The sequence below is a fragment of the Chitinophaga niabensis genome, assembly GCF_900129465.1.
Taxonomy (GTDB): Bacteria; Bacteroidota; Bacteroidia; order Chitinophagales; family Chitinophagaceae; genus Chitinophaga; species Chitinophaga niabensis.
Map to the genome: position 1 here is coordinate 2,304,096 of NZ_FSRA01000002.1, position 57,671 is coordinate 2,361,766.

Annotated in this window: 42 protein-coding genes (2 of these 42 cut by a window edge); 25 read left to right on the forward strand and 17 right to left on the reverse strand. The window is 46.2% G+C overall.

What is annotated here, in order from left to right; all coding sequences use genetic code 11:
- Together BUR42_RS26620 and odhB are read left to right on the forward strand one after the other, a co-directional pair.
- A protein-coding gene (locus BUR42_RS26620) for a 2-oxoglutarate dehydrogenase E1 component (protein WP_074242581.1) crosses the window boundary here: on the forward strand, positions 1–244 show its final stretch. It extends 2,519 nt beyond the left edge of the window; the window shows 244 of its 2,763 coding nt (coding positions 2,520–2,763); its start codon lies beyond the left edge, outside the window; the stop codon is at positions 242–244.
- Positions 245–316: 72 nt separating this feature from the next.
- A complete protein-coding gene (gene odhB / locus BUR42_RS26625; RefSeq protein WP_074242582.1) occupies positions 317–1,870 on the forward strand; it encodes a 2-oxoglutarate dehydrogenase complex dihydrolipoyllysine-residue succinyltransferase in 1,554 nt (517 codons plus the stop codon).
- Between the two features lie 183 nt (positions 1,871–2,053).
- Here the strand turns inward: odhB and BUR42_RS26630 are convergent, their stop codons facing one another.
- From BUR42_RS26630 to BUR42_RS26645, 4 genes are read right to left on the reverse strand one after another with little or no spacing between them, the layout of a single operon-like run.
- Positions 2,054–3,040 (reverse strand): DUF5007 domain-containing protein, encoded by a 987-nt coding sequence (locus BUR42_RS26630; protein WP_074242583.1) that lies wholly within the window; start codon positions 3,038–3,040, stop codon positions 2,054–2,056.
- Positions 3,041–3,048: 8 nt separating this feature from the next.
- Positions 3,049–3,732 (reverse strand): fasciclin domain-containing protein, encoded by a 684-nt coding sequence (locus tag BUR42_RS26635; protein WP_074243244.1) that lies wholly within the window; start codon positions 3,730–3,732, stop codon positions 3,049–3,051.
- 25 nt (positions 3,733–3,757) lie between these two features.
- On the reverse strand, positions 3,758–5,260 hold the full coding sequence (locus BUR42_RS26640; RefSeq protein ID WP_074243245.1) for a RagB/SusD family nutrient uptake outer membrane protein: 1,503 nt from the start codon (positions 5,258–5,260) through the stop codon (positions 3,758–3,760).
- Between the two features lie 21 nt (positions 5,261–5,281).
- The gene (locus tag BUR42_RS26645) at positions 5,282–8,437 is read right to left on the reverse strand and encodes a SusC/RagA family TonB-linked outer membrane protein (RefSeq protein WP_074242584.1); all 3,156 of its coding nucleotides are present in this window, start codon (positions 8,435–8,437) and stop codon (positions 5,282–5,284) included.
- 932 nt (positions 8,438–9,369) lie between these two features.
- Between BUR42_RS26645 and BUR42_RS26650 the strand changes: the two genes are divergently transcribed.
- Positions 9,370–9,699, forward strand: a complete 330-nt coding sequence (locus BUR42_RS26650; RefSeq protein ID WP_143197590.1) for a hypothetical protein — start codon at positions 9,370–9,372, stop codon at positions 9,697–9,699.
- A gap of 264 nt (positions 9,700–9,963) precedes the next feature.
- Here the strand turns inward: BUR42_RS26650 and BUR42_RS26655 are convergent, their stop codons facing one another.
- From BUR42_RS26655 to BUR42_RS26690, 8 genes are all read right to left on the reverse strand, one after another.
- Complete coding sequence (locus tag BUR42_RS26655; RefSeq protein ID WP_084185842.1) at positions 9,964–11,052, reverse strand: TlpA disulfide reductase family protein; 1,089 nt, start codon at positions 11,050–11,052, stop codon at positions 9,964–9,966.
- 18 nt (positions 11,053–11,070) lie between these two features.
- Positions 11,071–12,567, reverse strand: a complete 1,497-nt coding sequence (locus tag BUR42_RS26660; RefSeq protein ID WP_074242587.1) for a PKD-like family lipoprotein — start codon at positions 12,565–12,567, stop codon at positions 11,071–11,073.
- An 18-nt stretch (positions 12,568–12,585) separates the two neighbouring features.
- The gene (locus BUR42_RS26665) at positions 12,586–13,299 is read right to left on the reverse strand and encodes a DUF4843 domain-containing protein (protein WP_074242588.1); all 714 of its coding nucleotides are present in this window, start codon (positions 13,297–13,299) and stop codon (positions 12,586–12,588) included.
- A gap of 14 nt (positions 13,300–13,313) precedes the next feature.
- Positions 13,314–14,798, reverse strand: coding sequence for a RagB/SusD family nutrient uptake outer membrane protein (locus tag BUR42_RS26670; protein ID WP_084185843.1), 1,485 nt, complete (start codon positions 14,796–14,798; stop codon positions 13,314–13,316).
- Between the two features lie 17 nt (positions 14,799–14,815).
- Positions 14,816–18,256, reverse strand: coding sequence for a SusC/RagA family TonB-linked outer membrane protein (locus tag BUR42_RS26675; protein WP_084185844.1), 3,441 nt, complete (start codon positions 18,254–18,256; stop codon positions 14,816–14,818).
- Positions 18,257–18,385: 129 nt separating this feature from the next.
- Positions 18,386–19,489 carry a FecR family protein gene (locus BUR42_RS26680; protein WP_074243246.1) on the reverse strand — a complete coding sequence of 368 codons (1,104 nt, stop codon included), beginning with the start codon at positions 19,487–19,489 and terminating at the stop codon, positions 18,386–18,388.
- Between the two features lie 75 nt (positions 19,490–19,564).
- Positions 19,565–20,131, reverse strand: coding sequence for an RNA polymerase sigma factor (locus BUR42_RS26685; RefSeq protein WP_074242591.1), 567 nt, complete (start codon positions 20,129–20,131; stop codon positions 19,565–19,567).
- Between the two features lie 101 nt (positions 20,132–20,232).
- A complete protein-coding gene (locus tag BUR42_RS26690; protein WP_074242592.1) occupies positions 20,233–21,648 on the reverse strand; it encodes a serine hydrolase domain-containing protein in 1,416 nt (471 codons plus the stop codon).
- A 21-nt stretch (positions 21,649–21,669) separates the two neighbouring features.
- Here BUR42_RS26690 and BUR42_RS26695 point away from each other — a divergent pair, with 21 nt between their 5' ends.
- Positions 21,670–22,869 (forward strand): RsmB/NOP family class I SAM-dependent RNA methyltransferase, encoded by a 1,200-nt coding sequence (locus tag BUR42_RS26695; protein ID WP_084185905.1) that lies wholly within the window; start codon positions 21,670–21,672, stop codon positions 22,867–22,869.
- Between the two features lie 203 nt (positions 22,870–23,072).
- On the opposite strand, the gene mnmA is transcribed toward BUR42_RS26695, so the two are convergent.
- Entirely contained in the window at positions 23,073–24,164 is a 1,092-nt protein-coding gene (gene mnmA / locus BUR42_RS26700; protein WP_074242594.1) for a tRNA 2-thiouridine(34) synthase MnmA, read from the reverse strand.
- Between the two features lie 245 nt (positions 24,165–24,409).
- Between mnmA and BUR42_RS26705 the strand changes: the two genes are divergently transcribed.
- From BUR42_RS26705 to BUR42_RS26725, 5 genes are read left to right on the forward strand one after another with little or no spacing between them, the layout of a single operon-like run.
- Positions 24,410–25,909 carry a tagaturonate reductase gene (locus tag BUR42_RS26705; protein ID WP_074242595.1) on the forward strand — a complete coding sequence of 500 codons (1,500 nt, stop codon included), beginning with the start codon at positions 24,410–24,412 and terminating at the stop codon, positions 25,907–25,909.
- 8 nt (positions 25,910–25,917) lie between these two features.
- The gene (uxaC, locus tag BUR42_RS26710) at positions 25,918–27,312 is read left to right on the forward strand and encodes a glucuronate isomerase (protein ID WP_074242596.1); all 1,395 of its coding nucleotides are present in this window, start codon (positions 25,918–25,920) and stop codon (positions 27,310–27,312) included.
- A complete protein-coding gene (locus tag BUR42_RS26715; RefSeq protein ID WP_074242597.1) occupies positions 27,312–28,310 on the forward strand; it encodes a sugar kinase in 999 nt (332 codons plus the stop codon). The genes uxaC and BUR42_RS26715 overlap by 1 nt, the downstream gene beginning before the upstream one ends.
- Before the next feature lie 6 nt (positions 28,311–28,316).
- The gene (locus tag BUR42_RS26720; RefSeq protein ID WP_074242598.1) at positions 28,317–28,979 is read left to right on the forward strand and encodes a beta/alpha barrel domain-containing protein; all 663 of its coding nucleotides are present in this window, start codon (positions 28,317–28,319) and stop codon (positions 28,977–28,979) included.
- Between the two features lie 40 nt (positions 28,980–29,019).
- Positions 29,020–30,315: an MFS transporter gene (locus BUR42_RS26725; protein WP_074243247.1), complete on the forward strand. Its 1,296-nt coding sequence runs from the start codon at positions 29,020–29,022 to the stop codon at positions 30,313–30,315.
- Between the two features lie 71 nt (positions 30,316–30,386).
- Here the strand turns inward: BUR42_RS26725 and BUR42_RS26730 are convergent, their stop codons facing one another.
- Positions 30,387–32,033 carry a UxaA family hydrolase gene (locus BUR42_RS26730; RefSeq protein WP_084185847.1) on the reverse strand — a complete coding sequence of 549 codons (1,647 nt, stop codon included), beginning with the start codon at positions 32,031–32,033 and terminating at the stop codon, positions 30,387–30,389.
- A gap of 260 nt (positions 32,034–32,293) precedes the next feature.
- Here BUR42_RS26730 and kduI point away from each other — a divergent pair, with 260 nt between their 5' ends.
- From kduI to BUR42_RS26795, 12 genes are all read left to right on the forward strand, one after another.
- Complete coding sequence (kduI, locus tag BUR42_RS26735) at positions 32,294–33,136, forward strand: 5-dehydro-4-deoxy-D-glucuronate isomerase (protein WP_074242600.1); 843 nt, start codon at positions 32,294–32,296, stop codon at positions 33,134–33,136.
- Between the two features lie 30 nt (positions 33,137–33,166).
- On the forward strand, positions 33,167–34,270 hold the full coding sequence (locus tag BUR42_RS26740) for a DUF4861 family protein (protein WP_074242601.1): 1,104 nt from the start codon (positions 33,167–33,169) through the stop codon (positions 34,268–34,270).
- A 14-nt stretch (positions 34,271–34,284) separates the two neighbouring features.
- Positions 34,285–35,055, forward strand: a complete 771-nt coding sequence (locus tag BUR42_RS26745; RefSeq protein WP_074242602.1) for an SDR family NAD(P)-dependent oxidoreductase — start codon at positions 34,285–34,287, stop codon at positions 35,053–35,055.
- 12 nt (positions 35,056–35,067) lie between these two features.
- Positions 35,068–36,114 carry a LacI family DNA-binding transcriptional regulator gene (locus BUR42_RS26750; RefSeq protein WP_074242603.1) on the forward strand — a complete coding sequence of 349 codons (1,047 nt, stop codon included), beginning with the start codon at positions 35,068–35,070 and terminating at the stop codon, positions 36,112–36,114.
- An 18-nt stretch (positions 36,115–36,132) separates the two neighbouring features.
- Entirely contained in the window at positions 36,133–37,323 is a 1,191-nt protein-coding gene (locus tag BUR42_RS26755; protein ID WP_074242604.1) for a glycoside hydrolase family 88 protein, read from the forward strand.
- Between the two features lie 138 nt (positions 37,324–37,461).
- The gene (locus BUR42_RS26760; protein ID WP_074242605.1) at positions 37,462–39,726 is read left to right on the forward strand and encodes a monovalent cation:proton antiporter family protein; all 2,265 of its coding nucleotides are present in this window, start codon (positions 37,462–37,464) and stop codon (positions 39,724–39,726) included.
- 10 nt (positions 39,727–39,736) lie between these two features.
- Positions 39,737–40,108, forward strand: coding sequence for a hypothetical protein (locus tag BUR42_RS26765; protein ID WP_074242606.1), 372 nt, complete (start codon positions 39,737–39,739; stop codon positions 40,106–40,108).
- A gap of 33 nt (positions 40,109–40,141) precedes the next feature.
- Positions 40,142–40,387, forward strand: a complete 246-nt coding sequence (locus BUR42_RS26770) for a hypothetical protein (RefSeq protein ID WP_074242607.1) — start codon at positions 40,142–40,144, stop codon at positions 40,385–40,387.
- Between the two features lie 178 nt (positions 40,388–40,565).
- Complete coding sequence (locus tag BUR42_RS26775) at positions 40,566–41,603, forward strand: LacI family DNA-binding transcriptional regulator (RefSeq protein WP_234979812.1); 1,038 nt, start codon at positions 40,566–40,568, stop codon at positions 41,601–41,603.
- A 784-nt stretch (positions 41,604–42,387) separates the two neighbouring features.
- Entirely contained in the window at positions 42,388–45,297 is a 2,910-nt protein-coding gene (locus tag BUR42_RS26785; protein ID WP_234979813.1) for a SusC/RagA family TonB-linked outer membrane protein, read from the forward strand.
- A gap of 23 nt (positions 45,298–45,320) precedes the next feature.
- Positions 45,321–46,967, forward strand: a complete 1,647-nt coding sequence (locus BUR42_RS26790) for a RagB/SusD family nutrient uptake outer membrane protein (protein WP_234979814.1) — start codon at positions 45,321–45,323, stop codon at positions 46,965–46,967.
- Between the two features lie 125 nt (positions 46,968–47,092).
- Positions 47,093–49,381 carry a GH92 family glycosyl hydrolase gene (locus tag BUR42_RS26795; protein WP_074242610.1) on the forward strand — a complete coding sequence of 763 codons (2,289 nt, stop codon included), beginning with the start codon at positions 47,093–47,095 and terminating at the stop codon, positions 49,379–49,381.
- Positions 49,382–49,476: 95 nt separating this feature from the next.
- Here the strand turns inward: BUR42_RS26795 and BUR42_RS26800 are convergent, their stop codons facing one another.
- The 3 genes from BUR42_RS26800 to BUR42_RS26810 form a co-directional block, all read right to left on the reverse strand.
- A complete protein-coding gene (locus BUR42_RS26800) occupies positions 49,477–51,759 on the reverse strand; it encodes a GH92 family glycosyl hydrolase (RefSeq protein ID WP_074242611.1) in 2,283 nt (760 codons plus the stop codon).
- Between the two features lie 62 nt (positions 51,760–51,821).
- Positions 51,822–52,424 carry a GNAT family N-acetyltransferase gene (locus BUR42_RS26805; RefSeq protein ID WP_234979815.1) on the reverse strand — a complete coding sequence of 201 codons (603 nt, stop codon included), beginning with the start codon at positions 52,422–52,424 and terminating at the stop codon, positions 51,822–51,824.
- Between the two features lie 2 nt (positions 52,425–52,426).
- Complete coding sequence (locus BUR42_RS26810) at positions 52,427–52,795, reverse strand: DUF7674 family protein (protein WP_074242612.1); 369 nt, start codon at positions 52,793–52,795, stop codon at positions 52,427–52,429.
- 226 nt (positions 52,796–53,021) lie between these two features.
- Between BUR42_RS26810 and BUR42_RS26815 the strand changes: the two genes are divergently transcribed.
- The 4 genes from BUR42_RS26815 to BUR42_RS26830 all read left to right on the forward strand — a co-directional run.
- Positions 53,022–54,176, forward strand: coding sequence for a FecR family protein (locus tag BUR42_RS26815; RefSeq protein ID WP_074242613.1), 1,155 nt, complete (start codon positions 53,022–53,024; stop codon positions 54,174–54,176).
- A 48-nt stretch (positions 54,177–54,224) separates the two neighbouring features.
- On the forward strand, positions 54,225–54,431 hold the full coding sequence (locus tag BUR42_RS26820; RefSeq protein ID WP_074242614.1) for a hypothetical protein: 207 nt from the start codon (positions 54,225–54,227) through the stop codon (positions 54,429–54,431).
- 252 nt (positions 54,432–54,683) lie between these two features.
- Entirely contained in the window at positions 54,684–55,217 is a 534-nt protein-coding gene (locus tag BUR42_RS26825) for a sigma-70 family RNA polymerase sigma factor (RefSeq protein WP_074242615.1), read from the forward strand.
- Positions 55,218–55,464: 247 nt separating this feature from the next.
- A protein-coding gene (locus tag BUR42_RS26830) for a SusC/RagA family TonB-linked outer membrane protein (protein WP_159442353.1) crosses the window boundary here: on the forward strand, positions 55,465–57,671 show its 5' portion. Its footprint extends 1,360 nt past the window's final position; the window shows 2,207 of its 3,567 coding nt (coding positions 1–2,207); the start codon lies at positions 55,465–55,467; its stop codon lies beyond the right edge, outside the window.

A 57,671-nucleotide genomic window follows, 5' to 3' on the forward strand; every position in this document is an offset into this window, starting at 1 on the left:
GTTGCCGGTAGGGCAACTGGAAGCTATCCAGAAAAAATATAAAGGTGCCGCATGGTCCTGGGTACAGGAAGAGCCCCTGAATATGGGTGCTGCCAGCTTCCTGCAAATGAACCTGGGCCAGATCAAATATGATGTGATCAGCCGCCCGGCCAGCGCCGCTACGGCAACAGGTTATAGTAAAGTGCATGCTAAAGAACAGCAGGATATCGTAGAGGCTGCCTTTAAGGTTAAGCAAAAAAAATAACGCTGGTTTGTAATTCACTAGTAAATTCGCAAAACAAAACTTTACGCATAAGCGGAATGGAGGGTTTAACACATGATAATCGAAATTAAAGTTCCCACGGTAGGAGAATCAATCAGCGAAGTAACACTTGCAAAATGGCTCAAAAAAGACGGAGACGTTGTGAAGCAGGATGAGGTATTATGCGAAATGGAATCAGAAAAGGCCACCTTTGAGCTGAATGCAGAGAAGGCAGGTGTGCTGAAGATCATTGCAAAGGAAGGAGATACCCTGCAAATAGGAGCGGTAGCCTGCACTATTGATACAGACGGCGCAGCTGCCACAACTGCTGCACCTGCGGCAGCAGCTCCTGCACCAGCAGCTACTGAAGCTCCGGCTCCGGCAGCAGCACCTGCAGCTCCCGCTGTGAACAAAGGTACCATCGATATCAAGGTTCCCACCATCGGAGAATCCATCAGTGAAGTGACCCTCCTGAAATGGCTGAAACAAACCGGCGATTACGTAGAGCGTGATGAAGTACTGTGCGAACTGGAATCTGAGAAAGCTACTTTTGAACTGAATGCAGAAGAAGCCGGCGTACTCAAAACAATAGCGAAAGACGGCGATACTTTAAATATAGGAGACGTGGCCTGCCAGATAGATACCTCTGCTCCACGCCCTGCCGGTAAAGCACAACCTGCTCAACAACAGGCTGCCGCTGCTGCACCTAAAGCTCAGGCACCTGCTGCTGCCCCACTCCCTAACGATGTTAAAGCAACCCCGGTTGCTGCTGCAGTGATTGCAGATAAAAAAGTAGATCCTGCTTCTATTAAAGGAAGCGGCGCCCATGGCAAGATCCTGAAAGATGATGTAATGGCTGCCCTGGAAAATCCGGGTGTACCTGTTGGTCATGAACTGTTCAGCCGTGTGGAACGCAGGGAGAAAATGAGCAACCTGCGGAAAGTAGTATCCCGCAGACTGGTGGAAGCCAAGAATACAACAGCCATGCTTACCACGTTCAACGAGGTGGATATGACTAACATCATGGCTATCCGCAGCAAATACAAAGAAGCATTCAAAACATCACATGGTGTGAACCTGGGTTTCATGAGCTTCTTTACAAAAGCGGTTTGTTTTGCATTGCAGGAATTCCCTGCCGTAAATGCATACATAGATGGAGAAGAACTGGTGTACCACGATTTCTGTGATATCTCTATCGCCGTATCTGCTCCTAAAGGGCTTGTAGTACCTGTTATCCGTAACGCGGAAAGCATGGGTATGGCAGACATTGAAAAGAAAGTAGTGGAACTGGCTACCAAAGCAAGAGATAACAAACTCTCCATGGAAGAGATGACCGGTGGTACTTTCACCATCACCAATGGTGGCGTGTTCGGTTCACTCATGAGCACCCCGATCATTAATATCCCGCAATCAGCCATCCTGGGCATGCACAAGATCCAGGACCGCCCGATGGCAGTGAATGGACAGGTGGTGATCCTTCCCATGATGTATGTGGCGCTCAGCTATGATCACCGTATCATTGACGGTAAAGAGTCTGTAAGTTTCCTCGTAAGAGTGAAGGAAATGCTGGAAAACCCTGAGCAGCTGCTGTTCGGAAGGGATCCGGTGAAGGCTTTGCTGAAACTCTAGTTTACCCGTAACGTATAACCGTATATCGTAACTGCCTCCGGAAACGGAGGCAGTTTTTTTATGAGCTGTGCCTGTGAAAAACAATCCCTTACGGCGGCTGTACTTTATGTTCTCCCCAAAAACAAAACCGCCCGGCCATTACAGCCAGGCGATTTCGCCTTGATTGAGATATTAGCGTACTCTCTAAGGTTTTCTGGTCACCTTGGGTAATCTTACGGTGACTTCATATGTTCCTTTCACCAGCAGGCGGAATGCCCAACGGGGATTCACGTTGTAGGTCTGACCGGGAACGTTTGGTGTTACGCCCGCATCAATGATAACTTTGTTGCTCGGTATACGGTAATACATCAGGTAACCATAACCCGGATATTCCAGGATGGGGAAAGGGGTCAGTTCATAGTTACACACCATGGTTGTATCTGTATATTCCACCGGGTTAAACTTAGCATACGTTTCAAATAAAGGCCTGTCCCCGCGTTTTTGTAACTCTGCCAGTTTAGGATTGAATGGTGAACCATTCTTATCCACTACTTTCAGGCGCACCTGGTAACCATCGTTGGATACTTTTTTGTAGCTCATAGTCGGCACTGCAATATCACCACTGGTGTTGGTGCCATCTATAAAGTAAGCACAACCGGTTCCTTTATCTTCAAAAGGCTGGTCTATCATCTGCAGCACTGAAATGCTCTTGAAGGTTTTAGTACCACTTCCATTGGTTACCTGCAGATCGAAAGCGTAGTTGCCGGCAGGGATCTCCAGAGAACCTTCATTGAGGATCAGCTGACCGGATTTTTCCACCACTTCCAGGGAGGGCAGGGTTTGTTTGCTCCTTTTCTTATTCAGCAATGCCACCGTAGTATCTGTATTTACATTGAACAAAGCATTCCAGATATACACCTCGTGTGGTTCGTTGAAGAGGTTGGTGGGTTTGCCGGTAGCAAGGTCCCGCACTTCCAGCAATTTTACACTGATGGGGTAGTTGGAGCCATCCAGCTCAAAGCCCTGTGGGTCGCTTTTATAATTGGTCCCTCTTGGTATGCGAAAAGTATCGCTCACGTAACGGATCTGATCACTGATATAACCGATAGGTACTTTTTTGCAGGCTGTGATCAAACCAAGGCCAAAAGCGCCCAGGATGAGGCAGTTTCGAAGAGTTTTATACTTGTTCATAAATGATCTTATTTAGGTGCAGTTGCAAATGTGAAAATATGCCCGTTAGCCAGTACATGCAGTACGCCATTCGTTGTGATAATGCCGGAGGTTTGTGCTACAATGCGCGCATCTTTTTCTTCCGAAGGAACAGCTGAATTATCCAGCGGGTCCAGGGCGCCAATAACTTTGGTGAAATAGATGTACCTGGGAATATTGGTGAGCCCGCCTGAAGAATAACCACCGCTTGGATCGTCGCGGAGGGAGATGTGGCGTTGTTCTGCATCTTTTGCGCTGTAGTATTTACCGGTTGCATTAAGGCCTGCCCTTTCTATCTTTTCACCAAAGATGTAAGCACGTACGGAATCTTTCAGCTTCGCAAAATCGAGGTCTTTGAAATCAAAGATGAGGTTCTCATCATTTGCTTCCAGGCGTTTGCGTTCCTGTACTACATCCTTCACGTAATTTTTGATGGAGTAATCTGTGGGCGCAAAGAAAGTGGTGCCCGCAGCATTTATTTCATCTTTCAACCCTGTTTTATCTATCAGCAGCACCAGCGTATCGAAGAGCGGATTGGTCTTCAGGTAATCATACGTAGTACCGTTGAAATTAGGATTATGCAAGCTGCCGCCTATAAAGTAATCGTTCTTTTTGCAGGATGCAAAAGCGGCCAGGAGCAGAAAGGCTGTCAGCCATTTTATGGAAAGTTTCATGATAGTCGTTTTTAGTTGATCAGATTTAGAGCCTGCCATTCCAGTAAGGTGTTTGTTTCATCAGCAGATTGTCTTTAAACAATACGCGGGGAATGGGCCAGTAGTTACGTCCGTATGAGGGGCTGCCTGCATGCATCGCATCCTTGAAGAGGCTGTTGAAGTATTCTGTACCAATATCGGTGCGTAACAGGTCCCAGTAAAAATGGCCTTCTGCAAATAATTCACGGCCTCTTTCCCAGATCACCTCATAAAAGAAATCAATGCCAACCAATCCGGGGTCCAGGTCGCCGATGCCTGCGCGGTTGCGGGTTTTATTCAGCAGTATCCTGGCTTCAGGTTCCCTGTTCAGTTTGTAGAGGGCTTCTGCTCTGAGCAGGATAATGTCAGACAAACGGAAGATGAGGATATTGTTGGAATAGCGGGGATCCCTTTGCAGATCGCCATCCCTGTAGATCACGTTGGAATATTTCTTCAGCATGGTCATATCGAGCCTTACATCTTCATACAGCCAGATCTTTTCACGCAGGTCATTTGCTTCCCAGAAAAGGGTGTTCTTTGTACCGGGATGTACTCTCCAGGGTACGCCATCCTTGTTGTTAGGTTCGCGTGTTGCGAGGAAGGGGGCCCATAAAGTTTTCTCACCTATGCCGTTCCAGGAAGCCTCACTTTGTTCATAGCTGATGTTGATCTCAAAAATGGCTTCTGTGGATTTACCGATCGCCATTTTGGAATAAGCGGCAGAATCTGTGATGAATGTAAGACCATATGTACTGGGATTCGCTACCAGGTCGCGGGTGGCTTCTTCACATTTAGGATAATCTTTCATCCATGCATAGATATGTGCTTTTAATGCCAGTGCACTGGCCTTGGTAGCCCTTATGCCACGATCGCTTGAACTGATGGGGGATTGGGGCAGCATTTCTACTGCTTTATCCAGGTCAGCCAATGCCTGTTTCAGTACCACATCCTGTTTCTCACGGCCATAGTTCTTAGCTTCGGCAACGTCTTCCACTGCATCCAATACTAAAGGCACATCTCCCCATACGCGGGAAATATAGAAGTAATTGAAAGCGCGCAGGAAATAGGATTCTCCGAGATAATATTCCTTATGACCGGATTTGAAAGTATTCTCCGGAATGTCCGGGATCTTTTTGATCAGGAGGTTGGCTTGCGCAATGGCTTTATAGAACTTGGTCCAGTTCTGCAGATTTTCAAGGTAACCATAATACACACCATCAAAGGAACCATCGCGGAGCTGGTGAATGGAATAATCAGAGTTATAAGTGATCTCAAAAGTATTGGCAGGCACATCGCCATATACATAATACCTGTTCTCATCCGTTAATGCATCGCGCAGCATGGAGTAACCACCCAGCAGGCCGGCTAATGCATCTTTATCCGTTTTCCAGAACTTGTTGCTGGAGGGCACGTTTTTGCTTTCCAGCTCCAGTATTTTTTTACAGGAACTGCCTGCTATTAAGAACCAGGTGGTCATCAGTGCAGGAAGTATATATTTAAGTCGTTTCATGTTCATTCAGATTTGATGTGATCAGAAGCCAAAGTCTAAACCAATGGTGAATTTCTTGGGGATAGGATATCCGTCGCCGGTGTAAATACCGTAAGCGTTTACGCCTTCTGCATCGGGAATGGTGCTTTTCTGGAAGGTGTAAAGATTATCTACCACACCGTAGAGGCGGAGGCGTTTGATCTTCAGTTTGTTCAATACCTGTTGGTTGAAGCTGTAACCCGCAGTGATATATTTGATACGGAGGTAATCGCCTTTCTCAATATACATGGTGGTTTTATCGAAGAAGCGGTATGGAGAACGTGTTCCCTCTACCAGTGAAAAGGTCGGTAGCGTTGCAATGTCTCCCGGCTTCTTCCAGAAGTTCAGTTTGTTGATATCCATGATAGCTCTTGAGGCCAGGTTACGTTCACCATTATCACCTGTAGCTTCGAACAGGTATTCCAAACGGCGGTTCTCGTAGCTGTTCATGATATCCCTGCCTAAAGTGTAACTGAGGAAAACGCCAAGGGAGAAACCTTTGTAAGTAAGGTTGTTGAGGATACCTCCATAGAACTTGGGATTGGGGTCGCCGCCAATGATCTGGTCCATGGGTTCTTTGAGGTCAAAGTTACCATCCTGGTCTACCAGTATCGGGTCGCCTGCATGGTAGTCCCAGCCTACGAAGTTTTTCATCGGCTGGCCGGTAAGCAGGTTATAAGGCACATCTTCCGGACGGGAATAAATGCCTTTGAATTGAAATACATAGAACTGGTTCACAGGAAGGCCAACTGAAAGCAGGTAGTCTGAACCGTATACCCCTGTATTATAGTTGAAGATGATACTGCGTCCGCCGTTTGGCAGTGCGGTGATCACGTTCTGGTTATAAGAGAAGGTAATGTCTGTATTCCACTGCAATGCGCTTTTGGGATTGAGGTTACGGGTATTAAGGGTTACTTCCACACCGGAGTTGCGCAACCCGATAGCATTGGTTTGTGCTAAAGTATAACCACTCGCATTGGGAAGCAGGAAGTCAAAGAATCCTTTGGTGAGTTCACGTTTGTAAACGTCTACGATCAGGCGTATCCTGTCTTTAAAGAAACCTGCTTCCAAACCGAGGTTACCCTGCCTGGATTCTTCCCAGGAAAGGTCTTTCTGCGCAATACCGGAGTAATAGTTCGGCGTGATCACAGAGGTACCATTGTAAGAAGTTACGTCACGATTGTCTGCAAAGCCGGCCTGGTTCACGGTGTAGTTATTGTATCCCAGGTAATTCCTTTCGGGTTGGTTACCGGTGATACCCCAGCTACCGCGGAGTTTCAGGAAGTTCATAAAGCCCAGGGAGTTCTCAAGGCCAGGTTCGTCTGATATGATCCATCCTAAAGAAATGGAAGGGAAGGTACCCCAGCGGTTGTCTTTACCGAATTTGGAGGAAGCGTCCCTGTTGATCACGGCAGACAATAAATAACGGTCTTTAAAGTCGTAGTTCAACCGGAGGAAGATACTTTGCATACCGGTTTCTTCTGTTGCAGAAGAAGTGCTGGAGAACTGTTTGTTGGCAACGTTCACTGCCCATGCATTATCATTGGGAATGAGGTCTGCACTACCGAAGTTCCAGTTCCATTTAGTGTACTCCATATTGGTGCCACCGATCAGGTTAAGATGGTGATTGCCGAATTTGGTGGAATATTCAAGTGTTGAAAAGAGGGATGCGATCTCCACTTTGTCTGAATAGGAAGAAGCATATCCGTAACCGTTATTCCGTACTACGGAAGGCTGGAAGTAGTCGCGGTTGGAGCTCCTGTTTTCATAGTTCACCGTTGTATTGAAGAGCAGGCCTTTTGCGAGGTCTACATTAAAGGCATTGGAGAACTGGAGGTTATTGTTGATGTTCTTATCCTGCCGGTTTTTGTTGCCCAGGAGGTATTCCCGGGAACTTTCCGTTAAGGCAAAGAAGGAGGAAGGTAAGCTATAGGTATCAAACGCAAAGAAACTGCCGGTACGTTCATTAATAGCGCGGGGGCGGTCTGTACGGGTTACCCTGAAGCGGCTTGAGCTGTTCAGCCAGGGAGTAACTTTTGCATTGATGCTGGCCAGGATGGAGTAACGTTTGAAGCCGGTATTTTTGATCACGCCATCTTCCTTATAATGGCCAAGGCTGAGACGGTAGTTGATGGCATCTGTAGCGCCTGCCATAGACAGATCATAGTTATTGATCATGCCGGTCTGGTAGAAATAACTTTGCCAGTCTGTTGCGTTATTGAAATCAGGGTTCAGACTATCTGTCAGCATCATCGGCAGCGTTTGGTTATCTGCAAAACCGTTATAGAGGTTCAGCACGTCCATTTTCATACGGCGTTCTTCAGCACCACCTACTACTTCAATGAGCTTTGGTCTTTGTGTGATACCTACATAGGTGCTGAAATTGAATTCCGGTTTGCCGGTCTTTGCTTTACGGGTTTTGATGATGATGATACCGTTGGAGCCACGGGAACCGTAAATAGCGGCAGCAGATGCATCTTTGAGGATATCAATTGATTCAATGTCGTTAGGGTTGATGCCGGCAATAGCATTGGTACCTGTTCCGGAACCGTCTATACCGCCAAATTCTGTAACGGAGGTAGGGATCCCGTCTATCACATAAAGCGGTGCGCTTAATGCACGTGCTTCATCATAACCACGCAATACGGATGAGTTACCACGTATTACAACGGAGTTACGGATCCCGGGTTCGCCGGAAAAGTTCTGTACGTTCACGCCGGATACGCGGCCTTGCAGCATCATATCCACACTGGGCGCGGGGAGGTTGGCAATCGCATCACCTTTAACGGTGGCAATGGCGGCCGTGTTCTTACGGCGGGAAACTTCCTGGTAGCCGATCACCACCACATCTCCCAGCATCTTGGAGTTTATTTCCAGTACTACATTCACGGTTGATCTGCCGGCAACACTTACTTCCTGGTTATCATAACCAATAAAAGAGAATACGATGATCTTGGAATTGCCTTTTACAGTGAGAGAGAAATTACCGTTGACATCGGTAACTGTGCCGCTGGTCTTCAGGTCCTTGTCTGTAATTGTTACACCGGGTAAAGGAGCGCCGGTCTTGTCCTTCACGGTACCAGTCACCTTCTGTTCCTGTGCAAATCCATGCAGGCAAAGCAGGATCAGGAACATCAGCTGGAGCGTTCTTTTAAACATAATTTTAAATTTTGGTTGTTTTGATAAGTTTTAGATCAGTGCTAATAATTCAATCATTCAGATGTACTAAGTCATTTTGTGTTTTTATGGTTAGGAATAGATTTTAGTTGGGAAAAAGGCAATAAACGGCCATGCTGCTATGTAAGGATAGCAGTGTATTTATGCCCGGAGGGGCGTTTAGAAGATGGCTGTATTGTCTCTAGATGTCTATATTATCATGGTAAATGCGTTAAAGAGTAACTTAAAAAGTTAGGTATTTGAATGCAAAATCGATTTAGTCAAATGTTTTGAAGGATATTTTTCTCATTGGTTCATTGTTGTCTGATGATTTGCTGGATTAGTTATTCCTCTGAGTCACTGTTTTTGATGTACCATCTTTGGTTGATGTATTCGCAGGTTCATTCACTATGCGCCTGTTCAGCGTATAAGGGTGTCACTGTCCTGATGGTAATCTTCTCTAACTGATTTTGGTTTGCGATTTTGGTATATGATGCTCTGCTCTGAGTCTCGATCTAGATGCTTTTGGTTTTTTATCCCGATTAAAATGCTCTTTCTGCAACTAAACTATGACCTTATCCGGCAATATTAAAATTTGATAGTCCGATGTGACATAGTTATGACTGATCCCGATTTCAACGATAAGATAAGCTGTTTTGCCGATTAATTTTATAATTTCTTTAACAAATATCCACTGAACTTTTCTAGTGAGTGGGTGGCTTCTTAGATTCTTACACTGAACTGCTCATATTTTAACCCAAGTTTATTCACGCGGAATAGCTGAAGTTATCAGGTTAGCAGGTCTTAAAATTGTCATGTGCCTGTAAGGAGGAACGCTTAGACGAAGCGTGCCGGCAAAAGCTTAATCGTGCAATGTTTATTTTTTCGCGTTAAACTCTGTTAATCATTCCACGTCCAAATTCAAAACCACTTATATGAAAACAGGAATATTATTAGCCGCTATTGTTGGTGTCAGTTTTATAACCTCTGCTTCTTTTGCACAAAAAAAACGTGACAGGCGTGAAGATGTACGCGATCGCAGAGAGGATGTGCGTGACAGAAGAGAGAATGTCCGCGATCGCCGTGAAGATCGCAGGGATGTACGGGAAGATGTACGGGATGCAAAACACGACGGGGGGATTAAAGACAGGATGGAAGATGTACGGGATAAACGTGAAGATGTGCGCGACAGGAGAGAGGATGTACGTGATCGCAAAGAGAATCGCAGGGATAGAAGGGAAGACAGGCGGGATAGGAAGCACTAAAGGCTATTTGCAATAAAGGAAATGCTGCAGGCAATCACAATAGGGAATACCGGAAATGCCAAAGCGTGGCTGCAATAAAGGAAACGCTGCAGGCAATTCACAATAGGGAATACCGGAAATGCCAAAGTGTGCCTGCAATAAAGAATACCATCAACAACAAAGTACATTCACAATAAATATAACCTTGGAAAAAAGCAAAGAGGAATTGCATATCGATGCAATTCCTCTTTAATTTGGGTTTTTCTATTTGAAAAGATAGCTGTTCTATTTTGAAAAGATAGTTTCAAGCTTTTTCTGTAACGCTTCTTCCCGGAGATCTTTCGCAATCACTTTACCGGAAGGGTCCAGTAGGAAGTTAGTGGGCACGGCCCTGATCCCGTATTCCTCTACAATAGCACTTTTCCAGCCTTGCAGATCACCAACATGCGCCCAGGTAAGACCATCTTTGGCAATAGCCGCCAGCCATGCATCTTTCTTGGTATCCAGCGTAACACCTACAATAGTGAACCCTTTTTCATGGTACTTATTATATGCAGTTACCACATTCGGATTTTCTTTCCTGCAGGGACCGCACCAGCTGGCCCAGAAATCTACCAGTACATACTTTCCTTTCAGGCTGGAGAGTTTGAAAGGAATCCCTGAAGTATCTGCCAGGGTGAAATCAGGTGTTGCCCCGATACCGGTTTTGGCAGCGATCCTGCGGGTTTCCGTAATCTCCTTGCCATAAGCGGATTGCTGTGCAGCAGGTTTGAGCATAGCAAAAGTGCGTTCCACTTTTTCCGGTGCAGGATAATTGATGTAACGGTCAATAATGATAAAGGGAGAAACAGGGGAAGCAGGATATTTTCTGATGAAGTTCACTACTGCGGAATCCAGCTCATTACCCAGATCATCAAACCCTTTACGGGCTGCTGCGCGGGCTACAGTATCTTTTGCTTTTTCAGCAGCATCTATCTGCTGATACAACGGCCCTGCTTTTTGCGTGATGGACTGCCAGGTTTTACCCCATTCTTTCCATTGTACCTGGCTTTCACTGCCACTGAACTGAACATCATTAAAAGTACTGTCTGCCGTAATGGTCATTACCTTATTCTCTGCAAAGAAGCCAAAACCCCTGCGTATGCCGTCCACCCGGATAAAGTAGAAATAAGCACCGGGTGCTTTACCTTTAAAGGTAAAGCTGCCGTTCTTCATTATCACGGAATCTAAGATGTCCTTCTTGCCTTCCTGGTGGGAGAGGTACACTTTCCTGTCAGGGATGTCTTTCACTTTCCCGTTAATTGTAAAGGATTGCGCTTGCACTAAACTGCTGCATCCTGCCAGGGTCATTAAACAGACGATGATCTTTTTCATTCAAAGTATTTTTTAAGGTTATGGTACTTTATATCCAAGGTCTACGATCCTTGCAAAGCCACTGTAAACATTGGTGTAAGTAGTAAAATCTCCTACGGTGGAAACATCGAAGAAGTACACTTTACTTTCTGTGCCCGTCCAGGTAACAGCTACCAGTTGAGAGGTACCACCCGGTACGCGGTTAAACTTCATTTTGATAATTGTTTCGCCGGCAGGGAAAGTGAATTGCGGAACAGTGATATTGGAAGTGGTTTCGTACTTGTACATCTTATTGCCTACGCCGTAATAGATATGTGGTGTGAGGGTAGAAGATGCGGCAGCCGTCAAGTTCACAATATCGGGCGCACTCATCTGTGTTTTAAGCAGGGTAATAACTGGCGCTGCGGTTGTAGCCACTGTTTTGAACTTCAGCAGCCAGGGCGTATTGGTTTCATCTTTGAACACGCAGTTGTATTCGCGCACTACGTTGGCAGAATCCATGTATAACAGGTCCATGCCAACATTGTTCATGTCAAATACTGAACTGGCGGCTCCGGGGAATGCATTCAGCACGGTACCTCCTGCACTGTAGAAACGTTTGTTCAGCGCATCATATACCGTAACCGTGTAAGTAGTACCACCGGCTACAAAAGGCGCCAGGGTATAATTCTGATTACCGGCAGGTGTGAGCAGGGATGCTCCCCATTTCTTTGAACCCGGGAAACCACCTACGAGGTTGGTATGCAGCTTGCCATCATTTATTGCCACACCTAATGAACCGGATAAACTGGTACCGGTGCTGCTGCTGGCCCAGGTATGACGGGCAGGTTTTACGATGGATGGTGCTGCATAGAACAGGTAACCATAGTTGAACTTTTTCAACATGGTTTGATAACTCAGTTCCATACCATCTGTTTCTGTGAGCAGGTAGATCTTTTTGGAAGAAGGAGAGAGGTCGTCCGTGATCTGGAAAGGTGTGATCTCCAGCTTCACGGGTTTGCCCATTGGGTTTGCTGCGTTCAGCGAGGAATACACATTCCTTTCTACAGAACCGTTGGGCAGGATCATAGAGAAATCGCCTACGCCTGCTTTATCTTCCAGGAACATCCATCCCTGTGCATACTTGTTGATAATAGTAAGATTGTAAAAGAGGAAAGAACTTACGCCGGTACGTTTATCTGTTACCTTATAGGTAAGGCGGTAGTTCTGGCCTAAAGAGAACGGCGGCTCCGTGATCTTTACCGCAAGGTTGCGGGTGGTAGCGATCACTGTTTTAGGTAAGTTGTAATTGCTGGCCGGAGAATTATCAAACACCATCCATTCAAATGTAAGGTTCTCTTCATTTGGCGAGGTGGTTTGTGTGATCTTCGGATTTATTTTCAGCGTGTCCCCGAAAGTGATGGGCACATTAACAGCGCCATAGGTGTCCGTTATTTGCAGTTTGTTCAGTTCTGCATAGGTATAGTTGCCTTTGTCCTTATAACAACTGCTGAACAACACGGCCAGTATGCTTATGATGGTTAGATTAGCTTTCATGTAGATTCATTTGATCGGTTAAGGGAATACAACGCGAACGCCGTTTTCATCCAGCATGGGGCCATTGGCCTGTTCATAATTATAGAGCGCCAGTTTTACGGTTTGGATCAGGAAGTTTTGATCTCCCGGGAAAATGGTACTGTTCCAGTCTGTTTTACCTGTTACCTGGATCATGAACTTGAACTTGGTGGCAGAGTATACACCAAAGCTTACCGCGAGGCGGGAATCCCATGATGCGGGTTTCAGCAATTGATCATTGAAGCTGATCTTATAATGCAGGCGGTCATATACGCTTAGTCCGGGCTTGTCTCCATAACCGGGTTTGAAATCTTTGGAATCCACCACCGTAAAATCAATCGTTACGATGCTATCCTTTAAACCGGGTTTGCGATAGAGGTATACCGGTACTTTTACTTCATATGCATTAGCAGGCATTACCAATGGCCCTATGTTATAATGATAACCGGCTTTTGCTTTGGAAGAATCAGCAATGGTTAGTTTGATCTCCCTGTCTTTATCTGTGGCGGTGCCCATGATACGCAGGGTGAGGTAAACCGTGTCTGTCATCAACGTTGCAGGTTTAACCCCGAAGGAATAATCCGTACTGTCAGGATTGGTGGCAAACTTGGAAAAGTAGATCCGGGGATCTTCCTTGTACATCAGCCTGTCGTCTTTACCGCAGGCGGCCAGTATTACTGTGAGCAGCAGGAAATAATATATATATGATCTCATCTTCTTTCCGTTTTTTATTTACCAAATTCAATTTCAGCCAGTGGCCGTGGGAAGATGTATTTCGCTTCCGTCATCGGGTTGCCTACACCATCTGGAATAGTTACCGTGTTCTTACGTTTGAAGTAGTACCATAACTGCCCTTCTCCGTAGAACTCTTTCCGGTATTCTTTCAGGATCTCTGCTTCCAGCGTAGCCGATGTTGCCAGGGCGGGTAAACCACGGGCTACCCTTACTGTGTTGAGGTAGGGTAATCCCTCATCCGGTGTGGCAGCAGCTTCTGCGGCGATGTAGTACATTTCGGACAAACGTATTACAGGGATCAGCCTCTGTTTTACATTATCCTGGTTATCCGTATGGTATTTCCTCGTGTACACATAAAGGATGTTCACGATGGTAGCATTCGTCCACAAAGGTTTTGAAGCACCCGGGATACGAAGATCTGTACCATAACCAGGCTGGGTCACCTCATACATCGCCTCCACTTTTGAGAGGGTGCTGTACAGGTCACGGAGATCGTTGTTATTGTTGGGAGATTGTTTGAAGATATCTTCCACTACTCTTCTCAGATCAGAAACATAAATGGAGAAGATGTGTTCTGATGAAAAGGTCATGTCGGAAGCGAGGCTGCCGGCATCGTTATTGATCTCTGCGGCAGTGATGAAACGGAACTTCTTACCATCTATCACTTCTTTGGCATACTTCAGGGCATTCACCTTATCGCCTTTGTAGAGATAGAGCCTTGCCAGCGTAGCTTTCACTGCCCAGTAGTTCAGGTGGTTCTGGCGGTACATCAGGAAGAGGTCTACAGAAGTTGAACCCTGGTTGCCGGCTATCTGATCGATATCTTTATTCACGGCCAGCAATGTTTCCGCTTCCAGTAATTCCTTTTCGCATTTGTTCATCACGGCGGCTACTGTCAGCCTGTCCTGCGGCATGATGGTGAATTGCTCCATGTAAGGGATAGCAGGTTTTTCTGCATTGGCTGTATTATAGGCCGGAGCATAGAGGCGCAGCAGATCAAAATGCAGAAAGGCGCGCATGCCGATGGTTTCTCCTTTGATGATGTTATAGGTGTTATCATCCAGGATATCCCTGCGGTTATCTATATTCTTGAGGATGTAATTCGCCTGTGCAATGGCAGAGTAGGCGGCGCCCCAGATCTCACTGATCTTACGTTCCACGTTTAATGCGCCGGGAGTAGTGGCGGTATAATTATACCTGGCCAGGTTACCATACCAGTTACCGGTACTTGTTTTATTCTCATACCGGCCGGCCAGTACATCCAGCACACCAAAGCTCAGGCTTTGGCCATAGAGGGAGTCTGTAGCTGTACGCTGATAGAGGCCGAAGAGGGCATCAATGAAACCCTGGCGGGTGGAAAATTGTTCTGATTCCTTGATCTGTGTTCTGGGCTTTACGTCCAGCCATTTTTTACAGGAGGCCAATGAAATGGCAACTCCCAGAAGACAGATCAGGCTATATTTTCGACTAAATTGCATGTTCGTATTTTTAAGCACTAGAAACTGGTTTGTAATTGCAGGCTGAAAGTACGGCTGAACGGATAGAACAGGCCGCGTTCTCTTTTAATACTGGTAAAACGGAACAGATCGCTGGTAAAGAAAGTGATGCGGGTATTCTGCAAACGCAGTCTTTTATTCAGTTGCTCCGGGAACCGGTAATAAGCAGATAAGCTTTCGCAGATCAATTCATTATTATCCTGTACAAACCGGGAAGAGGCCTTGGTTTCATCCATCGAAGCACCACCGGCATTGGTGAAGCCTTTAAAGAAAGTGTGGTCGCCCGGTTTCATCCAGCGCTCTTCATACACTCTTCTGTCAACATTATAATAAGTATAAGCTACATTCTCCACGCGGTCTATCAGCGTTTGATTATAAGCCTGCCCGCCATATCGGAAACGGAAGAATACATTCATTCCAATACCATTGATCTCTGCATTGGTACCAAAAGTTCCTTCCACGCTAGCCCTTGTGTCTCCCATGATCACCTGGTCCAACGGATCGTAAGTGTTGGTAAGGGTGCCGTCTCTTTTTCTATAGATCTCCAGGCCAGTAGACGGATCAATACCCAGCGATTCCACTACCCAGATGGAGGAAATAGAACGCCCTGCTGCAAAGCGGGGAAGCGGCAATGTCGATTTTGAAGTGTCTGCCTTTTTGTTCATCTGGGCAATCGTATTCGAGATCCTTTCAATGGTGTTCTTCACAGAGAAAGCATTCACGAATATGGACCAGTTGTTCCTGTTCCTTGGATTGTTGATGATATTGTAACGGGCGTTCACTTCCCAGCCTTTGCTCAGTACATCCCCCATGTTATCGGAATAGGAACTGAACCCGGAAGAAGGAGCGGTGGAAATGCTTACCACACTGCCTTTTGTTCTTTCAACAAAATAGTTGGCGGTGATATCCAGCTTATTGAACAGCGTGATATCTGCGCCCAGGTTATTTTTGTAGGTTTGCTGCCATGCGAGTGCAGGGTTACCATATCCCATTAAGCGGGAGCCCAATACACCGCGGTAATCAACCTCTGCATAATAAGCACTGGTGGTGATGCCCAGGAAGCTGGGGAAGTTCTGAGACCCTGTGTAACCTACTGAATAACGGAGTTTAAGACGATTGATGAAGCGCAGGGGGCTTAAGAATTTTTCATGATGGAGGTTCCATCCGAGACCGGTAGACCAGAAAGGTGCAAAACGTTTTTCTGATCCGAATTGGGATGATCCATCGAGGCGGTAGGAGAGGTCTAAGAGATAACGGCTGTCATAAGAGTAACTCACGTTAGCGAGGTAGCCTGCGAGCCTTGATATGCTTTCGGATCCGAAAGGTTTGCCACCTGTAGGGTAACGGCTGCCCAGGATGATCTGGTCCAATCTTGGATTGGGGAAACCCTGTGCTTCATAAAATTCAATGCCATTGCCCGTTTCCTGTACATTCAGGCCCAGTGTGGCAAATATCAGATGCCGGTCTATCTTCTTATTGAAATCTGCCATCAGCATTCCTTCCAGCATGTTCTGTTTGCCATAGTTCTTTACGTAAGAACCTTTTTCATAAGTAGGTTTATTAACGAAGGAAGTGTGTTGCGCAGGTTTGAAGTTATTCGATTCATCCACCTGCTTTGTAATGGCAAGGCGGCCGGAAAAACGTAACCAGGGGAAGGCCTGCCATTGTGTTGAGAAGTTATTGGTGATCGTCTGGTTCTTCGAAAAGCTGGCAATGTTCAGGCTGGCATTATACAGAGGATTTACCGGTCTGCCCACGCCGCCACCTTCAAGATTGTCGTACCTGTCAAAGTTGGTTAACCTGGTACCGTCTACTGTGCGTACATCTTCCAGGTAGATCAACGGATTGCCTTTTTCGTCATAAGGTGTCCAATAAGGATTTAAGCGGGAATACTGGGTATAGGAACCATATGGAGAGTTGTCTCCATTCCAGAAACTCAGGGTCAGGTCATTCCTGAACTGGAAGTTCTTGTACCGGTAACTGAGGTAAGAATTACCTGTGATAATTGTGCGGCCGGAACCTTTCATGGTGCCTTGTACATTATCGTAGGTAAGGCCAACACCATACAGCGCATCGTTAGCGCCACCTTCCACATATAAATTGTGTTTGTGGCTTACGCCGGTGCGCAGTGGTTTAGATAACCAGTCTGTATTCACACCGCGTTCCACATTTGCTTTTCTTTGATTGTAGTAGTATTTTAATTGTTCATCTACAAAATTGAAAGTGTTATTAAATACGCCTGTTTGTACTTCAAGATCAAGTTTCTCACGGGCATTCAGCAGATCATAACCGGTAAGGTCCGGTACATCCGTTCTTAACGTAGCATTATAGGTAACCCTCAATTGGCCGCTGGCAGGGCGGATGGTTTCAATCACTATAACGCCGTTCGCCGCCCTGGAACCATAAATGGCCGTAGCTGCGGCATCTTTGAGGATATCTACTTTAGCAATACGGTTAATGTCCAGGTTGTTGATCCGCGAAAGTGTGGTTTCAAAACCATCAAGGATGAACAGGGGCACATTGGGTGCGTTGGAATAATTGAACACGTTGGAAGTGCTGCTCTGGCTGGGATCAACAAGACTGTTCCCACCTCTTAACACAACTTCCGGTAATTTATTCGGATCAGAACCAAAGCTGATGTTCTCCGGCATCTGGAAGGATGGGTCCAGCGATTTGAGCGCCGTGAGCACGTTTGAATTGGTTACTTTATTCAGGTCTTCATTGGTAAAAGAAGAAGCGGCGCCGGTGAAATTTTGTTTAGGGCGGCTGAAGATCCCTGTGATCACCACATCTTTAATAGATTGTTGTGATGTTTGTAAGGAGTATACAAAACGCCCGTCTTTATCCGGTTTCTGTAATTGCGTTTCATACCCCATAAAGCTGATCTGCAACTGATCCCCTTTGTTGATCTTCAGTACAAAATCTCCGTTAAGGTCTGTAATAGCGCCGGTGCTGGTTCCTTTAACGGCAACGGTTGCGCCCACTACCGGTTCTTTTGTTTTAGCATCCAGTACCCTTCCTTTTATTTCGATAGGAAGTACCTGTACCAGTTTTTCCTCTTTTGGAACAGGTGCGCTTTTAAGGATGATGGTGTTATTTGAAATGGTGTAGCTGAGCGGCTGACCTTTCAGGGCCAGCGTCATCACTTCTTCCAGCGATGCGCCGGAAACCTGTATGGTTACAGGTTTGGTGGCTTGCAAAGAAGCGTTGTTGTAAAGGAAAGCAAAACCTGTTTGCTTTCTCACTTCCCTGAACAGCCTGGTCAGCGGCATGTCTTTTACGGACAGTGTAACCTTTTGTGCATACACATTGGCAGCAGCCTGCATAAAAACAAGCAATAGGCATAGGGCCAGCAGGTGTGTTCTTTTACCTGGCCGCAAACGGGCAATACGAAGCCCTGTCACCCCGGGAGGTGACTTTAAATAGTCAGTTAGTTTCATACTAGACGATACTTTTTTAAAAAGTAATTAATAGCAACAAGTGCGCGCTCAGCCTGCGCGGAATAGCCAGTTATACTTACTGGTCCTGATTCAATGGTTGATCGTTAATATCTGTTCCTGCCTGTATTATTACGGCATGGCTATAATTTTCTTTCTTTCTATCTCAAAATGTACAGCATCGGTAAGTTCCAGCATCTTCAGAACTTCCGATAATTTCTCATGTCTCGATATTTGGCCTGTGAATTCGTTGTTCCTTATTTTATCAGTTGAAAAACTTATTTCTACATCGTACCAGCGGCTTAACCTGCGCATGATATTATCCAGGTTGTCGTTATTAAAAACAAACATCCCGTCTTTCCACGCGATGGCATCTTCCATGAAAGGGTCTGTCACCACTTTGAAACGCCCGTCTTTGTACACCTGCATTTGCTGACCGGGGCGCAGCAGGTTATCTTTTATTTTCACCGCTCCTTCGAACAGGGAAGTTTTGATAGCGTGTTCATCGGCATAGGCCATTACATTGAAGTGCGTGCCTAATACTTCCACATCTACATCTGCCACGCTTACAATAAAAGGCGCCTGTGCATTGTGTGCTACTTCAAAGTAGGCTTCTCCTGTAAGTTTCACATTCCGTTCTTTCCCGGTGAACTCTGCGGGGAAGTACAGGGATGATTCTGCGTTCAGCCAAACCTTTGTGCCATCAGGCAGCATGATCTGGTATTGACCTCCGCGCGGCGTAACTACTTTATTATAATGGACCTCCTGGCTTGCAGGCTGGTCATTGCTTTGGTAAGCGAGTTGCCCGCCGGCTGTTTTTAAGATCGTTGTATTACCCTGTTTGCCCAATGCGCCGTTCTTGGAGCTGTCCAGTTCAATGGTAGTACCATCATACAGGGTAAGGATGGCTTTATTGGTACCGGGTGCCGCATCTTCTTTATAAGGATGCGTTTTGGTTGTTTGTACCGGCTTATTCCTTTGCAGTAAATAAGTTCCGGCGGTGATCACTAATAAAACGGCAGCTGCGGCAGCCAGGCGTTTTATCCATGGCCGGCGTTTGGCTGTTCTGTTGGCAATGGCTTGCTGCATGCGAAGGCGGAGGGCTTCTCCGTCCACAGGCAGTTCTTCGTGCGTATTGATGCCATCGTACCAATCGTGCAGCATTTTTTGTTCTGCGTCAGTAGCCGTCCCTTCCAGGAACTTTTGTGCCAGTTTATTGATTTGTTCTTGTTCCATGGTTGATTGTGGAAGGGTGTTTCTTATATAGAGTGCTTTGGAATACACTTACCCTTAGTGTGGAGAAAATATTTTTTACAGGAACCAGGAAAAGAAGTGAAATGCTTTTCCCAGGTTGAGGCGAATTACTTTTAAGGCTTTGGTGAGATGGGCTTCGGCGGTTTTGCGGGATATATTCAGTTCACGGGCCACATCTTCAAGGGGCTGGTCGTAGAGTTTGTTGGCGCGGAATACCAGGCGGCACTTTTCGGGGAGTTCACAGCTTAATTTATCCACGATCTCCAGCAGGAGCTTGTGATCTACATCTTTTGCATCCGTAACGGCAGGGTTCAGGCCACCGGCGGAAAGCTGGTGCTGCTGGCGTTGCTGTTCCCGGGCCATCCTGCGATAAACGGCATAACGGACCATGGCAGCCAGGTATTTGGGAAGACTTTCTATATGCAGGTCATGGCGTTTTTGCCAGATAGTAATAAATGCATCCTGTACGATTTCTTCTGCGGCGGTGGAATCTTTGAGATGATGAAAAGCAGTGGCATACAACCGGTCCCAGTATCGGCTGTAGATCTCATTGAACGCTATCCTGTTGTCTGCTTTGATTAAATCCAGTAATGCGTCATCCTCAAAAGTGGCCAGTGCATGCATAACAAAAACTAATACTGCATCTTATTTTTTGATAATTTCTATCTAAATGGTTGATTATTTGCACAAAATACACAATTGTGACTAATTGGCTGGTAATTATTTTACTGCTTCGTAAAACGGAGTTCCCTGCCGCCTTGTTTTACTACCAGGTCTCCATTCTCAAAACGGTTGTCTGAGGGAGCATCCATAATCACAAAATCATTATTGGAAGTAAAATACATCTGCATAGTATTGCCCATATTCTGCCGGATGAAAAGGGTGTTATCCTTTTCGGTTACGGTGAGGGTGATGTTCTGGAATTTGTAGGTGCCGGGGTATTGTTTCAATGTGTCTGCCGGTACAGTAGCCAGTGAACGTACACTGGTCTTATTGAATTCATTCCATCCGTAAGTGGCGCCAATACTTCTCATTACTTCCGTGATCACTTCAAAATTATCAGAATTCACCATGATCACCATACCGTTGCCGCCTTCGAGGCTTCCATAGTACACACATCTGAAACCCTCGTTACCGCCATTATGATTGAACCATTTGTTATCCATGATGAAAACACCCAGCGCGGCACTTTTATCAATATAAGGTGTGAGCCGCTTTTTGGTCATGGCCTGTGATAATACTTTGGAAGATCTGCCTTCATAGGCCAGTTGTGTTTCGATAATGTATTTACTGAGATCTACAGGATTTGTCCATAAGCCGGCGGCGCCCATTTCAGGATACACGTGATATTTTCCTTCTACCGGATTACCGTTTGCGCGGTATGCCGTAGCCAGCAGGTCTTTTTTGGAAACCGGCGCCGGCTGCGTATAAAAGCTGCTGGTCATACCCATAGGGTCCAGCACTTCCTTTTGCTGGTATTGATCATAGGCCCTGCCCGTTTGTTCTGTAAGGATCAGTTGAGATATAGTAGTGCCACCGCCGGAATACTGAAAACGCGTGCCCGAAGCAAATGCAGGTTTCACTTCCGGGGAGTTGGCTGGTTTCTTTCCCTGCAGGACCTGTTGCACAGTAGGCAATGTATCCTTTGCATCATACCCTCCAAATCCATGTACTGTAAGGCCTGCAGTATGGCTCAGGAGGTTCGCGATGGTGATCTTGCCGGAATCTGCGGAAGGATGCCAGCTTTTAAGGTACTTGTTAATGTCTTCGTCCAGGCTCAGTTTATTTTGTTCTACCAGTTTTAATATGCCCACTGCATTGAGGGATTTACTGATAGAGGCAGCCTGGAAAAGTGTTTGCGTGGTAACGGGCCTTTTTTCTTCCACATCTGCAAAACCATAACCGCGTGCCCATTCCAGTTTGTAATTCCTGATCACGGCAATGCTGATACCCGGTACCCTGTAATACTTCATCCGTTCCAGGAGGTTGAGCTTCAGGGGTGGGGCATTATCGAAAGATACCCAGCTGCCGAGGCTATTTTCTACCTGGCGGATCTTTTCTTCTGTTTCAGCGGAATATTTTTCCTGGGAAAAGCAACTAATGGTTAGGCATAAAAGTAAAAAGGTAACTGCGCAACGCATTGGAGCAAGGTTTAGATAGATATGAAGATAATAAAAAAAGTGGCGGGTATCCCTATCTTTGCGAACATGACGCGTTGGGAAAATTACATCATTGCTGCAGAGAAGATCATTACAGGTTATAACGGAAGTTTGCCCCTGCATCACTATCTCAAAACATTCTTCAAGGCGCATCCGCACATGGGAAGCCGCGACAGGAAGAGGGTGCAGCAATTAGTGTATCACTTCTTCCGGCTGGGGAACTGGGAGGTTTCCCTTCCTCTGAAAGAAAGGATCTTACTTGGCACCTTCCTGTGTGAGCAGGCGCCGGATGAATTGTTGACCTTCTTTAAGCCGGAATGGAATGTAGCTGCTTCGTTTGAAGATAAACTGGCAACCCTGGGGCTCCAATGGGATGCAACGTCCGCTTTCCCTTTTGCAAAACATTTGTCTGCCGGCATTGATGCGGAACGGTTTACGCGTTCCTTCCTGCAACAACCTAAATTATTCCTGCGTGCCCGGCCCGGTAAGTTAGCTGCCATCCTTCGTTTGCTGGAAGGGAATTACATGTATGAACAGATCGGTGCTAATACGATCGCATTACCGAACGGCACAAAAACAGAACTGATCATCCCGGATAAAAGCTGGTATGAAGTGCAGGACCTGTCCTCACAGGAAACCGGTTTCCGTTTTCATCCAAAGGCAGGAGAGCATTGGTGGGATTGCTGTGCGGCGAGTGGCGGAAAATCCATTCTTCTGCACGATCTGCAACCTGCGATTCATCTTTTTGCCAGTGATGTAAGGGCGAGCATCCTGGAGAACCTGCGCAGGCGTTTTGCAGAAGCGGGCCTCAAGAACTATAGCTCCAAAGTGCTGGACCTCACTTCGCCTGCTTTAAGAGCATCGCTGCCCCGCACGCAATTTTCCGGTATTATACTCGATGCGCCTTGCAGTGGTTCCGGCACCTGGGGGCGTACGCCGGAAAGCATCACTTTTTTCAAAGCGGCACAGATCAAGGAATACGCAACCCTGCAAAAACAGATAGCCCGTAATGTGGCCCCTTTTCTGGCCCCCGGAGGAACATTGGTGTATATCACCTGCTCGGTGTTCAGGGAAGAAAATGAGGAGGCCGTAGCCTTCCTGGAACAGGAGTGTGGGTTGAAGATAGAAGAGAGCGGAATTGTGAGCGGGTATGAGCGGAATGCGGATACGATGTTTGTAGCGGTGGCAGGGAGATCAGTATAGTTGTCGCAAAACGCCCCTGGCGGGTAACGGGCTTTTAGGCTCAAACCTGCCATGGTAGCTTCATCCTTGCTTCATCCTTGCTTCATGTTGCCATCCAGAGCGGGTTTAAGCTACTTTAAAGCAAGGATAAAGCAAGGATTAGACATAAAAGAAAGAGGGCCGTTCCTTTTTATGGGAACAGCCCTCTTTGCCTTTTATAGCATTTAACGGCGAATGATGCCGCCGCCTAATACATCGTCTCCTTCATAGAACACGGCAGACTGACCAGGGGCAATGCCTTTCACCTGCTCGTAGAAATTCACTTTCACTGTATCATTGGTCCCGCTGTAAACATTGGCCAGGGTACCTTTATCCTTATACCGGATCTTTACAATAGACTCAATGCCCTCCGGCAGATGATCATATTTACCGAAATTGATGCCGCCTACCGTCATTTCACTGCGGTTCAACTCATGTTCCTCACCCAGTACAACGGTATTGGTTTCCGGGATGATCTCTGTAACAAAGATGGGTTTGCCCAAAGCAATATCCAGCCCTTTACGCTGCCCGATGGTATAGAAGGGGTAACCTTTATGTTTACCCACGATCGTGCCGTCTGCCAGTACAAAATTGCCCCCGTTCACCCTTTCTTCCAGGCCATCCACTTTGCGTTTCAGGAAACCACGGTAGTCGTTATCCGGCACAAAGCAGATCTCGTAACTTTCCGCCTTTTTAGCCAGTTCAGGATAACCGAAGTCCATGGCCATCTGGCGGATCTCCGTTTTGCGGTATCCACCCAGGGGCAGCAGGGTACGTTTTACTACATCCTGGTCCAGCCCCCAGAGCACATAACTCTGGTCTTTGGTTTCGTCCACTCCTTTGCTGATCACGCCGCGGCCATTTTCCATACGGAGCTTGGCATAGTGGCCCGTAGCAATGAATTCACAATCCATGGCATCCGCCCGTTTCATCAGGGCGCGCCATTTGATATGTGTATTGCACAACACACACGGATTGGGCGTGCGGCCTGCAATGTATTCATCCACGAAATTGTTGATCACAAAATCCCCGAATTCATCCCTGATATCTAAAATGAAGTGCGGAAAGCCATGATGTACGGCAGCAGCCCGGGCGTCATTAAAAGAATCCAGGTTACAGCAGCCCGTTTCCTTTTTGGAAGGTCCGGCAGAAGCGTAATCCCAGGTCTTCATGGTGATGCCCACCACTTCATAGCCTTGCTCATGGAGCATCAGGGCAGTGACCGTACTGTCTATCCCCCCGCTCATGGCAACCAGCACTTTTCCAAGCTTGCTCATCTGTTAATTGGTTAAGGATGCAAAATTACAGAAATCCTGCTAAAGGGGCAGGTTTAGCTTATAGATAGTGATGATGGGCCTATAGTTGCCAATTACCAGATACTGCATAAATATTAACCAATCAGGTATTTACAACGATTGATGTGCATTATATCCGCAAATCTTTAGTAAATTGTCAATAATTTCGAATACTAACTATATATTTATCGGCTAAACAGTTTAGTTATTTAATAAATTTCGCATGCATGCTTTCGAGATTGAATAGAAAACACGTTATGAACAACCCCGCCTGGGGTATTACACCTGAATACTTCCATTATCCTGAAAAAGTGCTGCAGTTTGGTACAGGCGTACTTTTAAGAGGATTGGTAGATTACCTGATAGACAAGGCAAACAAAAAAGGTCTCTTCCAGGGACGGGTGGTAGTGGTAAAGTCCACAGATGGGCCGGCCGGCGCTTTTGCCGCACAGGATGGCCTTTTTACTACACATATTAAAGGAATTTCTCAAGGAGAACCGGTTGATCAATACCTGGTGAACGCTTCTATTAGTCGTACTTTGCAATCGAATGCAGAGTGGGAGGCAATATTAGAGGCTGCCACGCAGCCGGGCCTGGAGATCATCGTATCCAACACTACCGAAGTGGGGATCCAGTATGTGGAAGAGAATGTAGCCGCCGGGGTGCCTGTTTCCTTTCCGGGTAAATTGCTGGCCATCCTTTACGAACGATATAAGAAACATCCGGCCCAGGGATTCATTATCATACCTACGGAACTGGTGGTAGATAATGGCAAACTCCTCAAAGAGATCGTATTACAACTGGCAGCCTTTAACAAAATGCCGGAAGCATTCGTTGAATGGATCTCTGCTGCCAACAAGTTCTGCAGTTCTTTGGTAGACAGGATCGTACCGGGCAAACCCAAGGACCTGAAGGAATGCTGGGAAAAAGCAGGTTACGAAGATGAATTATGGATCGAAGCAGAACCATTCCTCCTCTGGGCAATTGAAGGAGATGCCGCCGTTGCCCAAAAACTGTCTTTCCACCAGGCAGATGCCAGGATGCTGATAGCACCCAGCATTACACCTTACCGCGAGCAAAAATTAAGGATCCTGAATGGCAGCCACACCGCAGCTGTTGCCCTGGGTTACCTTTCCGGTTTGAATACCGTGTATGAATGTATGCAGGATGCCTATATGCGCCGTTTCTTTGAAATGGTTGTGTTAGAAGAGATCCTGCCCACGCTCAGTGCATTAGGACCTCAGACTGCTGTATTTGCGCAGGATGTGCTGGACCGTTTTGCCAACCCTTCTATTGAACATAAACTCATAAGTATTACCTTTCAGCAGAGTTCCAAAATGAACGCCCGTAATGTGCAGACCCTGCTGCGCTACCGGGAAGCCAAAGGTGTACTACCCGAAATGCTGATCTTAGGGTTTGCCGCTGCGTTACTTTTCCTGAAACCTGTGCGCGTAACAGATGGTAAATATCAGGGACAGCGCAAAGACGCGTTCTACGATATCACTGACGACAATGCACCCATTTTTGCATCTTATTGGCAATCGGTTGAAACCCCGGGCTATACGGAGGTTTCAGGCATGGTACGCAGTATTTGCGGAGACAGCCGCCTCTGGGAAACCGATCTCAATAATATCCCGGGTTTTGCTGATACCGTAACCGATCACCTGGTAGGTATGATGCAGAATGGCGTAAAAGCATACGTTACAAATCACTCTAAGGTTTTATAAGCAGCGCAATGAAAACTTTCTTATCGGAAGACTTTTTACTCAAAACAGAAACGGCCAAAAGGCTTTACCACGACTATGCGAAGGACATGCCGGTAATTGATTACCACAATCACCTGCCTCCTGATCAAATAGCCGGCAACCATCAGTTTGCTACTATCACAGAAGCCTGGTTAAAAGGCGATCACTATAAATGGCGCGCCATGCGTGCAAACGGTGTGAATGAAGAACTTATCACCGGCGGAACAGATGATTGGACCAAGTTCAAAGTATGGGCAGAAACTGTTCCCTACACCATGCGTAATCCTTTGTATCACTGGACGCATATGGAACTGCTGAACCCCTTCGGTATAAAAGAAGTACTGAATGGCGATAACGCTAAAAGCATCTACGAAACCTGTAACGCACAGCTGCCAAAGTTCAGCACCAAGGCGCTGTTGCAGCATTACAAAGTAGATGCGCTCTGCACAACAGACGATCCCGCAGATCCGCTGACACATCACGAAGCCATCAGCAAACAGGGATTTGCCACTAAAGTATTACCTACTTTCCGCCCGGATAAAGCCATGGCAGTGGAAGATCCTGCCAGCTTCAAAGCCTATCTGCAAAAGCTGGGTGCCGCCGCGGATATTGATATCAACAGCTACAGCGCATTGCTGGCCGCATTGAAGAAAAGGCACGACTACTTCCATGCAAATGGCGGAAGACTTTCTGACCACGGCCTTAACTTCTTCATATATGCTGATTTTACAGAAGCAGCATTAGAGCAGGCATTTAAAGATGTAATGGCCGGCAAACAACTGGATGATGCTGCAACAGCCATGTTCAAATCCGCCACGCTTCATTTCATTTGCGTATGGAACCATGAAAAAGGCTGGGCGCAACAGTTTCACGCCGGTGCTATCCGCAATAATAATTCCCGTTTACTGAAACGTTTAGGCGCAGACGCGGGGGTGGATTCCATCGGAGACTGGCCTATGGCCGAAGCCATGAGCCGCTTCTTCGACAGGCTGGATAAAGAAGATAAACTGGCAAAGACCATCGTGTATAACCTGAATCCTTCTCATAACGAAGTATATGCTACCATGGTAGGTAATTTCCAGGATGGAACGGTTGCAGGCAAAATGCAGTTCGGTTCCGGCTGGTGGTTCCTTGACCAGAAAGATGGCATGGAAAAACAAATGAACGCCCTGAGCAATATGGGCCTTCTGAGCAGGTTTGTAGGTATGTTAACTGATTCCCGCAGTTTCCTGTCATATTCAAGACATGAGTATTTCAGAAGAATATTATGTAATTTGATCGGCAATGATGTGGAGAATGGTGAACTGCCAGGAGATATTCCATGGTTAGGAAAGATGGTACAGGATATCAGTTACAATAACGCCAAAGCCTATTTTAATTTCTAATGCAGCCGGTATCAGTTATAACATTTGGAGAAATATTACTGCGCCTTTCCCCGGAATGGGCGCAGCAGCGTGCAGCCATCTTTGTAGGAGGTGCTGAAGCTAATGTGGCCGCAGCATTAGCTACCTGGGGAAATACCGTGGCATATATCAGTAAGGCGCCTGAGAATGGTTTATCACGCCAGGTACTGGAACAGTTACAAACCATCGGTATTCAAACGGACAGGATGTTGTGGGGCGGAGACCGCATTGGTGCTTATTACCTTGCGCAGGGATCTGATCTGAAACATGCAGAAGTAGTGTACGACCGTAAATATTCCAGCTTCAGCGAGATCAAACCCGGCACCGTGAACTGGGACGATCTGCTGGGCGATGCAAAATGGTTCCACTGGAGTGCTATTTCACCAGCACTCAACCCGGATGCCGTGATCATTTGTAAAGAGGTGCTGGAAGCAGCTACCCGCAAGGGAATGACCATTTCCACCGATCTGAACTATCGCAGTAAGCTCTGGCAATATGGCCAGCAGCCCATCAACGTAATGCCCGGACTAACAAAATATTGCCATGTGATCATGGGTAATATATGGGCAGCTAATATGATGCTGGGCACACCGCTTAACCAGGAAGCTATTGCAGCAGATACAAAAGAACAATACCTGCAGGCCGCGAAAGATGCAGCTGCAGCTATTATAGCGCAATTCCCTGTTTGTAACAGGGTAGCATTCACCTTCCGTTTTTCCAGTGCACCCTCGCATAATTTATATTATGCCGTATATTGGAAAGACGGGGAATTATTTGTTTCCAGGCAATACGAAACAAATGAAGTGGTAGACAGGGTAGGAAGCGGAGACAGTTTTATGGCCGGCCTCATCCATGCCAACCTGAATGGGTACTCGAACCAGGAAACTATTTCCTACGCCGCCGCCGCAGCTTACACAAAGTTGTTCCGTACCGGCGATTTTAATTTGACAGCAAAGGAATCTATCACACAATTGATGTAAGAGAAAATGACACCACAGCCAGATATTATTTTAAAAGCATTTGAATCCTCCAAAATAGTACCGGTATTCTATCATGATGATCCGGAAGTTTGTTGCGATGTAATGCGTGCCTGTTATGAAGGAGGGATCCGTGTATTTGAATTCACCAACCGCGGAGAAAATGCAAGGCAGAACTTTGCCCGCCTGCGCGATCTGAAAACTACCACCATGCCGGATCTGTATCTCGGTATCGGTACCATCAAAAGTGCAGCGGATGCAAAGACCTTTACGGAAATGGGAGCGGACTTTATTGTGAGTCCGATCGTGGATATTGAAACAGGAAGTTATTGCCAGTCACAGAACATTTTCTGGGTACCAGGCTGTATGACGCCGTCTGAAATAGCGGTGGCAGAAAAGAACGGTGCCACACTCGTTAAATTATTCCCCGGCAGCTCCTTGGGGCCGGGTTTTGTAAAAGCCATCAAACCCTTATTCCCCACTACCCGATTTATGCCAACCGGGGGAGTGGAACCGGAACAAAGTAACCTGCAAACCTGGTTTGATGCAGGAGTAGTGTGTGTAGGCATGGGGTCTAATCTCCTGGCTAAATCCACTATTGAAAACAAGGACTGGAAAGGATTGAGTGCAAAAGTGGCGCAAACGTTTGCATTTATCAGGGCGTTGCAGTAATTTGACCGAAGAAGTATTTATCCTAAACAATCAATCTGAAATGAATTCCACTGTAATCGGGCGGTATCGCTGGCGCATCTGTGCTTTATTGTTTTTTGCTACCACGATCAATTACATTGATCGTCAGGTAATTGGAATCCTGAAGCCTATTCTGGAGAAAGAATTTAACTGGACTGAAAGTGAATACGGACAGATCGTAATGGTCTTTTCAGGTTGCTATGCACTTGGATTGCTGCTGTTTGGTCGTTTTGTGGACAAAGTAGGTACAAAGGTGGGATATACAGTGTCTATTGTTGTATGGAGCATCGCTGCTATGGCGCATGCATTGGCTAAATCCACCTTTGGGTTTGGTGCTGCCCGTGCATTGTTAGGTATTGGTGAAGCGGGTAACTTTCCCGTGGCCATCAAATCTACGGCAGAATGGTTCCCTAAAAAGGAAAGAGCTTTAGCTACGGGGATCTTTAACTCCGGTGCTAATATCGGCGCTGTGGCTGCTCCTGCTATTGTGCCCTGGCTTGCAGGAACATATGGCTGGCAGGAAGCTTTTATCTGGACGGGTGTTATCGGTTTTGTGTGGCTGGCCTTCTGGTTGGTGATGTATGAAATTCCTTCCAGGCATAAGAAATTATCTAAAGAAGAATATGCCTATATCCACAGCGATCAGGAAGATGAAACACAGACGGCTAAGCGTAAAGTGCCCTGGATGAAACTGTTTGCTATCCGTCAGACATGGGCGTTTGTATTCGGTAAGTTATTAACTGATCCCATCTGGTGGTTCTTCCTGTTCTGGCTGCCTTCTTATTTCTCTACTACTTTCAAACTGGATATGAAGAATCTTGGTTTGCCGCTGATCATTGTATATACAGCAACCACAGTAGGTAGTATTGGTGGAGGGTATCTTTCAGGATGGTTCATCAGTAAAGGCTGGCCGGTATTTAAAGCAAGAAAGGTAGCGATGCTGATCTTCGCGGTTTGTGTAGTGCCCATTGTTTTTGCGCGTTACACAACTAATATGTGGGCAGTGGTAGCATTGATCAGTCTGGCTGCCGCAGCGCACCAGGCCTGGTCTGCCAATATCTTCACCACCGCATCTGACATGTTCCCTAAGTTTGCACTGAGCTCTGTAGTAGGGATTGGTGGTATGGCCGGATCAATAGGCGGATTATTATTCCCGATAGTAGTAGGTGGTTTACTGGATCACTTCAAAGCATTGGGGAATATCGGCGCAGGTTATAACATCCTGTTCCTGATCTGTGGTGTGATGTATCTGCTGGCATGGGTAGCGATGCACTTGTTTGCTCCGCGTATGGAACAGGTGGTGATCAAAGAAGATTAATTTTAAGTACGCATAAAAAAAGAAAGGCCCGGAATATTACATTCCGGGCCTTTCTTTTTTTATCGTTGTGATTATAAGCTCACGCCACGTTTCCATGGAATGAAATCATCCTGGTGTAAGATCTCTGCTTTTGTGAAAACTTCTCCGCTCGCTACTTTCACTACATATTCGAGAATGTCTTCTCCCATGGCTTCAATGCTTTTTGCACCGCTGATAATACTGCCGGTATCAATGTCTATGATGTCCGGCATACGTTTAGCGAGCCTGCTATTGGTAGCCAGTTTTACGACAGGTGCAATCGGATTGCCGGTTGGTGTTCCCAGGCCGGTAGTGAATAATACTACGGAAGCGCCTGAACCAACTTCTGCTGAAGTAGACTCCACATCATTACCGGGAGTGCAGAGCAGGTTTAGCCCTGGCCGCTTTACATATTCTGTATAATCCAGCACATCCGTTACAGGAGAGTTACCACCTTTCTTGGCTGCTCCGGCAGATTTGATAGCATCGGTAATAAGACCGTCCTTGATATTACCGGGTGAAGGGTTCATATCAAAACCGGAACCTACTGCTTCTGCTGAATTAGCGTAAGCGCGCATGATGGAGATAAACTTATCTGCTGTTTCTTCTTTCTCGCAACGGTTGATCAGTTCCTGTTCCACACCGCAAAGCTCAGGGAACTCGGAAAGGATAGAGGTGCCACCCAATGCGATCAGCATATCTGAAGTATGGCCGATGGCCGGGTTGGCAGAGATGCCGGAGAAACCGTCTGAACCACCACATTCCAAACCTATCACTACTTTAGAAAGCGGAGCAGGTTTGCGTTCCACTTTGTTAGCCTCTACCAGGGCAAGGAAAGTATCCTTGATGGCATTGGATAACATCCTGAATTCAGAATCGCTGGTCTGCTGTTCATACACCAGCAAGGGTTTATCAAATTCAGGGTCCAGTTTTTTCAGTGCCGCCTGCAGGATGGAAACCTGCGCATGCTGGCAGCCAAGGCTCAATATCGTAGCCCCTGCTACATTCGGATGGTGGATGTATCCTGCCAGTAATGCACAGAGTGCATCGGAATCCTGGCGGGTGCCACCACAGCCTCCTTCATGTATGAGGAATTTGATACCGTCGATATTCTGAAATACCGGGTTGCGGTTGGAAGAATGTGTGATCGTTTCCGGTTCGTAATTCTTAATAGCGTCCAGGTTGCCGCTTTTATACAGGCGCACAAGGTCGTTCACCTGCTCATTGTAAACTTCTGTAGGAGCAAAACCAAGCCCCTTTTCAAATGCAGTTTTGATAACGCCAACATTCCTGTTCTCGCAGAATACCATGGGTATTACGAGCCAGTAATTCCTTGTACCCACCTGCCCGTCTTTCCGGTGAAAACCATTGAAGGTCCTGTTCTTCCAGTGACTAACATCAGGCTGATGCCATTGGTAATTGCCATCCTTTTCATGAAAGGCATTCGCATCATGATGAACATTGTTCACCGTAATGGGTTCACCTTCCTGTATAGGAGATACAGCTTTACCAACTAAAACACCGTACATTACCACGGAATCTCCGGGTTGCAGGTCTTTCAGAGGAAATTTATGTTTGGCGGGAACGTTCTGCTTCAGTTGTACTGTTGAGCCGTTGAACTGTATTTGCTGCCCTGCCGGTAAGTCTTGTAATGCTACCAGCACATTGTCTTTCGGATGAATCTGAAGATACGTGTTCATGATTTGCTAAAATAGCGCATTTGCAGACGCTGGTTTAATACTAAAATCTTGATTTTTGATTGGATATTAACCAACTGCAAAGTTAAATAAACACCAGCTCATAACCGGGGTTGGATTCCCTTTGCCACGTAGATTTGACCGTTTTATAGCAATATCATGCAAACGTTTGCAATATTCATGTTTTCATATTACCTTTCCAGTCGTTATTATACTTTTGTTTATATCTTTTTACTGAACAGGCATTTTATAAATCCACTTTAATGAGCACGTCTATTGAAACCAGATACGCCAGCAGCCCGCAGGAAGCTAAATCCTGGGATACTGCACAGGCAAGACAAGCTTTACTGATCACACCTTTATTTGAAGCGGATGCCGTCCGCCTGGTGTACAGTCATTATGACCGCTTTATTACCGGAGGCGTTATGCCGGTGAAAAAAGCCGTGAAACTGGAAACAGTAGATCCCCTGAAAGCCGGTTATTTCCTGGAACGCAGGGAACTGGGCATTATCAACACAGGTGGCGCAGGTACTGTAACAGTAGATGGGGAAGTATTCTCCATCAACTTCAAGGAAGCTTTATACATTGGAAAAGGTAAAAAGGAGGTGATCTTTGCCAGTAAGGATGCTGCAGCACCCGCCCTTTTTTACATCAATTCCACCCCTGCCCACATGAACTATCCAACCCGCCACATCACCCGCAAAGAGGCAGATGTAGTGGTACTGGGGGCACAGGAAACTTCCAATCACCGTACCATCAACAAACTGCTGGTGAACGCCGTATTACCTACCTGCCAGTTGCAGATGGGCATGACGGAACTGAAACCAGGCAATACCTGGAATACCATGCCGGCGCATACACACGACCGCCGCATGGAAGTATATTTCTATTTCGAAGTGCCGCAGGGGCAGTCCGTTTGCCACTTCTGGGGCCAGCCGCAGGAAACAAGGCACATCTGGATGCAGAATAACGAAGCCGTTATTTCTCCTCCATGGTCTATTCATTCCGGCGCGGGTACCAGCAATTACACCTTTATCTGGGGCATGGCAGGTGAGAACCTGGATTACGGGGATATGGACCATTGCGCCATTCCTGACTTACGCTAACGATCATACTTTCATCCTTCAAAACTATTCATGAAGCAATTCATCTCTTTGTGTTTGTGGATGGGCGTGGCTTTTATCTGCCAGGCCCAGGAGCGTTCCGTTACCTTATCCAATCCTGCAGCTACCACCAGCGACCTGGTGGAACTGGATTATGCACAGGTGGCCGGCTCACTGAAGAAAGGGCCTTTTAAGATCATCCATGCAGCTACCCGTAAGGAGATAGCCTACCAGCTGATCTATGAAGGCGGAAAGGAGCCTGTGAAAATATTGCTGGGAACTCCCGTAGCAGCTAAAAGCAAGATCAGCATCACCTTCGTGGCAGGTACTCCGGCGCCCGTACAAAAGAAGACCTTTGGCAGATACGTACCGGAAAGGAAGGACGACTTTGCCTGGGAGAACGACCGTGTGGCTTTCCGTATGTATGGAAAGGCATTAGAGGCTACGCCAAAGGAAAACGCCTATGGTGTGGATGTATGGAGTAAACGCACGGAAAACCTGGTGATCAACAACTGGTACAAAAGGAACAATTACCATAAAGATGAAGGAGAGGGACTGGATTATTATCATGTAGGTTATACACTGGGAGGCGGTGGCATTGCTCCTTACCTGAAGGACAGTATCTGGTTCCCTAAGAACTATACCTCCTGGCGCATCCTGGACAGCGGGCCTTTGCGTACCACTTTTGAACTCAGCTATGATGCATGGCAGGTAGATGGCGCTACGGTGAACGTAACCAAAACCATTTCCCTGGATGCCGGCGCACAGCTCAGCAAAATGCAGATCAGGTTCACAGACACACTGCCTGTGGCCATCGGCATCATCAAAAGGAATGAGCCGGGGAGCATGTGGCTGCAGGAAGCAGCAGGTGTGATGGGATATTGGGAACCCGTACATGGAAAGGATGGCACCACGGGAGTAGGCTGTGTGATCCTGAACCCGGTGAAAGAGATGGTAGTAGCTAAAGGCCATCTGCTGGCTGTTTCAGCTACAGATAAGAACAAAACAGTAACTTACTATACCGGGGCTGCCTGGGATAAAGCAGGGCGCATCACTAGTGCCGCCCAATGGTTCCGCTACCTGCAGGATCAGGCTGACAGGTTGAAGGACCCGGTTAAAATATCATTTACCAGATAAAATATTTTCGCACCATGAGCGTATTGAATCTTTTTAGTTTACAAGGTAAGATTGCACTGGTCACCGGTTGTAAGAGAGGGATCGGAAAGGCCATGGCCGTGGCTTTGGCAGAGGCCGGGGCAGATATCATAGGTGTATCCGCCTCCCTGGAACTATCCGGCAGCGATGTGGAAAAAGAGGTGCTGGCCACGGGCAGAAAGTTTAAAGCCTACCAATGCGATTTTGGGAAGCGCGAAGCATTGCATACTTTTATTGCAACGGTTCAGAAAGACTTCCCGGTGATCGATATCCTGGTGAACAATGCAGGGACTATCATGCGCAAGCCGGCAGCAGAACATCCTGATGAATATTGGGATGAAGTGATCGCCATCAACCAAACCGCGCAGTTCATCCTTACCCGTGAGATAGGGAAAGGAATGATCGCAAGAGGAAAGGGGAAAGTGATCTTCACTGCTTCATTGCTGACCTTCCAGGGTGGAATAAATGTACCGGGTTACGCAGCAAGCAAAGGCGCTGTAGGGCAACTCACCAAAGCATTTGCCAATGAGTGGGCTTCCCGTGGCGTAAATGTAAATGCAATCGCCCCCGGTTATATTTCAACAGATAATACTGCCGCCCTGCGCGCAGACGAGAAACGCAGCCAGAGCATCCTGGAGCGTATACCTGCTTCCCGCTGGGGAGAGCCGGAAGACTTTATGGGACCAGTTGTATTCCTTGCTTCTAACGCATCTGACTATATGCACGGCACCGTTATGACGGTAGACGGCGGTTGGATGGGTAGGTAAAACTTATCAACTATGGCCATTCGTACTGAGAAAACAATTGTAGATATCGCCGACGAGCTGGGGCTTTCGGTGTCCACCGTTTCAAGGGCATTGAACGATCATCCCAACATCAGTCTCAAAACCAAAGAACGCGTAAAGAAAATGGCCCGCAAGCTGGGCTATCGCCCTAACGCCATGGCAGCCGGTTTGCGGAATAATAAAAGCAAAACCATTGGCCTGATCGTTCCCCGGATCTCCATGTTCTACCCGGCGGCTATCAGTACGATCATTCAGAATAAGTTACAGGAGTATGGCTATAACCTCATCATCTGCCAGAGCAATGATTCCCTTGAACAGGAAATTGCATTGGTGAATACTTTGTATTCAGCAAGGGTGGATGGGCTGGCTGTATCTGCTACACTGTACACTTCAGACTTCTCCCACTTTGATATATTCAAACAGCAGAATATTCCGCTGGTATTCTTTGACCGGGTACCCCCTAAAGAATACAATGTAAAAGTGATCAAAGGAGATGATTTCCTGGGTGGTTCTCTTGCCACGGAACACCTGATAGATAAGGGCTGTAAAGATATCGTACATATCTCCGGGCCGCTTACCTGTAACCTTTACAAGGAACGTTTGGCCGGCTACAAGGATGCTTTGCAAAAGAATAAGCTGCCTTACAAAAAGCCAAGAGTGTTCTTTCATGAACTAACAAAAGAAAATGCATGGCAGACTGCAGAGAAGATCTTCTCGCAGAAGCCTTACCCGGATGGCGTCTTTGCAACAAACGATACCACAGCGCTCACTATCCTGGAATATTGCCGCAAGAATGGTATACAGGTGCCGCAACAATGTAAGATCGTGGGTTATTCCAACGACCCGCGCACAGAGATCGTAACACCTTCCATTACTTCTGTGGACCAATATCCTTCCACGATGGGCGAACGGATCGTGGCTGCATTGATGGACCTTATCCAGGCTAAACATCCTGCGGCTTACCGCCATTCACAGGAAATAGTGCCTATTACCCTGGTCGAGCGGGAATCTACTGCCGGGCCAGGCAGAAAAAAGAAGTAATCCACAATTGAAAACGTTATGAAAACAAAGCTGGTCTTTTTATTACTCGCCTGCTGGCTGACCAATACGCAGGCGCAAACAAAACTTTCCACGAAAAAAATGTTGTCACTGGTAGATGAGAGCTTCCGCTTCTCCGCTGCGCAGTACAAACATATGATGAAAAGCCTGCCGGATTCGCTTTTTCCAAGATCAACGAATAAAGACGGCAGCCTGATGACGGCTAAATTTAACTGGTGGACAGCCGGTTTCTATCCGGGTTCCTGCTGGTACATTTATGAATACACGAAAGATCCTGCATTCAAACAGGAAGCCCTGAAACGCCAGGAATACCTGCTGCCGGACCAGTACAGGACCAACACGCACGACCTTGGCTTTCTGATGTATTGCAGCTTTGGCAATGGCTTAAGACTGGAAGGAACACCGGGATACAAAGACATCCTGATGACGAGTTCCCGTTCCCTCATCACCCGCTTCAAACCTACTATCGGTGCTATCCGTTCCTGGGACCACGCAGGATGGAAATGCCCTGTGATCATCGATAACATGATGAACCTGGAAATGTTGTGCTGGGCTACAAAGAACAGCGGCGATTCCACTTTCTACAAGATTGCGGTAACACATACCAACACTACCATGAAGAATCATTACAGGCCGGATTATAGTTCCTATCACGTAGTGGATTATGATACCATCACCGGAAATGTAGTGGCCAAAAAAACGCACCAGGGCCATTCAGATGCTTCTGCATGGAGCCGCGGGCAGGCATGGGGATTATATGGTTATACCATGATGTACCGGGAAACAAAGGATAAAAAATACCTGGACCAGGCCCGCCATATCGCGGATTTTATGCTGAACCATCCACGTATGCCTAAAGACCTGGTGCCTTATTATGACTATGATGCTCCCGAGATCCCGAATGCTATCAGGGATGCTTCTGCCGCTGCCGTAATGAGTTCTGCCCTGCTTGAACTGAGCCGGTACACGAATAAAGCAGAAAGCAAACGTTACTGGAATGCAGGGGCGGATGCATTGATCAGCCTTGCCAGTCCTGCTTACAGGGCAAAAGAAGGTGCCAATAATAACTTCATTCTCATGCACAGCACTGGTTCCATGCCAGGTAAATCTGAACTGGACGTTCCTTTGTCCTATGCGGATTATTACTTCCTGGAAGCCCTGTTGCGTTATAAAGCATGGGCTGCACGCTAAATATTTTAATGAAATTTTAATACAAGAATAGTCTTGCAATCACAAGGAATGCGGTAGAAATGCTGCATTCCTTGTGCTTTATTAACCCTATCTCCCGGATTTTTTTGCTATTTTAGCCACCAACGAAACGACGGGAGTATGATTCATTTACCAAATCTTATTGCGGACCTCGCCCTTATCCTGGGTGCAGCAGCCATTACAACACTGATCTTTAAAAAGCTGAAACAGCCACTGGTGCTTGGTTATTTAATAGCCGGTATCCTGGTAGGTCCGTATTTTGATTTGTTTCCTACCGTTAGAGAAGAAGAGAATATCAAGGTATGGTCTGAGATAGGAGTGATCTTTTTATTGTTCAGCCTTGGATTGGAATTCAGTTTCAAGAAATTAATGAAAGTAGGCGGCTCCGCTTCTATTACCGCATTCGTGGAAGTAGTGGTAATGCTCGCTTTGGGATATGGTACCGGTCAGTTACTGGGATGGAATACGATGGACAGTATTTTCCTGGGAGGAGTATTGTCTATTTCTTCCACAACCATCATCATCCGTGCATTTGATGAATTAGGTGTAAAGGGGCAAAAATTCGCAGGTCTTGTATTTGGCATCCTCGTGGTGGAAGACCTGATCGCTATCGTGTTATTGGTGTTGCTCTCCACATTAGCCGTGAGCCAGCAGTTTGCCGGTACTGAAATGCTCATTTCCGTTGTGAAGCTGGTGTTCTTTTTAATCCTCTGGTTTATTGGCGGTATATTCTTCATTCCCACTTTATTGAAGAAAACCAAATCGCTGATGAGTGAGGAAACCTTATTGGTAACCTCCCTGGGTTTATGTTTACTGATGGTGGTATTGGCTACACAGGTAGGCTTTTCTGCAGCATTGGGCGCATTCATCATGGGTTCCATCCTTGCTGAAACCACGCAGGCAGAGAAGATAGAGCATCTGATCAAATCTGTGAAAGACCTGTTCGGCGCCATTTTCTTCGTATCCGTTGGTATGCTCATTGATCCAAAGATGCTGCAAATGTATCTTGGCCCTGTAATATTGATCACGGTGATCACATTGGTAGGTAAAACATTGAGTACCACAATAGGCGCAGTATTATCCGGTCAGCCACTGAAATCTTCCGTACAGGCGGGTATGAGCCTTGCGCAGATCGGGGAGTTCTCTTTTATCATTGCTACGCTGGGGCTTACACTAAAAGTAACCAGTGATTTTCTATATCCTATTGCTGTGGCCGTTTCTGCGGTAACTACCTTCACCACGCCCTATATGATCAAGGTAGCGGAACCCTTCTATAACTGGCTGGATAAACGTTTACCTGAAAAATGGAAAGCCAGCCTGAGCAGGTATAGCAGCGGTGCGCAAACCATTTCTGAAGCAAGTGACTGGCAGATAGTTTTGAAAGCCTATATCACCAACACCGTTATTTGTACAGTGATCATTGTGGCTATTGGCCTGCTTTCTTCCTTATACCTGCTTCCGAAAATGAATGAACTGATGGACCCTTTATGGGGCAGGATCATTACAGGGATCATCACTTTCCTGGTCATGATGCCATTCCTCTGGGCATTGGCAGTAAGGCAGGTACAAACCACGGCTTTCTCCAACCTGCGTAAGCAGAATAAATACAAAGGCCCTTTATGGTTACTGCGGATAGCCCGCATTGGATTAGCCGTATTCATGATCGGATTTATGCTGGACCGGTTCTTCTCTTTTGCCATTGCCCTCTCTGTTACTTTTGTAATGGTGGTAGTGCTGGTATTGCTGTCCCGCAGGATCCAGGTATTTTATAACAGGCTGGAAGACCGTTTCTTCAAAAACTTCAATGCCCGCGAAGCAGCAGAGGCAGCAGCAAAAGCAGCCAAACCGGATGCCGCCGTACTGGCTCCATGGGATGCGCACCTTGCCTCTTTCCAAGTCCGGCCGGAATGGGATGGTGTGGGCAAAACCCTGGAAGAGCTTATCCTGAGAGAGAAATACGGCGTAAATATAGCCATGATCGAAAGGGGAGAACGCCTGATCCCTATTCCGCCTAAAACGGAACGCCTTTATCCGGGAGACCGTTTGCAGGTGATAGGTACGGATGAGCAGATCACTTCCTTCCGCAATTATATCGACATGCATCTGCCTGAGATCAAACATACCAGAACAGAAGTGGAACTGCGGCGGTTTGATGTGCGTACCGGTTCTGCAGTGTTTGGTAAAAGCATCCGCCAGTCCGGTATCCGGGAATTGGCCAGGAGTATGGTGGTAGGCATTGAGCGTGGCGATCAGCGGATCTTAAATCCTATATCAGATACTGTACTGGAAGATGGAGATGTAGTGTGGGTAGTGGGCAATCCTAAACGTACGGCAGCCCTCTTCCGTGTTAAGGGAGAAGCGCCTCCACAGACACAGACCGCATAATATTAGCCGTATGAGCAAAATATTCTTCCCTGTATTATTCCTGCTGTTTGCCTGTAATGAAAAGAAGCTTTCTGCAGCAGAGGAGTCTTTCCTGTTGCAGTTACAGGATGAATGTGGCTGTGAAGCGTCCCTCATGCACGACAGAACTGCTATAGGAAACAATGCCGGTAATGGTGTTTTTCACATTGACCTTATTAATTCAACTGTGTACTATTGCAATATGGATCCCGTGGAATTGGAACGCATTGCTAACAATGTGGCGCGGAGGTTTGCTGTGATCATGGAACATAAAGGCAACTACAGTAACATACAGGTAGAGTTTTCTCAAATGAAAAAGGATGAGGTGAACTGTTCCCGTAAATTCATGGTAAGAAGGCCCTGATTATCTTCGTACCTTTAGGTAAATACGAAAGGTATGAAAGTTATCTATCGCAAACTGGGGAGAGAAAAGGCCTTTGGCATGTCCGACTACGGTGTTAATACCATTGTAATAGACAGCCGCCTGCAAGGGCGAAAACACCTGGAAGTGAGCCTGCATGAATCTCTCCATATTTATTTCCCTGAGAAGAGTGAAACATTTGTAAAGAACACCGCGCGAAAGCTGGCGAATGTATTGTGGCGGATGAACTATCGCAGGGTAGATAATTCTTTGGGAATTTGATAAATGCCAACATTCAGACGGCCTCCGGCAAAGCCGGTGTTATATTATTGGACCTAAGTACCGGCATATTCCGATTATTAACCGTAAATTCCGTCCTTAGAAGGTCAGTGAGCCATTATACTGTAATCGTCAACCTCGAGCCGCAAGTCCCGGCCAATAAAAACAGCGCATAACCACCATGAAAGAAAAAGGCCAGGAAATAAAGCGTCTCTCCCTTAAAGATGTAGCCAGGATGGCCGGTGTTGCGCCATCCACCGTTTCGTTTGTGTTAAATGGAAAGGCCCGCCAGATGCGGATCAGCGATGAGCTGGCAGAGAAAGTGCTGGCTGTAGTGAAAAAAACAGGGTACACCCCTCACTCTGTAGCCGTGAATTTGCGTACCGGCCAGTCCAAAACCCTTGGCCTGATGGTAGAAAGTATTTCCGGTAGTTTTTTCGCCGCATTGGCAAGGGTGATAGAATCCGAGGCCGACAAATATGGTTACAACATTGTGTATTGCAGTACCGAGAATAATCCGCAGAAAGGAGGGGACCTGATCAGGATGCTGGGCCGCCAGCAGGTAGATGGTTACCTGATCACCCCGGCTCCCGGTATGGAAAAGGATATTCAGCAATTACAGGCACATAAACGCCCGGTGGTTTTGATGGACAGTTATTTCCCGGAAGTATCGGTGCCTTATGTGCTGATCGATAATGCGGGTGGTGTGAAACAGGGCATAAAACACCTGGTAGGGAAAGGGTATAAGAAGATAGGATTTGTAACGGTAGATATGGAACTGGTACAGATCCAGCAGCGTTTGCAGGGATATAAAGATACACTGCGGGATAACGACATGCCGGTACGGAACAAACAGATCCTCAGGCTTTCTTATAACATTCCCCGGGAAGAAGCCGTTAAGACCATACAGGATTTTATAAAAGACAATAAAGGCATGGATGCTATTTTCTTTTCCACGAACTACCTGGGTATACTGGGATTGGAAAGTATAGCAGGCCTTGGCCTCAGGATACCACACGATATGGCCATGATCTGTTTTGATGATCATGATATATTCCGTTTGTATCCTCCCGGCATAACAGTGGTGCAGCAACCTATAGAAGAGATTGCCAAAACGGCAATGACCCTGTTGATGAACCAATTAGATAAAAGTAAACCCGCCACCCGTAAGAACCAGGTAGAAGTGCCCGGTAAATTTATTCAACGGGGCTCTGCCTGACAAGCGTTGACCATCCTGTTTTTTTAATATACCGCAAAACCCTTTGCGGTAAAGTGTATACGAAAAAAAGAGTAACCCGTTTGAAGAAAAAATGTTAAAATTATTTTGATTCAGGCAAATTAATTATACATTTATGGTGTGCTTGTTAAGGTCAATTGAAGCACAATGATCCTTTTGGGTCTTTTTTTAGAACACTTAGCTAAATCGATTTTGCATTTAGCACCCGAAAGGGAGAAGGTCTTATGGAAAAAGAAAGCCACAAAGAAGAGTGAACAAGGGATTTCAGGCTAACAGCAACCTAGCTTTCGTGACGTTTTGAATACATTTTAGAAGTATAAATCGAACTAAACTTATTTCCTGGTTGGGAGGTGACCCGCTAACGCTATACAACCGGGAGGGAATCAATGCTAACGTTAAACTAGAATTACAAAGAAAAATTACAAAGAAAACCTGATGTACTGCCGTGACGATTCCACTTTGGCAGGCATCACTTATTGAAAAATTCAAATACCAAAAACCTTTATTCACAATGAAAAGATAGTAATCTGGCAACGCAGTATTGCCACCCAGGTTTCCGCCTTTAAAACCATCTGCTAAATCGATTTTGCTTGACATGCCCAATGTCATGGCTAAAATCTTTTGCCCTTTCCTGACGCGTCCTTTAGGAGGTGAATGGGAATGCTATGCCAGAACATCAGTAACCGGGACGAAAGATTTTACACCCATAGTATTAACCAATTCAATTTCATTTGCAATGAACAAAAAATCCACGTATCTAAAGCGCGTGAGTTGGCTAAGCACCTTATTCCTGCTTATAGCCTCGCTTTCTTTTGCACAGACCCGTACCATCAAGGGCAGGGTAATAGATGCAAAAGACAATACGCCCCTCCCCGGTGTTACTGTTAAGATCAGGAACAGTAACAGCGGTACAGCCACCGGCGTGAACGGTACCTACAGTATTGTTGTTCCCGCCCAGACAGCAGCCCTTGAATTTTCTTTTATCGGTTATGAAACAAAAGAAGTAAGGATAGGCCCCGGTGATGAAATAAATGTAGGGCTGGCACTCTCTTCCAAAACATTGAATGATGTAGTGGTGGTGGGATATGGTACGTTGAAAAGAAGAGAGATCACTTCTGCAGTAACTTCCATTAAAGCGGAAGACTTTAACCAGGGTGGTACCCGCAGCGCCATGGACCTTGTACAAGGTAAAGTGGCTGGTTTGAGCATTACCCGCACAAGAGGCAACAACCCTAATGAAGGGGCCTCTTTGCAGTTGCGGGGTGTAACGAGCCTCAGTGGTACCAATGGCCCATTGATTGTAATTGATGGTATCCCCGGTGGTAATCTTGACCTGTTAACGCAGGACGACATTGCCTCTATTGACGTATTGCGTGATGGTTCCGCTGCGGCTATTTATGGTACCCGTGGTAATGGCGGGGTTATACTGGTAACTACTAAAAAAGGTAAATCCGGTGAACCGCAGTTCAACTATTCTACATACCTGCAAAGGGAAGTGGTGGATAAAAAGCCGGTAACCCTTACAGCAGAAGAATACAAAGCAGTTACCACACCCACCAATCACCTTGGTGCTGATGTTAACCTGTATGATATGCTGATCAATAAAGATAACCTCAGTCATTATCATAACTTTTCCGCCACTGGTGGTACGGATAGATCTAACTATCGTGCAGCCATTTACTACAGCGATGCGCAGGGTATTGCCATCCGTAATAACCGTCAACAATACGGTGGTCGTTTGAACCTTAATCAAACTGGTTTACAGGGTAAGCTCACCATGCAGATCAACCTGGCAACCAACTTCAATAAAGCTGATCTGCTGGGCGGCAGTACGGGAGACTTTGAACAGGCCGTGCAAAGGAATCCCACGGCTCCGATCATCGGGCCTGATGGCAAATACATTGAAACAACTGCTTTCAACAACTATAATCCTATTGCACGTTTACAACAGGAATTATCTGAGCGCGATCAGCAAACATTGTCCGGTGATGCAAAGGTGACCCTGGAAGTGATCGATGGCTTACATGTGTCTGCCTTTGGTGCTATCATGCGTAATAACTGGAACGACCGTCAGTATCGCAACAGGGCTTCCCGTTCTTCCCAGAACGATTACCAGGGAGGTGGTTATGCCTACAAAAGGAATGATAACCAGGTAAACCGCATTTTTGAATCTACTATTGATTACTCTAAAAATATCGCCGGGGATCATGATGTACAGGTAGTAGGTGGTTACAGCTATCAGTATGCCACACAGGAATGGTTCTCTGCCAATAACTCCGGTTTCCTCACAGATGCTTTTGCCGACTGGAACCTTGGAAACGGTGTTTATCTCACTCAGGGTAAAGCCGGTATGGGAAGCAGTAAAGAAGACAATACACTGATCGCATTCTTCGGAAGGGTGAACTATGCATTCCGCAAAAAATACATGGCGCAATTGAGCTTACGCCATGAAGGTTCTTCCAAGTTCGGTAACAACAATAAGTGGGGTAATTTCCCTTCCGTTTCTGTGGGATGGATGTTGAGTGAAGAAGAATTTATGAAAGCTATTCCTGCGGTGAATGAATTGAAACTGCGTGCAGGGTATGGTGTTACCGGTAACGATGGCTGGGCTAACTACTTATCCCAGGTAATGTTAAGCACCGGTGGTAGTTATCTGCAAAATGGTGTTTGGTACCAAACCTATGGCCCTTCCAAGAACCCCAATCCGGACCTGCGCTGGGAGAAAAAGAAGGAGTATAACATTGGTATAGACTTCTCTTTATTAAACCGCCGCCTGGGTGGTTCTATCGACTACTATACCAGGGAAACAAAAGACCTGGCCATCAATGCAGTGGCACAACTGCCGCCTTATGTAACAGAGAGTTTGTTTACCAACGTGGGAACTATCACCAATAAAGGTTTTGAGATCTACATCAATGCCATTCCCATTCAAACCAAAGAAGTGACCTGGCGCACAGACATTACTTTCAACAATCAGAACAACAAACTGAAGTCTCTTTCCAACGATAAGTTCAGCATTAACCTGCTGGAGTTTGGCGGGTTACCTTCTCCCGGTGCCTTGGGTAATGCCATCCGTATCGTAGAAGGTGGAACGATCGGTAATTTCTATGGAAAACGTTTCGCCGGTTTTACGGACCAGGGCAAATGGCTGTTCTACAAGAAAGATGGTTCCAAAGCAGAAGCAGCTGCAATGACGGAGGAAGACAAAACAGTACTGGGTAACAGTATTCCCAAATACATGGCTTCCTGGAGCAATACAGTGCGTTACAAGAACTTTGACCTCACCATATTCTTCCGTGGCAAATTCGCTTACAAGATCCTGAACCTCCAAGACCTGTACTTCGCCAACAAACAATGGTTGCCGAACAATATGCTGAAAAGAGGGCTTACTGTACACGGTCAGCTGAACGATGCTCCGCAGTATTCAGATTACTACCTGGAGAAAGGCGATTTCGTGAAACTGGATAATATTACGCTGGGGTATAATTTCAAATTACCCACCAAGTATATCCGCAGTCTGCGTTTGTATGCTACCGGCAGGAACATTGCCACTATCACCAATTATTCCGGCCTGGACCCTGAATTACAGGATAACGGTTTAACTACCGGTATTGATGAAAGGGGGTTCTATCCAAGAACAAAATCATTTGCGGTAGGCCTTCAGGTTGGATTTTAACAGGGATCTAAAAAATGAAAACAATGCAAAAGAAACATATATTATTGGGCCTGGCGGCTATGCTCACAGGTATGAATGCATGTACCAACCTGGATGAGAATGTATACAGCCAGGTGAATGCTGAAAAATTTTACAACAACCGGCAGGAAGTAATGGCCGCAGTATTACGTCCTTTTACACATGCTAATGCATGGGCGGCTCCCACGGGGCAGGTAGGTTACTGGCGTGTAAATGAACTGGCCGGAGATCAGCTGGCCTGGCCTCAGAAAGGCAGGCATGGTTACGATGGAGGGGATTGGATCCGTTTGCACCAGCATACCTGGACGGTAGATGATCCGAATGCCTGGAACCCCTGGAGGCTGATATTCTGGGGGATGGGCTTTTGTAACAATACTATTTCCGATCTTGAAAAGGTGGATTTCACAAAGATTGGAATGACGGAAGCCGATAAAGCCTCTATCATAGCGGAAACCAAAGTGCTTCGTGCCTGGCATTATTTAAAACTCATAGATCTTTACGGAAATATTCCTATTATTACAACCGTTGGAGAACCTTTGAATCCTCCCAATAAGCCCCGGGCAGAAGTCTGGGCCTTTATTGAAAAAGAGTTGAAGGACAATGTGGAACTGCTACAGCCGCTCGCACCGGCCATGGTAGGGAGGATCTCAAAAGCCGGTGGATATGCGATGTTGGCGGAACTATACCTAAATGCACAGGAATGGGCGGGAACACCGAAATGGGATGAATGCATTACTTATTGCGACAAGATCATCAACGGCGAAGGCGGTTCCCTTTTTGGGACTGTTCCCAAGCTGGAAACAGATATCATGAAGCCTTTCAGTAATGTAAACCATACTTCTCCCGAGAACCTTTTCCAAATTGCTTATGATTATACAGTAGGGAATGCCAGGTTTGGATGGAGTGGTGACCTATGGCACTATAACCAGCGTTTTGCCTATAATGCCACTTTCGGGGGCAATAACGGCATCGTGGTTATTCCTACGGCATTTGATGCCTTTGAAGACAAGGACCTGCGTAAAAGCAACTGGATGCTGATAGGTTTGCAATATAAACATCCGGCAATGAGGAGTGCAACGGACCCCGGGGATACGGTTTTAAGGGGAACGGAAGAATATAACAATAAGCCGCTTATTTTTGTGAAAGAGATCCGCCGTAATTCAGAAGGAGAAACAGGGCCAGGTGGCATGACAAGGGGAGAAGAGAACAGTGGGGCACGTTTTGCGAAGTATCTGCCTGGTACTCAATTGGATGCGAATTACTGGAATAACGATTTTGTGCTGTATCGCCTGGCGGAGATCTATTACAATAAAGCAGAGGCTTTAACACGTAAAAACAATAATGTGCCCACCCAGGCTGCGGTTGACCTGGTGAACGAAGTACGGAAACGTGCTTTCAAAGTAGAAGACTGGCCGGCAGCGGCTTATACGGTGGCAACATTAACTATGGATGAATTTTTGGCAGAAAGAGGCCGCGAGTTTATCTTTGAAGGGAAACGCAGAAGTGATATGATCCGTTTTGGTAAATTTACAACCAATTCCTGGTGGGATCACACTGCTACGAACAATGACAAATGGAAGATATTCCCTATTCCCCGCAGGCAGATTACAGCTAATCCCAGCCTGAAACAGAACCCGGGTTATGTCGACTAAAATGTTTATTCTATAGTGCTTATCATACAAACAATAAAGAGTAGCATCTAACGGCTGGCCCATTCCTGGGCCGGCCCCTTTCTTTTTACTAAATCGATTTTGCTAATAAAATCTCAGCTTATATTATGAAAAGAACAGGGTTGATATTAGCCTTATGTGCGGGAATACAGGTGAATGCACAGACGGTTTCCAAAGTAACAGATCCGGTAGAATGGGTAAATCCTCTAATGGGTACAGATTCTAAAGGAAGTTTATCCAATGGGAACACCTATCCCGCCATTGCCGTACCCTGGGGTATGAACTTCTGGATGCCACAAACCAATACCATCGGAAATGGTTGGGCATATCAGTATACCGCAGATAAGATCCGCGGGTTCAAACAAACCCATCAGCCCTCTCCCTGGATCAACGATTATGGCCAGTTTGCCATTATGCCCGTAACGGAGAATTTAAAGTTCAACCAGGACGACCGTGCCAGCTGGTACTCCCATAAAGCTGAGGTCGCAAAACCTTATTATTATAGTGTATACCTGGCGGATGCTGATGTAACCACAGAGATCACACCTACAGAAAGAGCCGCGCAATTCCGCTTTACCTTCCCCCGTACGGATAGTGCTTTTGTAGTAGTAGACGCCTTTGACAGGGGATCCTATATTAAAGTGATCCCTGCAGAGAACAAGATCATCGGTTATACCACCCGTAACAGTGGCGGTGTACCTGAAAATTTCAAGAACTATTTCGTTATCTATTTTGAGAAGCCTTTCACCGTAGCGAAAACCTTTAATGGTAACCAGCTGGTGAAAGATACCCTTGAATATAAAGCCGGTCACGTGGGAGCAGTTGTTGGATTCAAAACCGGCAAAGGCGAAAAGGTGAACCTGAAAGTAGCCTCTTCCTTTATCAGCTTTGAACAGGCTGAATTGAACCTGCAAAGGGAATTGGGTAAGGATGGCTTTGATATTACCCGCCAGAAAGCTAAAGACAGCTGGAACAAAGAGTTAAGCCGCATTCAGCCGGAAGGTGGTTCCGTTGATCAGACCAGGACCTTCTATTCCTGCCTGTACCGTGTATTGCTGTTCCCCCGCAAGTTCTATGAATTTGATGCACAGAATAAGATCATGCACTACAGCCCGTACAACGGAAAAGTGCTGCCCGGGTATATGTTTACGGATAATGGTTTCTGGGATACTTTCCGTGCCGTTTTCCCCTTCTTCAACATGATGTATCCCGAGCTGAACAGTCATATCATGGAAGGATTGGCCAACGCTTACAAAGAAAGCGGCTGGTTACCTGAGTGGGCAAGCCCCGGCCACAGGGATTGTATGATCGGTTCCAACTCCGCCTCCCTGATTGCAGATGCTTATTTAAAGGGTGTGCGTGGTTTTGATATCAATACTTTATATGAAGCCATCCTGAAAAATACAGAGAATGAAGGTCCGCTTACTTCCGTAGGCCGTAAAGGTGTGAAGTATTATAACGAGCTGGGTTACATTCCCTACGATGTGGATATCAATGAAAACGCTGCCCGTACATTGGAGTATGCATATGACGATTTCACCATCTACAAATTGGCTATTGCACTGAAACGCCCGCAGGCAGAGATTGACAGGTTTGCTAAACGCAGCCAGAACTACCGTAACCTGCTTGATCCTGAAACGAAACTGATGAGAGGAAAGAACAAGGACGGAAAATTCCAGGCTCCTTTTAATCCTTTCAAATGGGGAGATGCATTTACCGAAGGTAACAGCTGGCATTATACATGGTCCGTATTTCACGATGTACAGGGCCTTGCCACTTTGATGGGCGGACGGGAGATGTTTGCCAAAATGCTGGATTCTGTTTTCACCATGCCTCCTATCTATGATGAAAGCTATTACCGTAGTGTGATCCATGAGATCCGCGAAATGCAGATCGGTAACATGGGGCAATATGCCCATGGTAACCAACCCATTCAGCACATGATCTATTTATACAACTATGCCGGCCAGCCCTGGAAAGCACAGTACTGGGTACGCCAGGTAATGAATAAATTATATCATGCCGGGCCTGACGGATATTGCGGTGACGAAGATAACGGGCAGACATCCGCATGGTATGTGTTCTCTGCCATGGGTTTTTACCCGGTTTGCCCCGGAACAGACCAGTATGTTTTAGGCGCGCCACTGTTCCCGAAACTGACACTCACCCTGGAGAATGGAAAGAAGTTTGTGATCGATGCAGCGGGTAACAGCGCTACTAATATCTATACGCAGAACATTTTGCTGAACGGTAAGCCACTTACGAAGAACTGGATCGCACATGAAGATATTCAGAAAGGTGGCAACATGCGTCTGACGATGGGGGCAACACCAGAAACAATAAGGGGTACAAAAGAAGATGCATTCCCTTATTCTTACTCTACTTCTAAGAAATAAATTGGTTGATTATAAAATCCTGGAATAGTAGCAATTGCTATTTCATTGTTCACTGTAGACATTACATCCCGATTCTTCGGGATGTTTTTTTTTGCTTATTTCTTTGGCTTACGGTCCATATAGAAAACGATCTTTCCGCCATTCATGATATCATCATGTGTAATGAAGCGTTTGTTAAATGGCTGGCCGTTCAGTTCTACTTTACGTACATATACATTTGCGGCGCTTTGGTTCACTGCTTCTACCTGGAAGGTCTTTCCATTTTCCAGTTGAAGGATAGCGGATTGTACGGAAGGGCTGCCTAATGCATATTCCACAGAGCCGGGGCAAACCGGGTAAAAGCCCAAAGAGCTGAAGATGTACCAGGCACTCATTTGTCCGCAATCATCATTACCACCTAATCCGTCAGAGGAAGGTTTATACATCTTTGGCAGGATCATCCGCACGCGTTCCTGTGTTTTCCATGGAGCGTCCGTCCAGTTGTACAAATAAGCCGCATGGTGTGCAGGCTCATTACCATGTACATAATTTCCGATAATGCCTTCGCGGGTGATGTCTTCTGTTTCTGCAAAGAATTCATCCGGCAGGTGCATAGTGAAAAGGGAATCCAGGTGGCCGGTGAATTGTTTTTTACCACCCATCATCTCAATCATTTCTGCAGGATATTGGGGAACATAGAGGCTGTAGTTCCAGGCATTCCCTTCAATATAACCCTGCCCGTGCGTACTGAGCACATCAAACTCTTTCCTGAATTTACCGTCGCTCATCTTAGGGCGCATGAAGCCTGTGCTGGCATCAAATACATTACGGTAGTTGAGGGAGCGTTTAATGAATTCATCATAGAGGTCCGTTCTGCCCAGTTTTTTGGCTACCTGTGCAATACACCAGTCGTCATACGCATATTCCAGTGTTTTGGAAACAGAGGAGCTGTTCTTGTCTTCCGGCACATAACCCAGTTGCATATAATATTCCAGCCCATCATATTTCTTGTAACGAGCTGTGTTGGCACATGCTTCCAGGGCTTTATTGGCATCATATCCTTTGATATTACCTTTCATGATAGCATCTGCGATCACGGAAACACTGTGATAGCCGATCATGCACCAGTTTTCATTGGCATAATGGCTCCATACGGGCAGCATTTTATGTACGCTCTGGTTATAATGTTCCAGCATGGAGCGTACCATATCAGCATTCCGTTGTGGTTGCAGGATATTGAACAATGGGTGTAATGCGCGGTAGGTGTCCCAGAGGCTGAAAGTGGTATAATTCGTAAAACCTTCTGCTTTATGATTTAACTGGTCCAGGCCGCGGTATCCGCCATCCACGTCCATATAGGTGGTAGGGCTCAGGTAAGTATGGTACAGGGCCGTGTAGAAATTGATCATATCATCTTCAGCAGCTGTTTTTATGGATACTTTGGACAATTCCTTATTCCATAATTCCTGGCCTTGCTGTTTTACGGCATCAAAATCCCATCCCGGAATTTCCGTACGCAGGTTGAGCAGAGCGCCTTCCGTGCTTACGGGAGATAAAGCAAATTTGATCTTGATCTTTTCGCCGGGCTGGGTATTAAAATCAAACCATGCCCTGATCTGGCGGCCGGCCATTTCGGGGAAATTGGTGGTTTGGTCGAATTTGCGGTAGAAACCTTTGTACACATCATTCACATTATTCTGATGCCCATACTTTTTAAATGGTTTGGAAAAGGTCATGGCAAAATAAACGGTACGGGTCCTGGCCCATCCGCTGGTCTGGCGATACCCGGTAATGAGGGAATCGTTTTCCACCCTAACAAAGGTCCATACATTCTTATTACCATAGTTATAGATACCGGCCATCAGGTCCAGGATAATATGTGCCTGATCCGATTGCGGGAAAGTATACTGGTGAAAACCTACGCGGTTGCTGGCCGTCAGTTCCGCCAGGATATTACCTTCATCCAGTTTCACCTTATAATAAGCTGCTTCCACCGTTTCATTTTCATGAGAGAAGCGGGAGCGATAACCACTTTCAGGTTTATCAGCCGTACCGGGGTTTAATTGAAGAGGACCAACAGTTGGCATGATCAGGAAGTCTCCCAGATCGGAGTGACCAGTTCCGCTAAAATGGGTATGGCTGAAACCCACGATTGTTTTATCAGTGTACTGGTATCCTGCGCAGTACTTGTATACATCAGGATTATACTTTCCATTCATTTCATATGGAAGCGTGTCCGTTTCCGGACTTAGCTGTACCATCCCGAAAGGCACAGTAGCGCCGGGATAGGTATGGCCCATCTTTTCCGTTCCGATGATGGGTTTTACGTATTTCACCGGGTTTTGTGCAAAAAGCAGGGCAGGCCACGAAAACAGGAGGGCGAGGGAAAATCTTCTCATGCGCTAGGAATTGATTTTTATGCTACCAAAGATAAATCGTTTTAGCGTAGATAGGTAGTGATTTACGATGGTTCAAACAACAAAGCTGTACACAAACAGTTTTGTTTGCCTTTAGCGCAGAGGATGGGATAGTTAACGCAGCTTTTGCACCCTTCCCAGAATGCCGGGTCGTGCGTGATGTCTGCATAAGTAACTGGCTCAAAACCCAGTCTTGTATTGAGTTTCATTACCGCGCGGCCGGTAGTGATACTGAAGATCCTGGCCATTGGATATAAGGCGCGGGATAACTGAAAGATCTTTTGTTTAATAATGGCGGCGATACCCCTGGCCCTGAAAGCAGGAGAAACGATCAATCCGCTGTTGGAAATAAATTTATCCTGTTCCCAGGTATCGAGGTAAGAAAAGCCGGCCCATCTACCGGAGACCGTTAATGCGATCACAGCTTTCCCCTGACGGATCTTTTCGGCGATACTACCAGGCGTACGTCTGGCGATACCGGTGCCGCGTGCTTTAGCAGAGGATTCCATTTCTGCGGCTATTTCTGCAGCGTATGGTATATCTGCAGCAGTAGCGGGTCGTATGATAATATCTTCGGAGGTAATGTTACCAGGTATGATAGTTTCGTCCCGGACGACGACCTCGTCCGATCTTGCAGATGAGTCCATTGTTACTTATTTTTCGTTTGTATGTTCAGGTGATGTTGCATATATAAATTATAGAGGGAAGCCGGGATCAGGGAGTATAACCTGATACGGCTGATATTATCGGGTACCGGTTCTTTGGAAAGTTCCGGTACGATGATCTGGGTAACTGCTTTTTTCACAATTGGGTTCCCTCTTTCATAAAGCCGGCCAGCCAGGCGGAGGCATTTTTCGAGGAGGGGATAGTTTTTATTCCGCAACTGGCGGATAAGGTAGCTGTTCAGGCAATCAACAGTCTGATAAATATGGAAGATAGCAGGGAATTGGTGCAGCGGCCTGCGTAATTCCGGGAGCGTGTCTTCAATCAGCGCGGGTACTTCAAATTGATTGATCATTGTTTAGAAATTAATGCCTTTATGGGCCAAATGCTGTTCCATCCTGCCGGGAAATGTTGTGAATACAGGCCGGTGGCGGATGACGCTTAAAAGAAGTATTTGAGATACACGTAGTTACCCTCCCGTTTTTGCATGGTTACTGCAGAAATTGAATTATTTTTCAGACGGGATACACCCTGTCCCCCTTAAAAATTCATCTTATTATTGACATCGATTAATATCATTTATGGAACCAGATCACAACCATATCAGGCAATTATACCTGCAACAACTTATGGATAAGCTTTCCGAACAGGAGAAGCTGGAGTTGGAGGCGGCTATGGAAGACCCCGGGATCCGGCAAATGTGCCGGGATCTGGACGAATTGTATTCGTCTCCGGAAATGAGGGAGCTTTTAAGGGAAAGGCCCACCAGTACCCGGTGGAATGAATTGATGGAGGTTATTATGGAGCGGGAGGATGAACCGGTGAGGTACTTGACCGTTCGTAACCTGGTAGCGGCGGCTACTGTTTTATTAGTGATTGGATTAGGTACCTGGTTCCTTTGGGTTAAACCCCAACAACAATCTATTAACTATTCAGCCGCTACGGAAAAAGCGGAGAAATCATATGATATCAGGTTAAAATTATACTCCGGAGAGGAGGTAGCTTTAACCGGGCCGGAATCTAATAGTTCCAGGTTGATTGGTGATGTGCAGTTGATGAGTGAGAATAAAACATTGCGTTATCAGCAGCGGCCGGGGGGAGGCAGTTTGTGGAATTCCCTGGAGGTACCTGCTAAAAAGGATTATAAGATCCTGCTGGCGGATGGTACGGTTGTAACCCTCAATTCTTCTTCCAGCCTGCGTTTCCCCTTCTCCTTCACAGGGAATACCCGGGAGGTGGAAGTGAAAGGGGAGGCTTACTTTGAGGTAGCGAAGAATGCAGAGAAACCTTTTATTGTTCATACACCTAATGGAGATATCCGGGTTTTGGGTACATCCTTTAACGTGAATACCTATGAGCCTGGTAAAACAACAACGTCCCTTGTGGCGGGTAGCATTAAAGCCGTTGCGGCAGGGAAGGAAGTGTTACTGCAGCCTAACCAGGAGGCTAGTTGGAAAACCGGCGAACCTATTGTGGTTCAAAGGTTTGAAGCATCGAGGGCATTATCATGGATGGACGGGGTGCACTTTTTTGAAGGTGCAAACATGAAGGCGATAGCAGATGTGGTGGACCGGTGGTATGATGTAAAGATTGTGTACGACAACCCGGCAATTGCAGCCTATAAATTTGATGTAAAGCTGGATAAGGGCCGGCCACTTGAAGAATTCCTCGCTGTGTTGAAAATAGCTAAAGGCGTGAATTATAAATTAGAAGGTAACATACTCCATTTACAATAATAACAGACGATCTCCAGTAACACGTAACTTATTAATACTGAATTGACCATGAACAACATTGATCTCATTACCAACAGAATTCAATACATCCTTCTTGAGGACAATCTCAACTGGGAGGAAATTGCCTGCAGAGCTGGTGAACATGGCTCAAATGTTCGTGAAGAATTAATGGAGAAATTAGATGATGCCAGTGAACTTTTGTCTCTCATGGGATACCATATCGAAATTGTCAGAAATTCCGAACGCATTCGTTAGTAATCCTAATCCCCAATCTTTTTTTGTCGCATTACCCTCCCTGCTAAGGGAGCATTTTGCATTGCCCAACCCCAAGCTCTATTAACCGAAGATTAACATCTTTTGTTTAGCCCCTCTTTGCTATTTTCTGTAACTTCAATGAAAACAATATTTTATTTTTGAATTGTTTTTACCCAAACATGCTCCTGCAGACGAGGGGCGTTGTTTTGGTTTTCTTCCATTTGTTTTACGATTAATTATATCCAGTGAGCCATGAGGGAAGATCGCACAACTCCAAAGGATTCGGGCCGTTCTCAGGAAATACTGCAAAAGCTATTTTTTAAGTTTCGTGAATCGCTGATCATGGAATCTTATGGTATTCTGCGTGATCTGTATGAAGCTGAAGATGTTGTGCAGGAAACATTTATCATACTTTGGGAGAAGGGTCACCTTGACCGTGTTAAACCGGCTGCCTACAGGTCCTACCTATACTGTGCGGTTAGAAATAACTCACTTAGCCGCCAGCGTGTTGTACAGAACAATCAGCGGAAGAAGGACCGTTTTTCTGAAACGGCTCCTCAGTTTGAGCATAAGAACTATGCAGAAGTGTGGGAAATACGCAAAAGGATCAACGAAGCTGTTCAGACCTTACCGGAGCAAAGGAGGTGGGCCTTCATTAAATCCCATCTGGACAGAAAGACCTATCGGGAAGTAGGGCTGGAAATGGGATTGAATATGGAAACCGTTAGAAGTCATGTGAAAATAGCCTTGAAAACGTTGCGGGAATTATTGGGGAATCTAAAATGATCTCACAGATAGAAGAATTTACCGGGCTTAAGACAATAGCAATCCTATCGCCAGCATAGGATTTTGTTTATTAGAGAATGTTTTTCCGGCATTACCTTGTATATCGTCGACCAATTTTTTTTATATTCAGGTTGTTATACCTAGAACCAATGTCTGTGGGAATAGAATTTGATTGCCGGTTTATTGCATCCAGGAACCTGTTGCTCCAATGGGCATCAGTACGTATGAAAAATTCAAGGATTTAACAATGTCAGGTAAGATTATGCCTTTCATCAGTGGACACCCCAAATGGATGATCATATGCATGTTCATTTCCCTGGCAACGCATGCCCAAAATTCCGTTCAGGATGAACGGACCCTCACTTATTCCGGTAATGTTTCCATTGCCAATATTTTCAAAGCCATTGAAAAACAGACAGGCCTTACCGTTACTTTTGAAAATTCCATCATAAACAAAGAAGTAAAGTTGCGGGTCAACTTCAGGAATGCAAGTATCCGCGATGTGATGAATAAAGTAACGGAGGGTTTGAATATCAGCTGGGTATTGGTGAATACGCAGATCGTACTGTATCAGAAGGAAACGTCTGCCGAAGTAAAACCCAAAGAAGTACTTAAAGTTTCCGGTTCTATTATGGATGCAGAGGGTAATCCCCTTCCCGGTGCCACCATTGTAGTGAAAGGAACCAACAAAGGTGCCAGCACCGGAGCGAATGGACGCTTTAGCATTGATAATGTTCCCAAACGTACCTGGCTGGTGATCAGTTCTGTAGGATATCTCAGCAAACAGTTCTTCCTGGAGAATGAAACCGAACTTTCCTTTACCCTGGATGCAGGCGTTACACAAATGGAAGGCGTCACGATCGTATCTACCGGTTACCAAAGTCTGCCCATGGAACGTTCTACGGGTTCCTTCGTACCGTTGGACAGTGAGCTGGTGCAAAGAAGGGTAGGGACAAATATCCTGGACAGGTTGGATGGAGTGACCAGCGGGCTGTTGAACTTTACCACTTCCACGCCGGGCAATATTTCGAAAATGCCATCTGTAACCTCTCTTGGTCTTTCGCTCAGAGGTTTAAGCACTTTATCTCCGAACCAGGTGAACGTCAATCCCCTGATCGTACTGGACAATTTCCCTTATGAAGGAGATGTACGGAATATTAATCCAAATGATATTGAATCCATTACGGTGTTAAAGGATGCTGCGTCAGCCAGCATTTGGGGAGCCAGGAGCGGCAATGGGGTAATTGTTCTTACTACCAAAAAAGGCAGGCTGAATGAGAAGATGAAGATCGACTTCAATACAAACATCACTATTGGAAGCCGGCCCAACCTATATTATGATCCGAATTATTTGAATTCAGCAGATTACATCTCCATTGAACGCCATCTCTTTAACCTGGGATATTTCAATTCAGATATTAGTAATACTACAAGCAGACCCCCTTTATCTCCTGTGGTAGAGATCCTCGCTAAAGAAAGAGCGCAACAACTGACCAGTGAAGAAGCAGAAGCGCAGATCAATCAGTTAAAAGGGAACGATGTGCGGAAGGATTTCCTGAAGCATATGTACCAAAGCTCGATCAACCAGCAATATGCAGTTAACCTGCGGGGTGGTTCTAAAGATATTACTTACTATTTATCACTGGGGCACGACAGGAATAGGGATAATCTTGTCAGGAATGGTATGTACAGAACTACGATTACCTCTTCCAGTATGTTCATGCCGGCTAAGAACTTAGAGGTTACGGCATTTATGAATTACAGCTATAGTAAGGTGACGCAGCATAATGAACTGAGGTATGGTGCTGTTAGAACGGGAGGGAGTACTTATGATGTGTTATATCCTTATGCTAAACTGGCAGATGGAAATGGAGAGGCCCTGCCTACTATGAGAGATTACAGGACTAACTATACAGACAGTGTTTCAAGACTTGGATTCCTGGATTGGCGATACAGGCCATTGGATGAAATTAAGGAAGGGAATAATTATACAACGATTCAGGGGATCGTTCTCCGGGCTGCGATTAAGTATAAATTTGCTTCTTTCCTCAATGCGGAAGTATTGTATCAGCACGAGAAACAACTGATCGAAGCAAGGAATTATAGAAGTGAGGAGACGTATTTTACCCGAAACCTGATCAACCGGTTTTCTGTATATGATACGGCTACCCAGACGATAAAATATAATTTCCCAAGAGGTGGCATTTTGTCCAAGGGCAATTACGACTGGCGGATCCATAACCTCAGGGCAAGTTTGAATTATAATCAGAGCTTTGGCCAGCATGATATTACCAGTATTGTGGGTGCTGAAATAAGGGAGATCTCTGCTTCAGGTACGGAAAGGAATACGGTAGGGCATTTTGATGAATTTGGCATGCCGGACGGAAATTTGAACCTGAATATCTTGTATCCCACCAATCCAGTGGGTACATCTACGCTGAATACTCCTTTATT

Excerpts from the sequence above, each read along its gene's own strand:
- BUR42_RS26630 (WP_074242583.1), bottom strand. The coding sequence starts at position 3,040 with ATGAACAAGTATAAAACTCTTCGAAACTGCCTCATCCTGGGCGCTTTT.
- BUR42_RS26815 (WP_074242613.1), top strand. The coding sequence starts at position 53,022 with ATGGAACCAGATCACAACCATATCAGGCAATTATACCTGCAACAACTT.
- BUR42_RS26755 (WP_074242604.1), top strand. The coding sequence starts at position 36,133 with ATGAAAACAAAGCTGGTCTTTTTATTACTCGCCTGCTGGCTGACCAAT.
- BUR42_RS26745 (WP_074242602.1), top strand. The coding sequence starts at position 34,285 with ATGAGCGTATTGAATCTTTTTAGTTTACAAGGTAAGATTGCACTGGTC.
- BUR42_RS26675 (WP_084185844.1), bottom strand. The coding sequence starts at position 18,256 with ATGAAACTAACTGACTATTTAAAGTCACCTCCCGGGGTGACAGGGCTT.
- BUR42_RS26640 (WP_074243245.1), bottom strand. The coding sequence starts at position 5,260 with ATGAAACGACTTAAATATATACTTCCTGCACTGATGACCACCTGGTTC.
- BUR42_RS26655 (WP_084185842.1), bottom strand. The coding sequence starts at position 11,052 with ATGAAAAAGATCATCGTCTGTTTAATGACCCTGGCAGGATGCAGCAGT.
- BUR42_RS26800 (WP_074242611.1), bottom strand. The coding sequence starts at position 51,759 with ATGAGAAGATTTTCCCTCGCCCTCCTGTTTTCGTGGCCTGCCCTGCTT.
- BUR42_RS26750 (WP_074242603.1), top strand. The coding sequence starts at position 35,068 with ATGGCCATTCGTACTGAGAAAACAATTGTAGATATCGCCGACGAGCTG.
- BUR42_RS26775 (WP_234979812.1), top strand. The coding sequence starts at position 40,566 with ATGAAAGAAAAAGGCCAGGAAATAAAGCGTCTCTCCCTTAAAGATGTA.
- BUR42_RS26670 (WP_084185843.1), bottom strand. The coding sequence starts at position 14,798 with ATGCAATTTAGTCGAAAATATAGCCTGATCTGTCTTCTGGGAGTTGCC.
- BUR42_RS26805 (WP_234979815.1), bottom strand. The coding sequence starts at position 52,424 with ATGGACTCATCTGCAAGATCGGACGAGGTCGTCGTCCGGGACGAAACT.
- mnmA (WP_074242594.1), bottom strand. The coding sequence starts at position 24,164 with ATGAGCAAGCTTGGAAAAGTGCTGGTTGCCATGAGCGGGGGGATAGAC.
- BUR42_RS26810 (WP_074242612.1), bottom strand. The coding sequence starts at position 52,795 with ATGATCAATCAATTTGAAGTACCCGCGCTGATTGAAGACACGCTCCCG.
- kduI (WP_074242600.1), top strand. The coding sequence starts at position 32,294 with ATGAGCACGTCTATTGAAACCAGATACGCCAGCAGCCCGCAGGAAGCT.
- BUR42_RS26825 (WP_074242615.1), top strand. The coding sequence starts at position 54,684 with ATGAGGGAAGATCGCACAACTCCAAAGGATTCGGGCCGTTCTCAGGAA.
- BUR42_RS26730 (WP_084185847.1), bottom strand. The coding sequence starts at position 32,033 with ATGAACACGTATCTTCAGATTCATCCGAAAGACAATGTGCTGGTAGCA.
- BUR42_RS26715 (WP_074242597.1), top strand. The coding sequence starts at position 27,312 with ATGCAGCCGGTATCAGTTATAACATTTGGAGAAATATTACTGCGCCTT.
- BUR42_RS26760 (WP_074242605.1), top strand. The coding sequence starts at position 37,462 with ATGATTCATTTACCAAATCTTATTGCGGACCTCGCCCTTATCCTGGGT.
- BUR42_RS26665 (WP_074242588.1), bottom strand. The coding sequence starts at position 13,299 with ATGAGATCATATATATATTATTTCCTGCTGCTCACAGTAATACTGGCC.
- BUR42_RS26685 (WP_074242591.1), bottom strand. The coding sequence starts at position 20,131 with ATGCATGCACTGGCCACTTTTGAGGATGACGCATTACTGGATTTAATC.
- BUR42_RS26645 (WP_074242584.1), bottom strand. The coding sequence starts at position 8,437 with ATGTTTAAAAGAACGCTCCAGCTGATGTTCCTGATCCTGCTTTGCCTG.
- BUR42_RS26680 (WP_074243246.1), bottom strand. The coding sequence starts at position 19,489 with ATGGAACAAGAACAAATCAATAAACTGGCACAAAAGTTCCTGGAAGGG.
- BUR42_RS26635 (WP_074243244.1), bottom strand. The coding sequence starts at position 3,732 with ATGAAACTTTCCATAAAATGGCTGACAGCCTTTCTGCTCCTGGCCGCT.
- BUR42_RS26690 (WP_074242592.1), bottom strand. The coding sequence starts at position 21,648 with ATGCGTTGCGCAGTTACCTTTTTACTTTTATGCCTAACCATTAGTTGC.
- uxaC (WP_074242596.1), top strand. The coding sequence starts at position 25,918 with ATGAAAACTTTCTTATCGGAAGACTTTTTACTCAAAACAGAAACGGCC.
- BUR42_RS26660 (WP_074242587.1), bottom strand. The coding sequence starts at position 12,567 with ATGAAAGCTAATCTAACCATCATAAGCATACTGGCCGTGTTGTTCAGC.
- BUR42_RS26795 (WP_074242610.1), top strand. The coding sequence starts at position 47,093 with ATGAAAAGAACAGGGTTGATATTAGCCTTATGTGCGGGAATACAGGTG.
- BUR42_RS26770 (WP_074242607.1), top strand. The coding sequence starts at position 40,142 with ATGAAAGTTATCTATCGCAAACTGGGGAGAGAAAAGGCCTTTGGCATG.
- odhB (WP_074242582.1), top strand. The coding sequence starts at position 317 with ATGATAATCGAAATTAAAGTTCCCACGGTAGGAGAATCAATCAGCGAA.
- BUR42_RS26820 (WP_074242614.1), top strand. The coding sequence starts at position 54,225 with ATGAACAACATTGATCTCATTACCAACAGAATTCAATACATCCTTCTT.
- BUR42_RS26740 (WP_074242601.1), top strand. The coding sequence starts at position 33,167 with ATGAAGCAATTCATCTCTTTGTGTTTGTGGATGGGCGTGGCTTTTATC.
- BUR42_RS26705 (WP_074242595.1), top strand. The coding sequence starts at position 24,410 with ATGCTTTCGAGATTGAATAGAAAACACGTTATGAACAACCCCGCCTGG.
- BUR42_RS26725 (WP_074243247.1), top strand. The coding sequence starts at position 29,020 with ATGAATTCCACTGTAATCGGGCGGTATCGCTGGCGCATCTGTGCTTTA.
- BUR42_RS26765 (WP_074242606.1), top strand. The coding sequence starts at position 39,737 with ATGAGCAAAATATTCTTCCCTGTATTATTCCTGCTGTTTGCCTGTAAT.
- BUR42_RS26695 (WP_084185905.1), top strand. The coding sequence starts at position 21,670 with ATGAAGATAATAAAAAAAGTGGCGGGTATCCCTATCTTTGCGAACATG.
- BUR42_RS26790 (WP_234979814.1), top strand. The coding sequence starts at position 45,321 with ATGCAAAAGAAACATATATTATTGGGCCTGGCGGCTATGCTCACAGGT.
- BUR42_RS26720 (WP_074242598.1), top strand. The coding sequence starts at position 28,317 with ATGACACCACAGCCAGATATTATTTTAAAAGCATTTGAATCCTCCAAA.
- BUR42_RS26650 (WP_143197590.1), top strand. The coding sequence starts at position 9,370 with ATGAAAACAGGAATATTATTAGCCGCTATTGTTGGTGTCAGTTTTATA.